Below are 54,502 nucleotides of genomic sequence, written 5' to 3'. Positions count from 1 at the left end.
CGAGCTCAACCGGGCCAGACGCCGCGGTCTGCTGCATGATCCTGCTGCGCCGTTCTGATCCAAGGGTCTCGCGCATGAGCATCTGGACCGGACTGCGGTAGTGAACGGAGGCCGCAGTCAGCTTCCCGGCAAGCCCGGCCAACTCACGGGTGTGAGCGATCCGCTGGTCAGCGCTCTCACGGACGAGCTCGCCGCGGAAGCCGCTGATCGACTTCGCGACCACGGAGGGGCGATCCTTCGCGTCAAGCGTACGAAGAGAGCTTGCGACCTGCTCGCCGTGGCGTTCGACGCGACCGGACAGGTTGCGGAGCAGATTGGAGTGCGCCGTGCGGCCCGCATGGATGCGGGTGATGGTGGATCTTATGTCGGTCGGGCTCAGCCATTGCGCGCCGAGCGTGGCCTTGGGTGCGGGCATGTTCTTCTCCTTGAAGGTCCTCGCGTCTCGCCAGGGGCTTCATGATCCGACCATGCCCGGGCTCAGCCCAAGTGATGCCCGCCATCGCGGGCATGGCCGAGACGCAGTTGCCTCGAGCGAAACACGATTATGGGATGCGCTTGCCAAGTCGCGATTGGGACCAACATTGAGCTCGAACGGCCTAGTTCGGTGTCCGCCGCGGTGCTCACAGAACACCGCGACGGACATGTCGATGGATTTGCGCGATTATTCAGCGTAAGCCTGCTGATCTACGGTCAGGCAGCCATAGGCAGCAGCCCATCGCCGCGGCGCCCCTGCGCGTTGACAAGCTGCACGATCTCCTCCGCCACCTTGAGCGCATCAAGATCGCTGTAGGACGCGTAAGAGAGCTTAGCTGTATCCGATGGCGAAGCCGTCATCGGGCTCCATTTGCGGCCAGGGCCGCGGTCGACGTTCGTCTCGACATACTCCATCCCGATGACGCGTTCGGCGTACTCCCGCACCGCCGAGCGGCCATCGAACATGCACGTCTCGGTCGTCCATCGGATCAGGTCGTAGGAGAAGATCGGCAAGGCGCCGGCAACCCGCAGGAACGCCGCTCCGAGGAGGTTCAGCTCAGTCTCGGTGTATTCGTCGCGCATCGGGTGATCCGAGAGGTATCGGTCCTTGAACTTGCGCCCCTCAACAAAGCACTCGTTGCTTACGGTGAGGACGATTTCGTGCTCATTTTTCGGGATAGAGCCGCGGATAAAGGGCGTATTGTCATCAGACTTGCTCATTTGGTCGTACCTTTTCTGTTAAACAGTCCAGAAGCGGACGACCAACTCCAATAAGGGCAAACATCCGGTGCGCTACAACTACTTGACGACTGGGCATCAGTCATGGTCAAAAGTGTCCAATGAGCGAGGAGAACGACCGCTACCCGGATTGGCTGAGAAAACAGCGGGGTTTTAGATACCGCGGCCATGACCAGATTCCATCAGGGTCGGGGCCGTGGATGAACCGCACCCGGATCACCCGAAGGTACGCCGATGCGCTCGTAGCTGCCGGTCAACCTGTTACAATCGACGTGGTCCGCGAGATGCTAAGATACCTTGATCGCGGCTACAGCCTAAAACCCGACCAAATCGGGTTCGCTCTGCGCAGCCGATACGCCGACGACACGATCACCAAATACACAAACGCGACGGCGGTGGTGATTGATGGCGAGAGACACCGCGGCATCCGCGCCGCCGCGGAGGCCCTGGGCGTCTCACCACAGACCATCATTAATCGGATCGAGTCCGCGGATTTGAAGTGGGAAAGGTGGCGGCGGGAAAACTGAACGACGTCGCTGTGCCTGCTTCGGTGCTAGGCTGCCCTGCATATTGCCAAGTCGCTGCTTTCAAATCCCTTCAGGACATCGTGCCCGCTGATGACCGATCAGACGGGCGGATCACTATCCAACATCGTTGCTGTTAGGCTAAGGGGGTGAGATGTTCCTAGAAGACATTCCCATCACCTTCCTCGACAAGGCTGCAGCGCTACTCGCGGACACGAACTCCGGACTCACCGGCCCCCAGATCGTGCGCGCAATCAACAGCTATGGCGACATGTGGCACGTGCGTGTGCCACACCCGACCTATCCTTTCGAGGCGCCGAATAAGAGAACAGCGCTAATCGAAAGCTTGCAAGCGTTTTCGCCACCGCAGCAGTTCCAGATCATAGAGGAACTCTGCGAGCACCACTCCTTCACGGTTGGATCCTCATCCGGCGGCGAGAGAAAGAAGTTACGGGCAGAGCTGTTCACCCGGTTCGGTAGTTTGCGCCTGAACAAGGAGGTAAAGGAACTCGACGTACCGCTGATTGAGGAGACCCGCCATTGGCTGCACGGCTACCCGAAGTCGCTGGAGAAGCTGGAGCAGGCGAAACTTAAATATGATGCGGGCATCTTCCAGCGCAACCTGCTCGACGACCTGCGGCTAGGTCTGGAACTGCTGCTTAAGTCAGTACTGGAGAATACAAAATCGCTTGAGAACCAAGTCCCGCTCATAGGGGCCAAGCTCAAGGAGCGCGGCGCCTCGGCTCAGTTCACGAACATGTTCCAGAAGCTTTTGGACCTCTACGGCAAATACCAGAATGAGTACGTGAAGCACGACGATAACCTGCCAGAGGAGGAGGTCGAGTTCATCTTTGAGCTCACCGCTTCGTTCATGAAACACATCGTGAGGGTGGCCGGGTAGCTGTCTCAAACCTGCACCCAAGGCTTGCGAGCGGCCGCGGCGGTCGCTATCTTGGGCGCGTCAACCAGCTTCGGGGGTTGGGGTGGGTTCGAATCCCACGGCTGCACTAGTTCTTAGCGTCCCTCTGACCGTGATCCGATACATCGGTGAGCAAATAAAGGAGATACCTATGAACAAAAAGCTGATGAAGTTGAAGTCCAAAGCCTGTGCAACTAAGCGTCGTAAGTCAAAACTAATGTCGATCACCGCCCTTTTCTTCGAAACTATCTGGGCGCTGGGAGTTAGTGTAGCCGCGGCGATGGCTATCTCCACCTCCACCCGACCTCGAGCAGCTTAGCCAGGCAGATCACCCGGCAGCGTCCTCTCGATAATTAGGCCATCCGCCGTGGTCGGGTGGGTCCTCATTTCGCGTTCGTCCAAGGGCGCGTCGGGGCGCTCGCGATACTTAGCCTGCTGGAGCGCAGCGGCAGCAGTCCACTGTTCCAACGGCATGGTGCCTGGCACGACGAGCACACCGCCCCCGCCGGTGTCCACGCTCAGCTTCGCATCATCGCGATCGCGCCAGCCATGCCGCGCCTTGGCCAGGAAGATCGCCGCGACGGTGTCGCCCTTGCGGGCAAGCTCCATCAGGATGTCCCGGAGCTCTGCCTCTTCAAAGGCCCGCTGCGCCTCGACCTGATCCAGAAGCTCATCGTCGTCGTAGATGAGCCGATCGAGAGTCTTCGCGCTGATTGACAGCGCGTTGGCGATCGCAGCCTTCGGATAACCATTAAGCAGCGCCGCCATGACGCGCTGGCGGTTGGCGTCCGACAGCCGAACCTTGTTGTGGGGTTCGAAACCTTCGAGCCTTGTACGCGCTGGCGCCACCGACGAGCCGGGCGCCGGCTCGTCGAGAGGGTCGATGCCCATGCGCCGTGCGCGCTTGCGGGGTGATCCAGCCATGCCCGACGAATGCCGTGGGAATTGATGCGGGCGATACCAACGCTCCGCCAACGAAAATCGTTGACACCCATTTTAGGATACTACATATCCCAATTTAGGATAAAAAGGAGTTTCCAATGCGCACATACGAACACATCGCTTACCTGCTAATGCTGATGCTGAAGGAGTCTGGCAAGGCTCGCTTTCGCCTTAGCCGAAAGTCGTTGCAGATCATCTCCGGTCGCGACGTCATCAAGACTGCTCTGATCCGCAACATCGCGGAATGGATGGAGGGAGTAGCGGTCATTCTTCCGCTCAACCGAGGCGGCTATGTCGTGATTTCGCAAGAGAGCCTAGAAGGCATTGCGCCCATGAAGATTGCCGAAGCTGTACCCAATTGGAGAGAAATCAGCATCGACGATCTACGGACCCAGATCGATTCCGCAGGCGAGGACGACGATGAAGATTGAAGCCGGAACGTTGTCTGGTCCGGTGCTTGGAACGACCCTCCGAAATCAAATCATTGATAGCACGTAATTTTACCCTTCCACGCCCGCTGATCGCTACTCAGTGGGCCAGCCGCTACGCGCGCGCGGGCGCGTTTTCGGATCGGACGGAATGCGAGGCAGCGCATCTCGCGGGCTTTCCGCCCGACAGTCCAGGCGCCTCCGTGATACCCCCTGTATTCGCCCTGTCTTTACCCCTGTCTTCTCCTAAAGGCTTATTTTTATTATTATTTTACGACACAAAAGACAGAAAGACATACAAGACAGCACTTTTGAGTTGTGTAGCGAATGCAAGGTCGGAGCATGGCGTCGGCAGACGGCGCGGTTGCTCGGCGTCACTGCCTCGCCGTTCTCTATGCGAACCGGGAGAGGTCAGTATTCGTTGTCTTTCTGTCTTGGCGCGGCTTTTTTCCTTACGGTTTAAGTCCTTAGGCCAAGACGGACGGAAGACAGGGGCCATCGCCCTGTCTTCATAGACCAAGATCGGTCCGACCTAATCCTGCCCACAGGCCGCGCCGTCAGCCCTCGGGGTGCTTCTGCTCCAGAAACGCGTCAGCCCGAGCCGCGGGAGACATCGCAGCGTACCGATCATGATCGGCGAGCGACCAGAGCTTCTCGGTCGGTCGCTTGTAGATGCCCAAGTACGGCTTCTTCTTCTGCGTGGTCGTTCGCTCGTGCGACGTAGCCCCGAGGTCATCTCGCAACCACCGCTCAATTTGGTCGGTCACTGGCGCCTTCCCGATCTGGTCGATCGACCGCCTAACGACGGGCAGGTCCAAGATGTCGTCGTACATGCCGATCAGTTCCCGGCCGGTGGTGAAAGGCAGCTGGCCGTTGGCATGGAGGTCTGCGAGTTCCTGGACGACGCGTGGTCTGGTGAACGCAATCTGACGATCGAGCTCCTCGGTCTTGGGCAGATACCGCCGTGGATGAAACTTAGAGATGTCCCGCGCCTGAAGGTCGTGCAGCATGGCTTCCAGCCCGCCCTCATCGTCCATCTGTCGGTATAGCTTGTCGAAGAAGGCCTTCTTGCCTTGGAACCGGTTGCTGACGCGGCTGATGACGAGACGGCGCTCATCCTCGGATGCCGGCCATACCCAAGGGCTGTTCGACGCCCCCATGACGTGCAGATAGTTCTTGGCGACCACGACGTCCTTACCCTTGCCTTCGACGGTGATCGTCGGCTCGGTGATCACCCGCTTGAGTGTGCCTTCGGTCTTCTTGTCGCCCGCCCAGATCGCCTCATCGACAAACAGGAACACGCAGTCCCGAAGGTGGGCATTGAAGTGTCCGCTGAGATGCTGAGCGTCGCTGACGTGCATGCCGTGGCGTCCGGCGAGAGTGGTCAGCGCGCGACAGTAGGACCCCTTGCCCGTGCCTTTGCCGCCGACGAAGAACACGGCGACCTCGGCTGGCTTGTCGGGGTTCTGGATCATGAAAGCCGACCAGTCGAGGACGTACTCGAACAATTCACGGTTACCGTCACAGAGCCCTTCGAGGAGCAGTTCCTGCATCAGGGACCAGTCTCCCTTGCGTGGCTGTACTGACCAGCCCGTCCATAGGTTAAGCGTCAGGGCGCTCGCAGGAATGCGTCGGGCGGGATCGAACACGACCTTGGTGGCTCGGTTCCGTCGAGGCCAACGGAGCCACGAGGAGCCGACCGGCACGGTAGTCTCCTTTCCCTGCGGGGTGAGGCCAGGGACGGAGTGGCCCGCAACGCTGTCGATGAAGTCCTGCTTCTTCTGGACCTGCCAGAAGTCCCGGTTGAGTTCGAAGTCCCAGATCCGCCGAAAGACACGAAAGCCGCCGTCAGCGTCGGTGGCAATATACCCCATCGCATTCAATTCCGCTTCCGTCTTCGGAAGCTTTGACTGGTGATGTAACTTCGCCTGAACCTTGGCATTCGCGGTAGTGATTGCACCCGGTAATACCGGCTCTTCAAGTGGATCAATGTCGTCGAAGTCTTCCAACGCCGCGGCTTGGTCCGGTGCCACAAGATGGGCGACATTGGCGTCCACCAAGAACTTGATTAGCGTGCGCTCTGTGATGCGACCCGATTTCGCGGTGTCTAGGCTGTCCCAACGACGACCGATAATCTGGCCATGCCCGGCATAAGCGGGATCGCCGATAGACCATTCAACGAACTCATCGCAGCCACCGCCCTCTGTCGCGTCGTGGCACGACATCATTAGTTCGAGCCAACGTGCGTGCTCGCGGAAGTCTTCGACGTCCAAGTGCGAAAGGACATAAGCCAGCCTCTCTGGCGACCAGCTACCCGCGGCTGCAATGTTCGGCACCCCAGCTGGCCTAGCTGCGAGATCGAGTAGCGACTGCGGGACGAGAGGCTGACTGTCCAGCGGATCAATATCGCACAGGACAGAATATGGCTTTCGCGTCTCTGGATGGATGGAACCCGGCGCGACCACTTGGCCGCCGACGAATTTTAGGTCGATGCCAGGGTATCCATCCCGCTCCAGATTGCCCTTCAGTCGACCAGCGCCATTAGGCAGGCGCATATAGATGTGCTGACCGCCAGAGCCGGTGCGCACCGTGGAGAAATCCGAGGCATTGATAGCGAAGTCACGCTGAAGACGCTCCCACGAGTCATCGCCGCCGTTTCGCGGATCCACATCCACGACGAGATCAAGGTCGCCGAGAACGACTCCCACATTGCGGTTCTCCGCCAAGCGCTGTGCCGCCTCGTCAGCATCGAAACGTACACTTCGGTCAGTGGTCCATTTGCGGTCGACTGGGCGCTTGCCGTTGAGTTCGATGAACTCAGCATTCTGGAGGAATGCTGGCTGTTTGGGGGGAGCCCCGGCGGTATCGATATTCTCGTCAGACATTCAATGTTCCTAATAGCTCATGGTGCTTTTGTCTGTCTCGCAGTTGGCCAATCCCATTCCGGCCACACTAGGGGCGCGTGTCGAGATTTTCGGCCGCGCCCCTCTCTTTTCCTATTGCGTACTCATCGACGTCATCGCGGCGATAGAGCACGAAACGCCCCTTTTTTAGGAAAGGCGGCCCCTTGCCCTTGCAGCGCATCCATCTCAACGTCCCTTCGGTAGTTGAAAGTCGGGCGGCTGTTTCGCCGGGCGTCATGAAATCTTCGAGCATTCGATTACATCCTGGTCGTTGCGCTATCGATAGATAGCCCGCATCAACGCGAGATTGAGACCAGCAAAATGTTGGCGGCGCGCCAGTCAGCCGCAGCGATCATGCGCGAACGAAAGCGTCCAGATCTTCACGGTGGTAACGGACGAGGCGGTCCTGAACGATATGATACTTCGGCCCCTTCCCCGTTGCTCGCCAGTTCTTGAGCGTACCGGCGGTGGCGCCAAGGTACGCTGCGGCCTGATCGCTGTCCATCCACGGGGTGCTCGGCTTGCCGAGTTCCGCACGGATGACCTCGCGGATTTCGTCGATGGTGATGGCGGTCAAAAGGGTGCTCCTGAAAGAAGGAAGGCCGAGCGATCCGCCCGGCCTCCAGTTTGGGACTTACCCAATTTTGATAGCGGCTCGACCACGGCGGCTATCCCATCATTCAGGGGCAGGCAGGGCCAATTGGGGGCTGCCCAAGTCAATCGACACGGCATCCTCTTCGCCGTCGCGGGTGAACTGCGCGGCGCCGAATACCATGTCCTCCAGGGCCTGCGCATGGACCCGCAGTTGCTCGACCAAGTGCTGGGCATGGACATATCCACCGCTCGCGCCTGGTAGCTTTTGGCCGAGCAGCAGCGCGCTTTCGGCGTAGGGCACGCCAGCGGCGATATAGAGCGTGCGGGCATGGTGGCGATATTCATGCGGGCTCGGAAGACCCTTCTCCTTCGGTTCCTCGATGTGGCCGCTGCGGCTGGTCACCGACGGCCAGAGCCAGTCGCTGGCCAACGGCTCGTCGGTTCGCATCCGGTGCGCGAGAATTGTCGCCAGCCGGGCGCCCATCGGAAGCTGAAGCGGTTCGTCGCTGGTTTTCATGTGGGTCAAAGTCAGAACGGCCTTCTTCGCGTCCACGTCGTCACGGCGCACCTGCAGTATGGACGAACGCCGAGCGCCGGTAAGCAGCATGGAAATGTGGAGATCACGGCGCACAGGACTGAGCTGCAGCACATCACTCCACCACGCGGTTAGGTCGAGCGGAGCAACCCTCCGACGCTTCGTCGAGGGGACATGCAGTGCCGCGACCGGATTGCCGGTGAGTGTTTCGTCGATTCGCATGGCCGTGTTCACCACTGCCCGCAGCGTCCGCATCACCGACGCACCCGTTGTCTCGCCGTGCTTCCGTTTCAGTTCGCCGAACAGGTCACGGACCATCTGCCGAGAAATGTCGGCCACGGCCTTCTTCCGCCACGCTTTCAAGTAGTGGTCGAGGTGATAGCGATAACCTTCCTCGGTCCGCGGCCTGTGCGGTTTCTCGGTCAGATGAGCTTCCAATGCCCGCTCCAATGTGATGCCGGTCTCATCGGGCCCGTCCGTCGGGTCGATCCCCGACTGTATCTGCGACATAAGAGCCTTCGCGCGGTTGCGGGCATCGCGCAGCCCGATCCTATCCACCCGGTCGATCTTCACGCGCACTGTGCGGACATGGCGGCCGTTCCGCCGCACGTCTCCTTGGCAGGCATATGACTTCGTGGTCTTGTGGCAAATCACCATCAGGCCACGGACCTGGGTATCCCGATGGATGCCCGATCCGAGGGGTAGCTCGCGGATGCGAGCCTCAGTGAGATTGATTACGGCCATGCGACATTCTCCTTGCAAGCACCGCGTCAGACACCGAAAGGCCGCTATCTCTAGCCGCCGCCGAATGACGCTGAGTGCTGTGAATGTCGCGGTTTTACGTGCTTGCGAGCCGCCTGATGACCATGATTAGCCTCAGATTACCGGGCTATGCGCAACTTTTAATCAGTAGGTCGCTGGTTCGAACCCAGCAGGGCTCACCACTACAAAATCAGCCATTTTTCGCGAGTTTCGGCCCTCCCCTAACGGAGCAAATTTGGCCGAAATAAGTATATGGTCAGGATCGTACGAGCTTCGATACACCGTCGCTCCCCGGCACCGCCCAAGGGTGCGGGCTATACCGCATCGGCGTCAAGTGCGTCGGCACGACGGCGAGATAAGGATTCTTCGCACCGCACCGCTGACATTTGAACCGCTCGCGCCACCAGGTGAAACTATCATTGCCCGCGCTCATTTCTAGCAGCTTGTCGAGGCCTATCGTGGTCACGCGCTCGCATCCGCGGCATGTCAGCTTCGCGGTAACGACGTTTTGCAGCCAGCCAGAGACGCGATCGAGTTCCATCGCCCGACGCTAGCGATGTTCTCATATTGTTCGCAATGATTCGGTGAGCGTCCCGATCTAGAGCGGCCCCGCCCGATGGTTTATTGACGAGCAACTCCAACGGCGTATCATCATCAACACTTCGACCCGCGATTCCCTGGAGGGCGGAGGGGCTTGCATTGAGATATGCCGGAAAGCCCGCGTTCCACTGGCGCGGGCTTTTTGGTGCATGGTGGCCCCGCCGCTTGGGTCGCTGAGCGGCGGGGTTGTGCGGCGAATAACGGCTGATCGTGAAAGATCGGTGAAACTATCCCTTCCGGGTGATCGCTTCGAGAATCGAACCGACGCCGAGACAAAAGACGCCGAGCCCGATCGCGAACAGGCTGCCGCCGATCGCCAGCCCCTTGTGGAATTGCAGGTCGAGGTTGACGACTTCCCCGCCGCCAAATGGCCCGCCGCTTTCGACGGTGGTCCCCATGAACAGGCTCAGCGTGAGGGCGATGAGGCCGACCAAGGCGAACGCCCATCCCGACATGCGCCAGCTATCGGCCGGCGAGCTGGTCGCGGCGCTCATTCCCGGCGTCCATTCGACAGGATCGCCGCCGCCGTTGGCCGACGCGAACATATAGCCACACTGGCATCGTTCGGTATCGAGCGGCGCGTCGGTGCCGCATAGCGGGCAGGATTTCGTTGCAGCGGCCATCTTGGCTCCCCTTTGTCGCATGGCTATCGCAGACGGCGGATGCGCTCAATCCCTCTCACCGTCCACGACGGCCAGTTTGACCGGCCCATCCTTCTCCCACCTCTCAACGGTATTCGTCACGCCGGTAGCCATGATCCCCATGAGATCCGCTACAACGCCGCCCGTTTCGACTGCGCCGATACGAATGCACCCGGCGATGGCTCGCCCGTCGATAATTCCTTTTGCGTGGAGCGCGCCGACCAAGATCGCGAACGCGCGCGATGTGGCGGCAAATTCGTCACTGGTGTGTGAAATTATCATATCCATTGTCCCTGTTTAGCGTCCTGCTCCCGGCATCCGCGGTCGATTGGCGCGCCGCATGGTCTCGTTCGCCGCCGCGTCGATAAGCGGGCGGGCCGCTTGGCTTACGACCTCGACTGCGACGGGGCCAGAGACATTGACGATACGCGCGTCGAGATCGCCGCTCAGTTCGACACGCACCGTTGCGATGCCGTTACCCTGCGCCCCGCCGCGCGCCGCCATTTTGTTCACCTGCCCAAGCGGGATGACCTCGCCATTCGTCCAAGGCCGGAAATATTCGGGATTGCCGGGGGTAGCAGTCTCATTGATGCGATAGAGGCTCCCGGCCGCGACAGGCCCACCGCCCGCGCGGAAGCCTCGCAGGTCCATCCCGCCTGCATTGCCCGGCGCGCCGTCGCCGGTGAAGCCGCCGCCGAAGATGCTTCCCGCGACATTCATAAGCGCATTTACGATGGTCTGTTGGATTGCGATGCGGATGAGGTCCGCGATGATCGATTGCGCGACATTCTTGAAAACGTCGCCCAGGTTTTTGCTGTTCGCGATGGCATCTGCGAGCCCGTCATTGAGTGAGCGCAGGCCGTTCGCGGCGATGCCCTCGAATTGATCGTCCAGGTTAAGGCCCTGCTTTCGCAGATCATCAATATACTGCCCGAGCGCCCCCGCCTGGCCGCGATCGAAGTCAATCCGCTCGGCGGTTTGCTTGCGGGCCAGCGCGCCGCGAGCCTGAGCCGCGTCTAGCACGTCGCCGCGGGCTATCGCTTCGTCGAGCAACGACCGTTCGATTTGCTGCTGAATTTCCAGCATTCGGCGTTCAATCGCGACGCGGTTTTTCCGGACGTCGGTGATACCAGCTTCGGCGCCGAGCGCATCCAGTTCGTCGCGCATGGCGTCGTTTTGCTGGCGGGCAAGCCGTTCCTGCTCCTCCCGCGAGATGGCAAGCTGATAGGCGGTCTCGCGGCCCTGCACCGTGATTTCGTCGGCGGCGCCATAGAGGTTGTCGATAATCTTGCGGCGAGCGTTCGCTTCGCCTTCGAGCAGTTGCCCCTTGCGCTGAGCCTCATCGATATCCTTGCGGCGCATGGTCGCTTCGAGGTCGAGGGCATCGCGGGCAAACGATGCCCTCTCCTTGGCAGACGTGGCGACCTGTTCCTTGGCGCGCAGTTCTTCGAGCTGAAGCTGGCGCAGTTCCTGTTCGTTGCGAAACTGCGCGTCGAGCGGATCTTCGGCGGCTCGGGTGCGGGAGGTGCGGGTGCCTTTCGGTTTGTCGCCGGTCGCGGTGGCGGTGCGCTTGCCCCCGCCGTCAAGGTCAACGCCCGCCTGAAATGCCGCCGCCTGAACGTCGACGCGGACCCGCAGTCCCGCCTCAAACTGGCGTTCGCCCGCCAGTTTCTGTTCGGCTTGGACGAGTTGCGGAGATTTTCGGCCCTCGCGGATCGCACCCGGGTTGGCGGCCCGCTGCGCACGAATATATTCGGTGAGAACGGCCTGACGATCCTGCGATGCCCTGATATCGTCATTGTATTGCTGGATCTTTCCGCCAGCGGTTTCCTTGTTGAATTTGCGGGCCTCGATCAGGGCGTTCCGATAGGAATCCGAAAGGTCATCAACCGAGCCCTTCGCCCGAGCCGCCGCGGCCGCAAGCTCGTCCGTCTGCACGCCCGCGGCCTTCAGCTTCGAGATCATGCCGTCGAGTTCGGCGGCGTTTTGCTCATTGGCCTCCCGCAGGTCATCGATCGACAAGCCGGTATTCTCGGATTGCGACGCGAGATAGATCAGGCCCGCGCCCACCGCCGTTATCGCCGCCGCGACGCCGACGGGGCCAGCCAGGGCAGCACCGAGCCCGCCGAAGGCAAAAGTCGCCGCTTCGGCCGCTGTAGCAGCACCGCCCATGGCCGCCGTGAGGGCAAAGAATGCCCGCGAGCCCGCGATGGCGTTCGCGACCATGGTTCCGCCCATGACGGCTGCGATCGTGGCGAGCGCCGGGATGATGATATCCAGATTCTCGGCGAGCAACTGCATTGCGCCAGCCAGCGCAGCCGTTGCGCCGTTCGCTTCCGCGCTCTGCCCGATATACACGGTGAAGCGGCTGCTGAGTGCCTCAAAGGCACCGGCGAGGGTGAGCGTGGCTTTCGCGGCTTTCGCGTCCAGTTCGGCGCTCCCGGCGATGATGCCCGCGAAGAATTCCTGCGAGGTAACTTTGCCGTCCAGCATCGCGGCCCGCAATTTGTTGATATCGCCACCGAACCGCTCGGCCCCGGCCGCCGCTTGGAGCAGCGGACGCAAGCCGCCTTCGTTGATTTGCGAATATTCTTCGGCGCGGACGGTGCCGGATGCGAGGGCTTGGGAGAGGCCCAGAATGGCGCCCTGCGCTTGCGCTGCGCTGGTTCCGGTGATCTTAAGCGCCTGGCTGGTCGCTTCGGTAAGCTGGAGAATTTCGCCTTCACTGGCTCCGAAACTGCGGCCCGCGTCGGCGGCCTTGCCATAGAGGTTCGCAAGGCCTTCGATGCCGACGCCATAACGCGACGACAAATCGAGCAGCTGGCTTTGCACGCGCTGCAATTTCTCACCCTCAAGCCCCGCGACCTTGAGGCTATTTTGCAACCGGGTGAAGCTGTCGATCGCCGCGACAAGTTCGCGTCCGGTGAACAGCGTTGCGAATGTAGCGGCAAGGCCTCGGAGGCTCGCCCCGATCGCGCCCGATGATCGCCTGATCTGGTTTTCGAGGCGCGTCACGTCACGGCCAACGCGGTCCAGCCCCTGACCGGATTCGCGCTGGAATCGGCGCATCTCTTCCCGCGCGGCTCGGGTGTCTGCTATCAAGCGCAGCACCAGGGGATCAACTTCGGGCATTAACCTGCGCCTCCTCTTACGATGTGATCAACGGCCTCCGCGAATTTCTTGCGGGCCTCTTTCTTCTTCGCGTCGCGCGCGGGCCGAAAATACGGGCGCGCCTCCATTTTGCTTGTGCCCCATTCGAGAGGGGCACTATGCGCCGCGTTGGCCTGGACGACGACTTCCTCGTCGGACGGCTGCAAAACCTCGATCCCCTCTGCCAAGTCACCGAATTCGTTATTGGGCGGGGTGTTCGGGGCGCTGACGACGTGCTGGTGCTTGCCGCCGGATTGCCCGCTGGATGAGCCGGACGTGATGAGATGTTGAGCGTGCACGGCGATCGTCTCGCCAGCCTCGCGCAGCGCAGCGCCCAAAAGCCTCTTCGCTCGCGGCGATGTGATCGCCTTCAACCGCTTTTCGAGCGATCCGCGGCCGGACCAGCCGCCCATCACGTCATCACCATGATCGGACGGCCGATCAGGTCGGCCCACCGGCTCAATTCGCGCGACGTGATGCCGTCGGCCGCCACGCGATAGAGGATCATCTGCCCACCGACCCGCGCGCGGCCATCACCGTGGTCGCAGCGGCGTTGATGTTCCGCGAGGGCCAGCGCGTCGGCTTCCGGGTCGAACGAATGGCCGGGCCAAAGGTCTGAGCCTTCCAGCGCGGGCATGAACAGGGTCCGGACGGGCCGCAGCGCGAAGGTCTCGGCACCGCCCGCCAAGTCGGGCGTCGACGCCATGATTCCGCAGCGCCCTTCCTGCGCGTCTGCATCCCACCATGCGAGGGTGAGGCGGATGCCGTCGGGCAGGTCGCCAGCCTCGCCGTCGTCCTCTTCTTCGGCCTCGTCGACGAGCTGGCATAGGAAGGCGGACAATCGCGCGAAGGCGGTAGTTTGGTCGGGCTGGTCGGCAAGCCATGCCTCTATGCGGTCCTCAACCTCGCGAGCGGCGCGCCCGCAAATGCCGATCATCATCGCGAGGCGGGCGTCGGTGACGACCTTTTCGGCAAAGCCCAGGACAGTGCCGTCGCTGTGATAACCGGCGGTATCGGCGATCAGATAGGCGCCGCCTTCGCGGGCAAAGGCATTCATGGCGGTCATCGGATCGAGGTCCGGCCCGCGGTGACGCCGAAAACGGCTTTGCGTGGCGTTCGGGGGTCTATCGAGACGTTCAGGCGTTCAACCGACCCAACCGGCATTTTCGGCGCCTTGGGACGTTTCGCCAGCAGGGTTGAGCCGATACCAGCGCCCACCGCGATTGCTGCGGCGGGAAGCTGCCAAGGGCCGGGGATCATCGCGACGACCGACGCAATTGCACCGACGATTTTGAGGACTTTGGAAATTACCCGTCTCCCAACTTGCGCGGCGCCTCGACTTGGCTCGAACGCGGATGGACCGAGAACAGGCCGGAATAGACTTCGGCGCCGTGGTGGCGAAGGCGATAGACGAGATGCTCGATTTCGGGCCGCGCCGGACCCTGAGCGGCGGCGATTTGCTCGGCGGTGAGCGCGAGGGTGATTTCGGCTCCATCGGCGATGCGCTCGATCGTCAGATGATCGAACACGGCCATTTCCGGCTCGTCGGGATGCTCGCCGCGCAGGATGGCGAGCGTGTAGGCGCCGGTGCGGTATTTCTTGCCCTTGGCGCGCCACTTGCCCGCGAGCGGCTTTTCCTCGCCGCGCGTGACCCAGATCAGGCCGTGAAAGCTCAGCATGGCAGTTTTCCAAGGTGCGTTTCGGCGATGGATGGCACCGGGCGGGCTTCGAGGATTTGAGGGGGGCCGGCCCGCCCGGTGACCGGCGCAGGGGTAGCACCGATAGGGTTGACGAGGGGACAGCCAAGGAGTCCTGCCCCCTCGCCTTGGTCGACCGACGACACGCCCCCATGAAAAGACGCATCGTCAGCCGTGCGTCCGCCCGCAAAAAGGGACGACTGCAATGTCATGCGACGATGACCCGATCCGACGGCAGGCCGACGACCTCATTGTCTTTGAGGGGCGTCACGGTGCAGCCGTTCGCCTGGGCATCCTTGACGCCCTCGACGGTCATCACGGCTTCCCGCACATCGCCTTTGCCCATGGGCGTATAGCCGCGCCGCGTCTCAATCATGGTCCGCGAGCCGTTCGTCGGTCCCACGACCATGTAGCGTTTCCATCGGCCATGCTCGGTGGCCTTGGATTCCTGATAGGCAGCCCATTGTCGGCGCGAGGCTTCCTCCATACGCACAAATCCCGCCGCGAGCTTGTTAGGGGGCCATGCAAGGCCGTGCCCGCCAAATTCCGGGATCTTCATATTGACCAGCCGCGTCACAGGCGAAGGGCCGATATAAAAGTTCGCGGGGACACCGCGGGCGATCGCCTCGGCGCTTTCCAATGTCGTCCCGCCCCGCGCGTCCATTTCCTCGATCTCGGCGAGCAGGCCGGTGAGTTCGTCGAAAATGGCGGGGATGCGTTCGGCGAGGCGGGCCGCGAGTTCGTCACGGCTGGCGATAAGCGCCGCCTTTGCTTCCTCTTGCGCCCTTCGATGCTCCGAATTGCGCTTGGCTTCGAGCTTCGCCTGCAATTCGTCGATCGCCGTCGTGTAGGCCTTGGCGGTGCGCCGACAATGTTGCGCCAGCCGGTCGGCTTCCTCGCGGTCATCGTCGCTCAGCGCCAGGTTGACCGCCTCGGCGGCGTGATGCTCGGCGGCGCCGGTCTGCCGGTCGCGCTCGGCGGTGGCCTCGGCAATCAGGGCTTCGAGGTCAGTGATGTTGACGCGATCCGTCGACCGCGCGCTGGTGAGGCGCTCGTTGAGAGTTTTAGCCATGTCGAATTCCTCAGCTGTAGGCGTTGGAGCGCGCGAGGTTGCGCATCGCGGCATTGGTGTCATTGCCGCGCTGCGCCGCGTCAGCGGTCAAACCGGTGGCAGGCATTGCAGCCACGCCGGTGAGGGCATATTCGCGGGCAGCATCGGCAACCTGCGCGTTGTAATTTTGCACCTTGCTGGCAGCAATCAGGCGCGCACTGTCCTCATTGAACGGCGGCGCGCGGTCGCCCATGAAAGCGAATTTTCGGGTGTGCGATGCGCGCATCTGCGCGACCTCAAGGTTGATTTGGTCGATGTCGTTCGTCATTGCGCTGTCTCCGATGCGGGCTTTTTCCCCTGCGCGGCCCTTGGGAACCTGGGCGATATGGTCGCCGCGAATCTTGCGCTGGGTTGCCTGAAACGGCGTTCCATCCGGCGCGATGCCGTCACCCCAAACGAGTTCGCAGGCATAGCCGCCGCTGAGTTCGCGGGCCTCGCCGCTGTCATAGGCACGGATCGCCGCAGCATCGGCGAGCATCAAAGGGATTTCGACATAATCGCCATCGCGGGCAACCTTGCCCTCGGTCCAGCCGACGCCGTGCTGTTTCCAGTTGTCGATCGTGACCCCACCGGCGGGATGGCCGAGCGTGATGGCCTTGTGCGCGAAACTCGCCATCGCGGCCTCGTCGAAAACTTCGCTTTCGGGCCGATAGACGTTGACGGTCGCGAGATCGGGGCGGCCCAATTCGGCGCCGGTATATTGCTGGACACCGCTTCGGGCGAATTTGGCGACGGCGGCGATGCGGCCATCTGCCAAGCGGCGCACCTTTTCGAGCGGTGCGCGATCGTGAAAGGTCATCTGCATGATGCCTGAGCTCCTTGGCCTCAGCTAGGCGGAGGCGGACGCGGCTGGCAGGCTTGCCAGTTGGTGAAACAATGCCACCGCGCCGGGGATGATTTACCGCCGTTAGAGTTGTGCTATGGCTTCGTCCGCGACTGAATTTCAGGGAGGGGAGCAAATGGGAATATTGATCCAGCGCAGGCCGTTTGAGAGCCCGGTTATAGCCCAAGCCACCGCCGACTGGTTCCACGAGCCCCAATTTGCAATTCCCGGCCTGACGGTCTCGACGAATGTCATCGAGCAGGATGGTCAAATCTGGCTGGTGCTCAAACAAGAGGGCGCGATGGTGACCAACGCTAACGCGGTCTTACCAGATTATCAGATGGTGTCTTTCACCCCATAGGCGCCGACATTTGGGGGCCGTTTCAGGGGCCACCGCGAGGCTTTGCTTTCCACAGCGCCATCGCTTGCGCCGATCTGACCGACTTTGCGGTTCCCTGCTCAGGAACGAGGCGGCTATTTCACCGGGTGCAACATGGTCAGGCCATGCTCGCGCACATAGGCCGCGCGGTCGGCCCTGAGCTGCGATCTGCCCGTCTCGTCGATCCACCGCGCCACCGTCGACCAATGGGCGTGATAGTGATCGCAGATATGTTCCCAGCCGATCAGGATATAGGTCTCGCGAAAGTCGGCGGGGCATAGCCGATAAGGGCGAAGGCGCCCGCGGCGGTCCTTTGTTCGCGATCGTTCCTCGGGTGGCAGGTTGGCCTCGATCTGGCGCCAGTGGTCAGCGTAAGCGAGTTTCGATGCGGAGGCCATGCGGCGAGGAATTGCGCAGCCGGTGGCGCATCCTTACCGCCGTCAAAGGCAATCACCCTCCCCAATGAGGGCTGCCAAATTATACGGCTGCTTCACGGCCATGGTCTCGGTCAACGCCCACACAAGCGCGTCGAGCCGATCCGGCGATCCTGAGCCCCGATAACCGGTCGTTGTCGTCATCGTCATCTGTTCTTCGAGTTCGGAGAACGTGCCGACGTGATGGACTTTGCCCTGCTCATACAGCGCCGCGATCGGCTCGGCGCGCAGCACCTTGCCTCGCGAGGCCGTGACCATGCGGACGGGCAGTTTACGGGCGGCGCTGCGCAGCACGGCCTCGACCATGGCCCCGCCATAGTTACGCTCGGCCACGACGCGATCGGCCCCGAATTCTTCGGCAGCGCGGGCCACCATGCGCGCCCAGCCATCGGGCGACAGGCGGCACGACCGATCGGCGAGCACGTAGCCGTGCCCGTCATTGCCCAGCCCGACGACGACAATGCCCTGACAGTCACCGCCGGTGCCATCGGAGCCCGACGGGTCCACGCCGATGACGACGCGTTTCAACGCAGGGGGCGCGCCACGACGCAGGCTATCGATACCGGGCATATTTTGCCCGTCGTCGGCAATTCGGTCGGACGATGACCATAGTGCGCCCGGCACTTCGCTGAGATATTTGCCGTCGCGGAATCGCTGGCGCTGCTTGTCGGGAAGGCCGTCGAGTTCGGCGAGATACTCGGCGGGCAGATAGGGGTTGTCGGTCGGGTTGAGCACGACGAACGCCCTGCTCCCCGCCTCGATCGGCATACCGTTCTCCGGCCGCACGCCCTCGACGAATTCCTTGTATGTCCAATGCCCGCGGCCGACCGGGTTGAGGTCGTAATAGGCCTTGAGGGCAAGCGGCCGACCGTCGGCCTTGAGGCAGGCTTGCGACAGGCGGGTGCGCAGCGTCGTGATGGTCTCATAAGCAACCTGCGAAGCCTCGTTGACATAGGCGGTGGCAAATTCCTTGCCGAGAATCTTGTCGACGCGCTCTTTGTCGTCGAGGCCGCCAAACCATATCTCGGCGCCATTGGGCATCACGATATACTGATCGGACTTGTTGACCTCATACGGCACGCCGGGGAACGCCATGCGCATCATCTTGGGCCAGGTGTCGAGCATGATCGACTGGCGCACGTCGATGTTGTGGTGACGGGCAATCAGGTGGCGACTGCCCGGCGCCATAAGCCCGCGGTTGGCAATGCAAAAGCAGAAGCCGAAGGTCTTGCCTGAACGCGAGCCGCCATAAGCGAGGATATGGCGGGCGCTGCTGGTCGCAGCCCCGACAAGCTCAGCCTGCTTTTCAGTCAGCTCAAAGGTCGGCTGCGGCGCCCTCGATTTTGATTGTGATTGCACCGGTCAGTTCGCCTTTGAATTTTTCGACGTAGCGTTCGGGGCGATGGCCCTTGAGAAGTATCTCCATAAGCCGATCGCTCTGGCCTTCGGTCGCGCGCTTCCACGCCACCTGCTCGAGGGCGTCGGCGGCCTCTTCCTCGGCGTCTTTCCACGCCAGTGCGAATTCCTCGTCTGCTGCGCGCCAGTCATAGGCGGTGCGGCGACCGATCTTCGCGGATCGACAGGCGCCCGCGACATTGCACGAAACGCGCAGGACATTGAGGAACCGCTGCTTGGCGCGCGCCTTGTCCTGCTCGCGCTTGGCTGCGGCTTTGGTGAGGGCGGGTTTCTTTGCCATGCGGCAACATCTGCCAACGGCTCCCGCACACCGTTACCGCCGTCGCCAAATCCGCCGCACAACTTACTTTCCCATGCCTCACCGACGATCGGGCATAGAGAATCCCGCGAAATGCACAGATTTCCGCCACTCTTGCCGTGCCGTGCCGCTGAATATAAATCAGCGGGTCGTGCCAGATCGCCGCGATCGCTCGCGCGCGCGAGGCGTGCGGGGCCGCTCAAGAGGTTTTTCGCTCCTTTTGGGGTTTGCGTCCGGTCAGGGTCGCAAGGGTCGCTTAGGGTCGTGAATTGGCCAAGACGGTCACAGACGCGCGCGCGTGGAGCGATAACAGGGAAAAAGCGCCCTATGTGCCCCTTGCGACCCTTAATCATGGTGCGGAGCCGATCTGGGTTTGAGCGCGAGCCCATGATATGCGCGGATGCCGTTGCTTTTCTTCCGGCGAAATCCAGCGCGATTCAGTTTGCTGCTCATGCCGCGCTGACTGCCGGGATCCTCGCCGGCTGATCGGGCGAACTCGGCCCAATCGTTGTAAAGCGGCGTTGGCATCTCCCATTTTGCGGAACCCCGATCGCACCTCTCTTCGATCCATTGGCCGAACATGTCCTGGTCGTCGAAATAGTCTTTCGTCGCGGCGGTCACGATATCCGGGCGAACCAAGCCGTTGGCTTGCCAATCTTTGCAGCCTTCGATCGCCCAGGTTAGGATGCGCCCTGCCTCGTCCTTCAGTTTTTCTTCAAGGTCCGGGTCTTTATGTTTCGGGACGTGCGTGAACGGTATGATGTTGAAGCGGCGACGGGCAGCCTCGTCGACATTGGCAAGAACCGGGGCGTGGTTGCCGACAATGACCAACTTGAACTGAGGGACGAATTCGAAAAAGTCGCGGCGCATGAACCGGGCGCTGATCCTGTCGCCACCGGTTATCTGCTTGATGCGGCTTTCGGCCCAAGCTCGGCCTTCCTCTGTTTCACTGGCCGAGACCAGCCGAGCGCCGGTGAGCATGGCAAGATCGGTCGGGTGACGATCGTTCTTGCTGGCCGTAAACGTCTCCATGGCCGCCGTCGTGGCGTAGTCCCCCAGGACGTGATTCAAGATGTTGAGAAAGACACTTTTGCCGTTGCCGCCCGGTCCATAGATGAAGAACAGCGCGTGTTCCTTCGTCACACCGGTCAGACAATATCCCGCTACCTGTTGGAGAAAGCGGACCAAAGTCTGATCGTGTCCGGTTGCCTGGTCGAGGAACGCCAGCCATTTAGCCGGCGCGCCAGCTTCCGGGACCACGCCGGTCTGCTTCGTAATCATGTCGGCAGGACGGGCTGGAAAGATTCTCCCGCTCTTTAGGTCAACGGTCCCGCCGGGCGTGCCAAGGTAATAGGGATCGTGGTCCCAAATATCGGCAGTCACAGCATGGGTAGGGTCGGCTCGAGCAAAGGCTTCGACACCGTTGGCTACGCTGCTCCGGCTAAAGCTCGGATCGCCGTCACTGATTTCAACGGCCATCTTGCGGGCATAGTGGAACGCCAGCCGCGTTTCGTTCCGGCTCCAATATGTCGTGGTCCATTCGAACCATTTCCCGACGCTGTGGTCATAACGGAGGTGATCGCCAAATTTCCTGGTGAACGCGGCTGCAATTCGATCTTCCGAAACCTCCGTGTTTTTCTCTTTGCGACCCCCGCCGCTAGTTTTCTTTTCCCGCGTGGCGTCAACCTTCTCGGCCGTCCGACGAAGCGGTGCAAATTTCGCGGCGATGGCCTCGGCGCCGCCGTCGGCTTCCATATTCTCGCTCATCGTCCGCACCTCATCCCGAGAACAGGATCGATCTGATCGACAAGCGGCAGACCAGCTTCGTGGGCACATTGGCGCGACGCGTCCCGCACGCTGAAATAATCTTTGCCGGAGCCGACGTATTCGCGCAGACCTCCACGATGGACGTAATCCAGCCGGCAGTTGTTGACCGCCTGATCCCACGCCAGCAGAAAATACGGCGCGCGCGGTTCGCGCGAAAACTGGACAACCTCACCCATCGGCTCGCTCCCGCTGCCCTCGGCCGTTTAGAGCTTCGGCGATATCGGAATTGACGACGGCCCAGCCGGTCGGCTTGGCATTGCCTTCGGCCTCGGACGTCGCCCGACATGCCGCTTCTGCCATGGCGATCAAGACACCGCTGAGCATTTCAGTGGAAATGGCGATTTTGCCCTTCGAGGTGTCGGCTTTCCCGGCCTTGGCGAAAACCTCAAGCATGATCGCGGGCGTGCCGGCTGCAATGCCCGAGCTAATGCGCAGCATACCGCCGCCGGCCTTGATGATGTCGACCGCGGGGGTGAAATGGGTCGCGCTCATGGGTGCCACCGTCGACCAGCCTCAGGGCGCATTGCGCAGGCTGCCTTCCTTGCGCCCTTGGGCAGATTGAGGTATTGGGGTTTCCGATCCTGAGCCGCCAAGCAAAGATCGACGCCCGCCTTGCGCGGGCGTTTTCGTTCGGGGAGCCGCATTACGCAGCCTCACTCGTCGACTGGCGCTGGTCGCTGCGAGCCCATGCTTCGAGCTGGGCGCGATCATACCGAACGTGTTTGCCGCCGAGTTTGAAATAGGGCGGGCCATTGCCGGAAATGCGATAGGCGTTGAGCGTGTGAACGCTCAGGCCGACATGCGCGGCCGCCTCTTTCACTGTCAGAAAATCTTGCATCGGGGGTGTCTCCGTTATTTCGACGGAGAACCAAATATTACGATTTATCGGGTGATGCGAACATATAGCACTCGGAAAAAAGCACTATTCTTTCGGAGTCGCCGGTCGGCAAAGCGGGCGTAGTTGCTCAAGGCGTTGCTCATGAGGGATGCGAGCACGCATGAATATCCGAAGCCGATCCTGCTCGCGTTCATAGGCTTCCTTCGGGGACTTGTGTTTGGCCTCGCGCGCAGCTTCGATGGCGTGTTCCCACCCGCCACCCGCCACGTTTTCGGCAAAAACCTTGCCAATTTCCTCTCGCTTCATCCCTTCTTGCTTGTTCCGCTTCGGCCCCTTTTTGCCTTTCAAGGCGAGGCGCCAACCATCGAGCGTTTCTCCTTCCAGTGCTCGGGCGATGGCATCCAGCAAGATCGCCTCGCGAACAGGAAGCGAGCCGGAATTTACGATTTTGTCCAAGGCCCTCGCGAGGTTTTCGGCTGCCGGAACGCCGTCAAAATCTTCGCGCAAAAGGTCATTTATTGCAGCGGTCAACGACGCCCGAGATTGAGGTTTGGTATCATTCATTGCTGAAACGCGCCTGGCACCGCCACGCCAACCTTATCCGATATCTGCAAAAAGTCAGCGCCGGCCGCTTCGAGCGCGCCCCGCATGGCCTTAATCGTCGATGGCGCGATCGTTGACCCGCTCTCGTACCGTGTGACTGTTTCGCGAGCTAATCCCGCCTTTGCCCCAAGGTCGGCGGCACTCCAACCGAGGCCCGCTCTTGCCATTTTGCATTGCGATGGTGTCATAATATGTGAGCATTAATGACGAAATATCATTGACGCAATCTATTATTGCTGTCACATATTGTGAGCCTTATGGAAACTAAGGCGGGCCGACGATCGGGCTGGCACCCGAGCATCGACCCTATCGCAAACCCTGCAAGAGAGGGAAACGACTATGAATGCACCTATCAGCACAATTGCGCCCGCGAAAGACGACGTGGCAATTCTCGCCGCCTGGGGCCGCCGCTCGGTTGCCTGCGCGATCTATGCGACGCTCCCGTTCTCCGATTGCCCGAAAGTCGAATATACGCCGGAAGAGCAGGCGCAGCTTGACGTCATGGATGCAGCCGAAATCCTGATCTGTGATGCGACGGCAACCAGCCCGCAGGGTGCCGCGATCCAGCTTTGGACCGCGCTCGCCCACATGGAGCAGGATCGCGACGCCGAGGCCGCAATCAACATCATGGATCTCGACTGGTTTCTGACGGACGAAACCCGGTTCGATTGGGATGTGCGGCTCATCCTTGCCGCGCTGCGCTCGCTTCGCGCGATGGGCGGTGCGGCATGACCGCCTCTCCCTTCGCAATGAAGCTCGCCGCGTTCCATGAAGCCAAAACCGCGTTCGCGCGCCACAAGGAAGCCTGCGAACCGGCGCAAGGTGCGTCGGACGATGACCAGCGCGCATATGAAGGCTCATACGCCCCGCTCGTCAGCGCAATGACGGACGCCGGGTTAGCGGTCGTGAAATGCCCCGCCGCCTCGTTTCACGACCTTGCCGAGAAAATCGAGATATTCCGCGGCGAGGACATGCACGAATATGAGGACGTGGCCGATCTGCTCGACTTCATTGTCGACGACGCGCGACTGTTGACGGGGGTCGAACCATGAGCCCCGTGAAAAGCCCGCTCGACCTGTTCAGCGATGCCCAGTGCGCCAACGAAAGGCTCGGGGCGCTGATGGAAACGATTGCCGAAAAACTGAACGAGGCGATTTATGAAATGGAACCCGGCGAGGCGCGCGAGCGCGAGTTCTATCATTGCTGGATGCTGCTCACGACGGCGCGCGAAAATCACGCGGCGGTCGACCGGCAGTTTCACGACGCTGAAAACGGCATCTTGGCCGCCGGGGTCAGCCAGTCTATTCGCGACCATGCTGCAAAGGCGGTGGCGTCATGAGGATGATCTGGACCCAGCTTCGCCGCATGGCGCCCGCACGGCGCGCAGCGATCGACGAGGGGCAGGTTCTGGCCTCGCGGTGGCTCAAGGGCGCTCAGCGCGTCCGCAGGGCCATGCGTCGGCGGGAGAATGGCAAGTGAGCGCCCGCCACGCCCTCGCACGGCCCGAGCAGGCCCCGCTCGACCTTGTGCTGTCTGCCATCCCGTCCCTGCCCCGCGCATTGCTGGCGCGGCTGGTCGAGCGCGCAATCGAGTGTCTTGACGATCTGGACGGCGACCCGGACGTCGAGCCGAACGGCGACGAAACCGACCACAGCGGCGGTGAGGACGATTGCGACCCGACGTGCGATCGGATTCGCGGCCTCGGCCCCGGCTGTCCGCTAAGCGAACCCGGCGAAATGGATCATCGCAACATGCGGCCGACTTACGACGGCGAGGATCAAAGCGTCATCGTTCTGCCCGCCCCAGCGGGGATCGAGCCCTATCGATACCGGGTGAGTTGAGCGGGAATAGCACCAAATGGGGGCGTCGGGTTTCGACTCGGCGCCCTCTTTGCTATGGGGGACTCGGCTGGTCGGTCGGACGAATTGAGACGCCACGACCATAGGGCGGGAGCTTGAGACTACCCGCCCGCCGGCCAATTCGAGCTAGTCGTGGGTCGGAAGCGAGATTGCTTCGGATCCTAGCAGCGCCGTATCATTGTGATCATGGATGAACATGAACGGATCCGACTTGTCGACTATGACATAGTCGCCAAGATGATAGTACACCTTGGTGTATTCATCCTCTTCGACGAGGATATAGCCTAAAAATTCAAGCTTCTCGTCCGGAACGTCGTCCAACCGGACGTAGCAGCTGCTCATCGATCAGGCAGCCATAAGTTCCTGGATCGACACCTTGCGCGGGGCGCGCAGCGTCGTCACGGACTGGGTTACCGCCTTGATGTTGATGCCGCCTTTTCCAAGGCCTTGGGTTTCGCCGAAGAACGCGAGGCCGCGTTTCACTTTGGCAAGAACCTCATCTTCACTGTCAGCGCGAAAGCAGAAATAGGGCGAGGCCGTCGCGGCCGCCACAAAGCGACCGTCCGGCAACTCACCGACATAAAAATGCCCTTTGTTGTTGTTGGTCATGGTCATTCCCTTCTCTGTGTCAGCAATAGCAGATGATCGCTAACGAATCGTATGTGATGCATGTTGCGTCGCAATGCAAGATTAGTGCGAAGCGACCATGCCCTCTTTGATACATTCGTTCGCGTGTCACGGCGATGAATGAGTTTATGTCGGCACGCGATGAGCCGTGTCGCCGACGTGTCGCCGACAGAAGTTACTTCCAAGTCATCTGCTCGGCTATTGCAATCAGGCAACGATGCGGTCAGCACCCCACTTTTAAGCCGTCTCCGCCACAACAGCCTTAGGCGCGATCAACCCGGCAACATGCGACGCCCACAGATCCAGCGCCGCTCGCTTTTCGTCGGCCCAATCATGCCGCTGGTAGATGCCGACGATCCCGGCCTTGCTGCCGCTGATATGGTTCAGGACCGCTTCCGTCACTTCGAGCCGAACGCCGAGCTTTTGCAACCCGGTCGCGACAGTGCGGCGCAGATCGTGCAGGCGCCAGCTTGCAACCTTCGCCCCGCCCTCACCCGCAATTTCATTCGCCGCCGCGTCGAGGCGCAGCTTGGCTTTCGATATCCCGCTTGCCGCGGTCGTGTTGTTCGTCGTGAAAACGAGCCCGCGCTTCGACCATTCGGTCGGCGCCTTTTCACCGGGCTTAGTCAGCATGGCGGTGAGTTCGGAGACGGCGATATCAGTGAGCGGCACGACATGGGCCTGATTGTTCTTCGCGCGGTCGGCCGGGATTGTCCACGTCGCGGCCTTCTTGTCGAGTTCCTCCCACTTCATCCCGAAAACTTCACTGCGGCGCTGCCCGGTGAGCAGCAAGAGCCGAAACGCCGGGCCGAACGGATATTCGATCTTGCGGCTGGCGCGCCAGACGATCGCCAGTGCGGCATCGGACAGGATGACGTCGCGGCTCGCGGGCTTCGCTGGCGCAGTCAGGGCCGCGAAGGGGATGACGTCGACCAGTTCGCGGGCAAATGCCCATTTCCATAGGATGCGCCCATAGGAAAAGACGCTTGAGCGCATGGCGACCTTTTCGGGGGCGATGGCGTCGATCGCCGCAATGATATCCGCGCGCCCGAGTTCGTCGATCCGGCGCGAGCCGAATTTGGCCTTGAGGTGCCGGACGACGGTCGTTGCGATGTTCACGCTCGACTGGCGCCGGGTCTTGCCATGGCGGTCGCTCTTGTATGATTTGAGCCATTGATCCGCGACGACATCGAATGCCCGCTCGAGGTTGGCAACCCGTTCGCGCTCCCTGCCCTTGTGCGCGGCCTCGTCGGCCTCGAACGGGTCGACGCCGGTATCGACAAGCCGCCGCAGCTCGGCCGCCCTCTCGCGGGCCTTGTCGGGCGTCCACGGCCCATGCCGCCCGATCGTGTACCGGCGATCAGCTTTCGCACCGGCCATGCGGTATTGCAGAATATATGCCTTCGCGCCGCCTGGACTGACGCGCAGGCCAAAACCGGCGATTGCCCCCTTCCCGTCGTCCCATAGGAACCATGCGGCTTGACGCGGCTCGGCGGCATCCACGGTGCGCTTGCTAATTCCCTTTGGTATTGGCGTTGCCATATCTCACCTGTGAGTAAGTGCGCTGGTAAGTAAGCTGAATACAAGTAAGTAGAACAGGATGCAACGAGATCTAACGGCCATCGACCGATAACGCCACTTTTCAGGGGATTTTTAGCGATCGGTGCGACAGGATGCGAAACGCTGCAACGGATCATCACTGACTTTTAATCAGTAGGTCGCTGGTTCGAACCCAGCAGGGCTCACCACCAAATCCTGCGCCAGACCTCCATGGCCATCGTGGCTCGGACGCAACTGCATGGCCGCCACGCTCCATGGCGCCGAATAGCGTTTGTCACGAACGAGCTGGAGGCAGGTTCCGCGGCAGCCGTGCAGTGCCCCGGAATGTCGGCGTCGTCCCGATTCCGCGCCGCATTTCGAAGTTCTACGGCATTGTTTTATTTCTCTTGCCGAGGCGTTTACCATTGCGAGGCTAAAGCGGAATCGACAGGCCGGTTTCGGCCGTGTTGCAGACAAGGTCGTACGGGGTACGACCACGGCGGCAGAATAATCGGAGACGAAGGTTGACGACGCTCATCACTGGTGCAGCTGGCTTTATCGGTATGCACGTCGCGGAGGCCTTGCTCAATCGCGGCGAACAGGTCGTTGGAATCGACAATTTCACGCCCTATTATTCGCTCGACCTCAAGCGCGCGCGCGTCGCGCGTCTCGAGGCAAAGCACGGAACAGCCTACAGCTTTCTGAACATCGACTTTGGCGACGCAAGCGCACTCACGGCCAGCCTGTTCGGCAAGGAGGTCGATCGGGTTGTTCACCTCGGCGCCCAACCCGGCGTACGCTATTCGCTCGAAAATCCTGCGGCCTATATCCACTCGAACATCTCGGGCCATCTCAACATTCTCGAACTGGCGCGCCACCGCGCCATTTCGCATCTAGTATATGCCTCGTCATCGTCGGTGTACGGGATGCGGTCCGATACGCCATTTCGTGTCGCCGACCGCGCCGATTCGCCTATCTCGCTTTATGCGGCCACGAAGCGCGCCGACGAGTTGATGAGCGAGACCTATGCGCATCTGTTCCGCATTCCCCAGACCGGCCTGCGCTTTTTCACCGTATATGGGCCGTGGGGACGGCCGGACATGGCGGTGTGGAAGTTCACCGAAGCGGTTCTGCAAGGAAAGGCGATCGACGTTTACAACCACGGCGACATGCTGCGGGATTTCACCTTCATCGACGATATCGTGAACGGCATCATCCTCGCGCTCGATCGTCCGCCCGCCGACGATGGCCAACAAAAACCGGGAGGCTTCGCAACCCCGCACCGAATTTACAACATTGGCAACAACCGCCCCGAGCAGCTCACAGACCTGATCCGCGCGATCGAGGGAGCGTGCGATCGCAAGGCTGAGCTCAACCTGATGCCTATGCAGGACGGCGATGTTTACCAGACTTTTGCCGACATCGACGACATCAACCGCGACCTCGGCTTCGCGCCAACGACGCCAATGTCAGTCGGCGTTCCGGCGTTCGTGAACTGGTATGTTGAGGAATGGTCGAAGCATCCCGGCTATCCGGTTGCTGAACGGAAATGAAGGCAGGTCGACGGATGAAGATTCTACTGACAGGTGGAGCAGGATATATTGGCAGCCATGTCGCGACCGCACTGATCTCCGAGAAACACGATGTGGTTTGTTTCGACAATCTGTCGAATAGCGATGCATCGGTCATGGACCGCCTCGAAGCGATCACCGGGACCGCGGTGCCGCTGGTGGAGGGCGATATCCGCGACGGCGACGCCTTGCGCCGGGCTATGCGCGAGCATGGGATCGAGGCCGTCATTCATTTCGCGGGGCTGAAGGCGGTCGGCGAATCGGTCGCCGAGCCGATCAAATATTATGACAATAACGTCCGCGGGACGCTGTCGCTGCTCGAAGCGTTGCGCGATTGCGGCACCAAGACGCTGGTCTTTTCGTCAAGCGCGACGGTCTATGGCCAGCCTCAATATCTGCCGCTCGATGAGAATCACCCGACCTCGGCGACCAACCCCTATGGCCGCACCAAGTTGATGATCGAGGAGATGCTGACCGACGTCGCCGCTGCCGATCCCGAATGGCGCATCGCGATCCTGCGCTATTTCAACCCGGTCGGCGCGCATGACAGCGGGCTGATCGGCGAGAATCCGAACGGCATCCCGAACAACCTGATGCCCTTCATCAGCCGCGTCGCAGCTGGGCGGCTCGCCGAATTGTCGGTGTTCGGCGATGATTACGACACCCCCGACGGCACCGGCGTGCGCGACTATATCCATGTCGTCGACCTCGCAGGCGGCCACGTCGCCGCGCTCGATGCGATCGCCAAGGCCGACCAGCCGCTGTCGACCTGGAACCTCGGCACGGGAACGGGCTATTCGGTGCTCGACATGGTCGAGGCGTTCGAACGCGTGAACGGCGTGCCCATCCCCTATCGCATCGCGCCGCGCCGCGACGGCGATGTCGCAAGCTGCTTTGCCAGCCCCGAACGCGCTGCGCGCGAACTGGGCTGGCAAGCGGAGCGCGACCTCGACGCCATGTGCGCGTCGAGCTGGAATTTCGAGCGCCTGCTCGCGACGCGCAACGCTGACTAGGCCAGCCAGCCCGCGGTCTGCGCCAGCACCCACAGGCCGATCACGAGGAACAGACCCGCAGCAACCATGCGGACCTTGGCAAGGTCGACGCGCTTCAGCAGCTGCTGGCCGAGGAAGATCGCGGGCACATTGGCGATCATCATGCCCAGCGTCGTGCCCGCGGTGACCGCGACGACATTCTGATATTGGGCGCCGAGCGCGATCGTCGCGACCTGCGTCTTGTCGCCCATCTCGACAAGGAAAAAGGCGACGAGCGTCGTCAGGAAGGCGCCGAAGCGTGGCTTGGGGGCTTCATCGTCGTCGAATTTGTCGGGAACCAGCGTCCACACCGCCATCGCGACGAAGGACAGGGCAATCGCGTAGCGAAAGGCAGGGCTGTCGAGGAACGCCGCCGCCGAGGCGCCAAGCAGCGCGGCGAGCGCATGATTGGCAAGCGTCGCGACCAATATGCCGAGGATGATCGGCACCGGCCGATTGAAACGCGTCGCGAGCAGGATCGCGAGCAGCTGCGTCTTGTCGCCGATTTCGGCGAGCGCGACGACGGCGGTCGAGGTGAACAGGGCTTCCATGACTTACTCCGGGGCCGAGCGACTTCGCGATTCCAAATGACATCAAACCCGCCGCCCGGCCCGGACGAAGGTCGATGCCATTGGTCTCGCCCAAGCGGTTCCCCGCTTCCACCGCACCACGACCTCTCGGCCGAGTATGTTGACACGGTGGCCCGTCCCGAAGGACGGCTGGCTACTCCCCAGATGACCCCGGCGCATTAGACGGCCCGGCAGGGTCTGACAAGCCCGACGCGGCGGCGGCTTTTTCGGATTCGGCGATGTCGGCATCCATCGCTTTCGCCCGCGCCTCAATCTCCTCAGCCGCCTTGTCATAGCGTTCCTCGAAGCGCGGTTCTTCTTTGCACGCAGCGAGCAGCAGCAGCGGGAGGAGAAAAGCGCCAGCGCGCATCAATAATCCTTGCGATAGCGGATGCTGAGGTTCGATTGTCCCGAACCGCCCGCCTGGCTGAGCAGCGACAGCGCCGGTGTCAGGCTGATCTCAAGCTGCGTTGCGGTATAGCCGCGCGCGTCGGTGATCACCTCGATATAGATATCCTTGGTGATATATTGTCCGGCGGCAAGCGCCGCGCCGCGACCTACCGTATCGTCGGGGCCAAGGACGCGCAGCCGGTCGATGCCGGTCGCCGACTGGAGCGCGCCGAGCGGGCTCAGCCCCCCGCCGCTGCCGCTGAGCGTGTTGAGCGACGATGCGAGCTGGACCGCTTGCAGCGGCGACAGCGTCGTGATCGAATCGCCGAACAGGATGCGCGAGACGATCTCGTCCTGCGGCAGGCCGGGAACACTGGAGAAGGCAACCTGTGGGTTGCTCGCGCGGCCGGTTACGCTGACGCTGACCGTCACCGTTTCGATCGTATCGCTTGCGAGCAGGCGGATCGCCGGATCGAACGCATCGCCCGTCGGGAAAGTTACCCTGCCCTCCTGAAGCTCGAACGAGCGGCCCGCGAAGCCGAGCGTGCCGCGCACCAGCTCGATCTCGCCCGTCACGCGCGGCGCTTCGGTGGTGCCGCGCAGGACGATATCGGCCTTCCATTCGGATTCGAGCCCCATGCCGCTGACATAGATTTCGTCGGGTGCCTTAAGCGCGATGTCGAGGCGGATGAGGTCGAACAGGCTGCCGCCGACCGCGGCAAGGCCGTCGCCGCTGACGCGGGGACGACCCGCCGGAGCCTTGCGCCGCACACCCGTGAGCACCGGGACTTGTGCAGCACCCTCGCGCACGATCTTGTAGCGTGTTTCGGGCAGGCGCAGGCTGCCCGACAGCAAGGCGGTCTGGCCCGCGACCTTTTCCAGCGTCAGGTTGCCGGTTGCCCGCGCTGCGATATTTTCGCTCCGGGCGAGCCGCGCATTGTCGAGCGTCGCGGCGATGTTCATCGGATAGCCGTCGGCGGCGGCAAGGCTGATATAGCCCTTTGCCTGAACGGTGCCATCGCCGGCCTTCGCGCTCAGCTGGTCAACCTCCAACCGATTGCCGGTGAAGCGCCCTGCCACCGCCATGTTGGTGAGCCGCGTGCCATAGGTCTGATTTTCATAGACCATGTCCTTGCCGCGCACGACGCCCTGCAAACAGGGGTCGGCGACGCTGCAACTGAAATCGGCCGCGACCGCAATCGGTCCCGACACATGCTGGTCGGCGGGGCCGAAGAAGGAATAAAGCGTATCGGCGGGCCCATTGTAGCGAATGCCGCCGCCCAGCGGCGCCGCCATGAGCCGTTCGGTCCAACCGCCCGCAACGGGCCCCAGCGGTCGCAGCGACGCCTGCATCCGCCCGATCACGCTGCCGCGCCGACGCATTACCGCGCGCGCTTCGCCCCCGTCGGCGAGCAGCTTGCCGGCGAAATTGACATCGACCGGCTGGCTGACCGACGCAGCCGTCGTGCGCGTGAAGCCGGTGATGGTCAACCGGGCATCGGCGCGGGGGAAACTGTCGGCATTGGCTTGTTCAAAATCGAGGCTTCCCGATGCACGGCCGCCCAGCCCCATGTCGGGATAGACGGCGTTGAGGATCGCCATGTTCACGCGATCGAGCCGGCTCTGCACCATGATGCCGTCGCCGAAGCGCCCGGCAATGCGCGCGCTGCTGCCGCGGCCGAGGCTGACGTTGGTCGGCAGCAGTTCATAGCCGTCGGCGCCGGGGACGATGCGCGCCGGCGAGGTCGTGCGGAAATTGATGCCCGTCGCGCGGCCCCGCACCGTGGCGCGCCAGAGGTCGGGTTTCAGGTCGGCATTGGCCGCGATGCGGAAAGGCACGCCGCTGGTCCCTTCGACGAGGGCCTGCGCCTTGCCCGTGCCGCCGCGATAATCGATCTTCACGCGCGCGACCGCGATGTCATATTCGCGGATCCGCGTTTCGGCGATCTGGATATCGGCGATGACGTGCGGCGTGTCGTAAAGAATGACGTCGGCGTCGACGATTGCCGATCCCACCGCGAGTTGCGCGGGTCCGGGCAACACGACGTCATTGGCGCGGACGTTGATCGCGGCGGCCTGATGTTGTCCCGCAGCGGTCAGCCGGACAAGGCCGCCAAGCCCCTGCCCCGACGCGTTGAGCTGTCCCTCGAACGGCCCGGCCTTGCTCTGCACCAACCGGCCATTGAAACCGATGCCAGACAGGTCCCCGCGCTCGACGTCGATCGTGAGCGGGCCCGCCGCAGTCAGCAGCACGACATCGGCGGACAATGGGCCATAATCGGTATCGCCGGTCGCGGCGAGGCGATAGCCGTTCGGCGCGCCGTTGATCCGCGCGACGAGGTTGGCGAGCCCGATGCCGAGCCCCGGCCGCGAAGCCGTCACCACCGCGCGCGGATCGCTGATCGTCCCGGCAAGCTGGACCCCGACGGGACCATAGTCGGTCGAGTTCGCGCGCGCGGTCAGCCGGATCTGCCCGTTCGGCGCATAGCTGCCCTGCCCGCCCGTGACGCGCAGACGCGGCGCCGACAGCCGCAGCCCGGAAAAGCGCACGATGCCGTCGGTGCCATAGCGCACGTCGCTCGACGCGGTCGCATTGCCGCCGAGGAAATCGCGCACGCCCGAATTGAACAGTCTTGTCGAACGCGCCCGGACGCGGCCGACGATTTCAAATCCCCCCCGCGGTGCGGTTTTCAGGTCGGCATCGGTGTCGATATCGAAGATGCCGACGCTTTCGATGCGGTAATCGTTGATGCGTCCGTCGATCGCGCCCGTGTAAAGCCCCTTGTTCAGGTCGGCGATCAGGATGGCCTTGGCGTCAATGCGCGGCGAGCGCAGGCGCAGATTGTCACTGAGGACGCGGCCGTTGCTGTAAGCCAGGTCGCCATCGAGCCGCACCTGCACCAGCGTCCCGCCCGCCACCGTGTCGAGCCCGCGAATGCGCGCTGCGCGGCCCGCGACCGGAATGACGATCTGGTCGGCATCGACGCGGGCCTTACCCGCAAGGCTCAGCCCCTCGACGACGATGTCGTTGACCGCGAGGCTGTTGGCATTCGCCCGATATTCGACCGTCGGCAAATCGAACGCACCGTCGAGCGTCGCGGACGCACGCAGGCCATTGGCGCGCAAAGCGGGGGCGATGGCGCCGGGGCGCAATATGTTGGCCGCAAGCTGCAACCCGTCGTAGCGACTGGCACCGAGATCGACCCCGCCGCTGATCCCAAGCTGTGCCGCATCGGACGACAGCCGCCCGTCGATCGCCGCCTTGCGCTCGTCCAGTCGGGCGGTGAGATCGATGGCGGTCTCGGTGCCCAACATTTCGGCCATCGGCCCGGTCAGAAGCCGTGAAGCCTGGGCGCTTCCCTTGGCCGTGAAGGTGCCGTCGCGGCCGGTCAGCGCGACGCGCGCCAGCGGCGCAGCGCCGAGGTTGGCGGTGAGATTGCCATTCCAGGCTTTCCAGTCGCCGCGCCCTTCGAGCCTTGCGGTCAGCGGCTCCTGGAATCCGCCCATGGCGGCGAGCACGCCGCCCTGCGGTGCATTCACGTCGAGCGTGACCGCCAGCCGGTTCGCTTCCGGCACCGCGTCCAGCAGCAGCTTGAGCGTGTCGCCCTTTGCGTTGGCGCCGACGGTTTCGGCGTTGGCGGTGACCTGCGCACGGCGGTCGGCAATCGCGATCGTGCCCGCGATCCGTGCCTCCTGCCGTTCGCCCGCGACGGGCGCCTCGAAGATAAAGCGATCGATGCGCAAGGCGCCGACGTCGATATCGAGGTCGGGCAGCAACGGCTCGCCGGTATCGGGGACAACCTTGAATTCGGGCAGTTTCCGCATCGTCATCGTCGCGGCAGTGGCCGAACGGACGTCGACATGATTGGCAAGGTAGCGGATCGGCCGCCAGTCGATCTGGACTTCGGGCGAGGCGAGGAACACCCCCTTGGGGTCCGACAACGTGAAATCGCGGATGATCATCCGGCCATAGAGCGACCCGTCGAGCCGACCGATGCCGACCTTCATCCCATTTTCAAATTCATATTTCTCGATCTGGGTAACGACGAAGCGGCGCCCGGCGTCGCTGTTGAGCCCGACGAGGAACAGCGCGGCGAGCAGAACCAAGCCGAGCAAGGCCATCCCAACGCCGCGCAGGATGGCGAGCGGCCAGGACCGCGTCCGGACCGGCGCGGTCGCTTCGGTAGCCGGGGTGTCGTCCGCAACCATCAGAAGGCCTGCCCGATCGAAACATAGACGCTGACCCGCGCTTCGCCCGGCTTGCGGCCGATCGGGGTCGCGACATCGAACCGCATCGGTCCGAAATTCGTGTAATAGCGCGCGCCGATCCCCGCGCCGAAACGCAGGTTCTGGAATGTCGGTGCCGACGAACGATAGACCTGTCCCGCATCGACAAAGCCGACGACGCCGAAATTGCCGAACCGATAGCGCGCCTCGACTGCCATCTCGTTGACGCTGCGACCGCCGATCGGATCGTCATTGGGGTCTTTCGGCCCAAGTTCCTGATAACCGAAACCGCGCACCGAACCGCCGCCGCCGGCGTAGAAACGCCGCGATGGCGCCAATCGTTCGCGCGCCGCCCCCAGGATCGACCCGACCCGGACGCGCCCCGCCAGCACGATGCTGTCGGTCACCGGATAATAGCCGCTGATGTCGGTCCGCAGCCGCGCATAGGGGGAAAATCGTCCGGCAAGCGACCCTTCGGGCTGGATCAGCGACGTAATCCGAAACCCCTTCGTCGGATCGAGCAGGCTGTCGGTGCGGTCCATCCCGACCTGCCCCGTCAGCCCAAGGATCGTGTAGAAATCATATTTGCGCTCGCCGGCCGCGAAATCATAATCATCTTCGCGCGACGCGAGCAGTTCGACGCCATAGGCATAAGTGAATTTCTTCTGCCAGATCGGCGTCGAGTCATAGCTGACCCGCGCCGCGACGCGGCCAGTAATCGCCTCGAACGCATTATAGTCGTTGCGGGTGACTTCGGTGACGAGTTCCAGCGTGCGGTCGCGCTGCCCGGCGTTCGACCGGCGCAGCGTCGCGCCAATACCCTGTTCCCTGGTCCCGACCACGCCGCGGAACGTCAAAGCTCCCTCGGGCGGCAGGAAGTTGCGGTGCGTCCAGCTGCCTTCCAGCCTTATCCCTTCGCCGGTGCCATAACCCGCACTCGCGGCAATCGTCCGCGGCGGACCCGCCTGCTGGGTCACCAGCATCGTGACATATTCGGTGTCGTCGCCCGCGCTTTCGCCCGTCGGCTGCGGTTCCGCCGCCACGGTCGAGAACAGGCCCGTTGCAACCAGCGCCTGCCGCAGGTCGTCGACCTGGCGGCTGTCGTACAGGTCGCCGCGCTTGAATCGCGCCAGAACCCCGACATGCTCGGCATCGAACGCCAGATCGCCGGTCGTCTCGATGCCGCCGAAACGCGACCTTTTGCCGATATCGACAGGCAGCGTATAGACGCCATCGCCGGTGGCACTATCGAGCAGAATGTCACGCTGTCCGACCTTGGCGAAAGGATAGCCTTCCTGCGGCAGCTTGAGCGCGATCGCGGCTTCGGCACCCTGAATACGCTGCGCGACGATCGGTTCGCCCACGCTGAGCGGAAAATTGTCGGCAATCAGCGTTGGCGGGATAGTCGGCGCCGCATCGACGATGATGTCGGAGAGCGTGTAGCGCTTGCCGGGCGTCACATCGATGATCGCGGTGACGGGCGCTCCGCGCTGGCGCGGCTGTCCTTCCTCGCGCGGGCCAAGGTCGATCCGCGTATCGACCACGGCATCATAATAGCCTTCCGATGAGAGGATGCGCTGCATCAACTCGCCATCGGCCGAGAGGCGCGCGCGGACCATCGCCGCATTGTCCGCCTTGCCGTCACCATCATAAAGGGCCGACAGATCACCGAAGAGGTCTGCGAGATCAACGTCAGTGCTGTCATCGGCGGAATCAAGCCCGTTGACCTTCACCAGATAGGCGACGCTGACATTATCCCTATCATCCTCGGCCTCGGCAAACTGGACCAGCTCCACATCGAAATTTTCGAGCGGCGGCAGCGGTGCCGCGAGTTCGGTGTCGCTGATCGGCGCGTCGCCGATCACCTCGACGGCATCGCCGTCCGCCAAGGCGGGCACCCGCACGTCATCGACCTCCGGCAGCGGTGTTTCCGCGGTTGCGCCGGCCGCCTGCGCACGCGTCGCCGCTTCGGCTGCCTCGCGCTTCTCAAAGTCAGCGATCGATTCCAGCGGCCGATCAAGTTCCGGGTCGTCCTCGACCCCGATCGAGGGGATCGCCTTCTCGAACTCTTCATCGCTGATGATAGGCTCGACCTCGGGCAGGGTCACATCTGGCGGTGGCGGCGACGGTATCGCGATTTCGCCGTTCGCAGGCTTCTCTAAAGTCGGAACAACCTGCGGCGGCTTGGCTTGCTGCGCCGCCGCGGCGCCCGCCCACGCCAGGCAAAGCAAAGACGCCGCACCAATCAGCAGCGGTCGCATCCGCGGCGACCGACACGATGAAGAAATACAGGAAATTTCAGAATTTTGCATCTGCTCGCCACCGATTCACGCTTGTGGCTTGCGCGATATGGCTGTGCAACCCGTTTCTCCCCATCTGACAGCCTAACTCTTCGACAATGGGACAGTTCCCGGCGATACGGCGAACTGCGTCGGGGGAGATGATCAGGAATCGGCGCCGAACAGGTCGCGGCTGTAAACCTTGTCGGCCACGTCGGCGAGATCGTCGGTCACGCGGTTCGCGATGATGACATCGGATTCGGCCTTGAACGCGTCGAGGTCACGAATGACGCGCGAATTGAACAGGCGTTCTTCCTCGACCAGCGGTTCATAGACGATCACCTCGATCCCTTTCGCCTTCACGCGCTTCATCACGCCCAGGATGCTGCTGGCGCGAAAATTGTCCGAACCCGCCTTCATCGCAAGGCGGTGGATGCCGACGACGCGTGGATTGCGCCGGATGACTTCCGACGCGATGAAATCCTTGCGCGTCGTGTTGGACGACACGATCGCCTGAATCAGATTCTGCGGCACTTCCTTGTAGTTCGCCAGCATCTGCTTGGTGTCCTTGGGCAGGCAGTAACCGCCATAACCGAAGGATGGATTGTTGTAGAACTGCCCGATCCGGGGATCGAGGCACACACCCTCGATCACCTGGCGAGAATCAACACCGTGCATCGCGGCATAGGTGTCGAGTTCGTTGAAGAAAGCGACGCGCATCGCAAGATAGGTGTTGGCGAAAAGCTTGATGGCCTCGGCCTCAGTATTGCCCGTCTGCAAAATCTCCGCATCGGGCTTCAGCGATCCATCGAGCAGCAGGCGCGCGAATTCTGCGGCGCGGGGGTGCGTGTCACCAACGATGATCCGCGAGGGATAAAGATTGTCGTAAAGCGCGCGCCCTTCGCGCAGAAACTCGGGCGAGAACACGATGGCGTCGGTGCCGTGCTGAGCGCGCATCCGTTCGGTGAAGCCGACCGGGACGGTCGATTTGACGATGACGAGAGCCCCCGGCGCCAGCTTCAGCGCGTCGGCGATCACCGATTCCACCGACCCGGTGTTGAAATAATTGGTCTCGGGATCATAGTCGGTCGGCGTCGCCACGACGACGAAATCAGCGCCGTCATAGGCGGCGTCGCGATCAGTCGTCGCGACGAGGTCGAGTTCGCGCTCCCCCAGATACGCCTCGATCTCGGGATCGGCGATCGGCGAAATACCGGCGTTGATCTGATCGACCTTGCGGCTGTCGATATCGAGCGCAACGACGCGGTTATGCTGTGCGAGCAGCACGGCGTTCGAAATCCCGACATAGCCGGTACCGACAATTGTAATCTTCACTGGGGCGTGCGGCACGATATCTGTTCCTCAGTCAGGCAAGCGCCGCTCCTAACAGGCGCGTCCCGATCGCTCAACTCCATCCGCGCCGCATCGCAACGGACGGGCATCGAGGAGCTCAGGTTCCGCAGAAGGTTGTATAGGGAGCGGAATCCGCCGGTGCCGGCAGCGCATATTCGGACCATTCGGGGCGCTCGCCGAATGGATTCCTGACGACCTCGAGAAGCCGGAGCCACGCCACTAGATCGCCCTCCTCGGCGGCCGCGAGCGCGGCTTCGACCTGGTGATTGCGCGGGATGTAGAGTGGGTTGACGCCGTCCATCGCCGCGGCAAGCTCGATCGGCCCCGCCCCATCCTGCGCGATCCGCCCCCACCATTCGGCGATCCAAGGCGCCATCGCGTCGGGGGCCGGCAACAGGACTTCGAGCATCGTTCCGTCGCCGCGCAGCAGCATCGCGAGCGCGCGGAAGAAGGTGGTATAGTCGACGTCATGCTTTTCGAGCTCGTCGAAGAGCGTGTCGATTAATTCGCTATCGTCGCCCGCGCCGTTCACGAGGCCCAATTTTATGCGCACCCTCGCATGCCAGATCGCCCGGAATCGGGCGGGAATCGCGTCGACGACCGCCTTCGCGGCCTCGACATCGTCGGGCGAAACGCGGTGGATCGCCGGCAGCAGCGCTTCGGCGAAGCGCGCCATGTTCCAGTGCATGATCTGCGGCTGCCGGCCAAAAGCGTAGCGCCCATTCGCGTCGATCGAACTGAACACCGCATTGGCCGAAAAGCGGTCCATGAAAGCGCACGGCCCATAGTCGATCGTTTCGCCGCTGATCGCGACATTGTCGGTGTTCATCACACCATGAACGAACCCGACGCCAAGCCAATGGGCGATCAGTTCGCATTGCAGGGCGATGACCCTGTCGAGCAACGCCAGCGGCGGGTTTTCGGCATCGACCAGATCGGGAAAATGGCGACGAATGCTATAGGTCGCGAGCTGTGCCACATGGTCCGCGCCATAATGAGCGGCAAAGAACTGAAAGCTGCCGACACGGATATGACTGCTTGCGACGCGCGTCAGCACCGCACCGGGATGCGCCCGCTCGCGCTGCACGCGGTCACCCGTCGCGACGGCCGCGAGCGCGCGCGTCGTCGGCACGCCCATAGCCGCCATCGCTTCGGAAACAAGGAATTCGCGCAGTACGGGGCCGATTGCGGCGCGTCCGTCCCCGTTGCGCGCAAAGGCGGTGGGTCCCGACCCTTTGAGCTGAATATCGAAGCGCGCGCCATCGGGCGCGACGATTTCACCCAGCAACAGCGCACGGCCATCGCCGAGCTGCGGCGAAAAATGACCGAACTGGTGACCGGCGTAAGCGAGCGCGAGCGGGTCGGCGCCCTCGGGAAGCACCTGTCCCGACAGGAGCTTCGCTACCGCATCCTCATCGAAGTCGCCCGAATTGAGCCCGAGGTGCTCCGCTAAAGCGTGATTGAAAGCCAGCAGCTTGGGCGCCGAAGCCTTTGCCGCTTCGGCGGGGGCATAAAAGCCCTCCATGTCGTCATGGAAACTATTGTCGAAAGCAAAGTCCATGCGGCATTATGTTACCCTCGACGTCATGAATGCAAGTCCTGCGAATCCGCCACGATCACCATCCTGCCTATTGGGGGACGCTGATCGCGATGCAACGCCGACCGGATCAGCCGTCGATATCGCGTCCTGACACAAGGCGTCCGCCGAGCTCCCTTTGCGCAGGATGCCGCAGCGGGCGGGAGCGTGTATCCTGCATGTCCCGTAACGCGCGTTCAATCACCGATCCCTTATATAAGACTGCCGTCCGCGACTTCGAGGGCCAGCTGGACACCCGCAATAACCCCTCGCTTTGACGAGCGGATTGTGATTTTTGGGCTGCATTGGAAGGAGGGTTTCGATGCAGCCACGCAGCCTGTTTTCGCTGGCGGAGCACCTGGATCGGTTGAGCGAGGACGGCGATCCGCTCGAGGTTTGGGCTGACACGGTGGATTTCGAGCATTTCCGACCGTTACTGACCCGCGGTCTGGGCTACAGCGACGGCGCAAAGGGCGGTCGGCCGCCGTTTGATCCGGTCGCGATGTTCAAGGTGCTGGTCGTCCAGGCGCAGCATAATCTGTCGGATGCGCGCATGGAGTTCATGTTCCGCGACCGCTTGAGCTGGATGCGCTTTTTCGGTTTCGATCTCGGTGGCTCGATGCCGGATGAGAACATCATCCGTCACTATCGCAACCGGCTCACCGAGAGCGGCACACTCGAGGCGCTGATGCAGGCCCTCGAGGAGCAACTGCGCGAGGCCGGGTACCTCGCAATGGGCGGCCAGATCGTCGATGTGACATTGGTGCCCGCGCCCAAACAACGCAATACCGAGGGAGAAGAGGCCGCTATCAAGGCGGGCAAGTCGGCAAAGCAGATCTGGCGTGGCAAGCCCGACAAGGCGCGCCAGAAGGATGTTGATGCGCGCTGGACGATCAAGATCGGCGGCAAGATCCGCTACCGTCCCGACGGGACACCGCTGCCGCAGATCGCCACGCCGGTGTTCGGTTACAAGTCGCACATCAGCATCGACCGGCACTTCGGCTTTATCCGTAAAGCCAGCGTCACCTCGGCTGCAGACAGCGACGGGCGTCAGCTGCGCCGGGTAATCGACACCAGCAACACCGCCGGTGATGTCTGGGCCGACAGCGCCTATCGCAGCCAGAAGAACGAGGCCTGGCTTGCGCGCCATATGCTCACAAGCCGCATCCATCGCAGGAAGCCGAAGGGCAAACCGATGCCCGAGCGCACGGCGCGCGCCAATGCTGCAAAGCCAGCCGTGCGGGCCAGGGTTGAGCACGTCTTTGCGCACCAGAAAAACCGCTACGGGTTATTCATCCGCACCATCGGCCTTGCCAGGGCGCAAGCCAAACTGAAGATGGCCAACCTGGTCTACAATTTCGACCGCCTGATCTTCCACGAGCAGCGCGCAGCCACGGGATAGGTGCGCCCGAAATCCGGCCAATCAGGCCCACAAAATCACCGTTCTTGCGGGTGTCCAGATGACAGTTCGGGCCGGCCTCCACGCAAACGGACTCCGCCACCAAGGGATAGACCGCACCTTATTTGGTTCGAAATCGCAAAAGCCAACTGGCCGCGCCCGGCCTCGGTGCTATGAAGAGACTTCATCGAAGTTTGGCTGGCATCGGGAATCCAAGCGTATCATGATCGACCGTCGCGAATCTTTTGCCCTGATAATTGGCGCCGCTACGGCGCCCTTGGTCGATCACGACGCCAAGGCTCACACCGGCGCGCAGCCAGCAAGATCAAATGCAACGCCGATAGTCGAAGCATCGCAAATCCCCTTTGCGAAGCCGGACAACGCCAACTCCATCCGCTTCACGCAAGCCGGCGCCGACGTCGCGGTTCGCACCCTTCAGGACAAGGCGCGCGAAACAGTGAGCGTGCAAGATTTCGGCGCGGTCGGCGACGGTGTCGCCGACGATACTCTCGCTATCCGCAAGGCGCTGGCCAGCGGCGCCGACGCGATTTTTCTTCCGCGCGGAGTCTATATCGTCAGCAGCGCGAACGGCCGGAACATCCATCTTTATGGCCTCGGCACCCTCAAGAAAAAGGCCGGCACCAAGGGTGTGCTGCTGAATCTGACCGGGGACAACCGCATCGAAGGCATCACCCTGGACTATGACTGGAAAAATGCGGCGCAAACGCTCCCTTACTCCGACAACATCTCGCTGCAACAGGTCGGCGGAACGCTGACGCTCAATGGCGTGATCTTCCGGCGTTCGTTCACCTCCGCGCTCTTTGTTTCAGGCGCCTCGCTTTCGACCGATATGAGTTGTTCCTTTACCGAAGGCGCTCCGCACAACGGCCTGTCGAGCGGGAAAGAACGCGTGACCTACTACATCACCTGCATCGCCGCCAATGACACCCGGGATCAAACCATCTGCATCAACGGCGGCTATTTCCGGGGAGCCAGTCTCGACCCCGAAAGGCTGCATCTCAATCCCACCGGGATATTCATCACGGCTTCGGCAGTGGATGGGGTTCGGTTCAAGACGATCAACATCAGCAATCCGGTTCTGATCGGGTGCTCGACCAATGTCGGCGCCGGGAATGTGACCGGCGCCATCGATATTTATAACGGCGCCGAAAACATCATCATAACGGGCGCGACGATACGCTATTTCACCTACGCGGGCATCAAGGTCCAGAACAGCAGCCGCTTTTCCATATCGGGGAACATGATCACCGACGGGAAGGTTCCCTCCCGTGCCTTCAACGCACATGCGGTCGGCATCGCAACGACCGAGAAGAACCGGTCATCGACGGTCGAACAGCGCTTCGGCCAAATCTCGGGCAACATAGTAGAAGAATGCCACTACGCCGGTATCCTCAACAATTGCGACTGGGTCACCATCTCGTCCAACATACTCAATCGGGTTGTAAGAGCGGAAACCGGCGCGGGTATGATGAACGACGGCAACAACGTCACGATCATCGGCAACGCCGGAACGAACATAGGCGGCACCTTCATTTCGAGCACGGGCGACCATATCAAGATCGTGGCGAACAATTTTGACAGCGGGTCGGACGGTCGAGCCGACGGCATCCTTTTTCAGGGTCACGATGTCGCGATCAGCGACAACAGCCTCGTGTCCGGCAAGGCATCGGGAGGATCGGGAATCCGGACCAATGGCCCCGCATCAAATGTTCGGATCGGGGGGAACTACGCCGAAAACTTCCCTTATGGTGTCGATCTTCGAACCACCGGTGGCGCCGTGAAGGAAGTCGTCATTTCCCCCAGTCAGTTCGCTGGCATCCAGAACGCGAATTACAATATTTCCAAAGACGCCGAGCATGTCGCGCGCGTCGTCACCGAGGCATGGTAGCCGACCCGCCCATCCGGAAAACTGCCGCGATCAATGACCGGCGATCTGCCGCCGGGCCGCACGCGCCACGATGCGGCGGCGCGCTAGCGGGGCTTCGAATTACGTCACAATCGTAAGACCGTATGTCCGCTGAGCGACTGAGGGCGACCCTACGCTCTGATGTCCGCTGTCAACGTTTCGGGCGTGCGCCGGCGACCGGTCCGGCCGGAGCCATTTGGATAATCGCACGCAGGTGGAGGCAGGACCTGAAGGACGTCGGTGATCAAGCTCTGATGCGCGGGTTGGATACCGCATTACCGATTGTGCGTCTGGGGCTGCCCCTGTCTTACTACAGGCGTCGGCTAATAGCCGGCCACAAAGCGTCTGTCGGGCATTCTCCTGCCGTGATCCTGCCCCCGCCTGTGCGCGAGTGGGATGGGTCGATCAGACTGGCTGCACGACGCGTCCGACCGACCACATGAAGCCGGCAAGCTCGCGTGCGATCGCGGTGCAAACGACCGTCGTTCGCTTGCCGGTTGCCGCCAGCCGCCGATATCGGGCTGTAAGGCGAGATTGTGCTTTCCAGGCGATCTCGCGCACTACAGGCGAGACCCGCTCATGGATGTAGAGCTTCTTCACGCCAATGCGCGGTGGATGGCGGTAGGTCCATGCGCTTTCGACTAGCATGTGCCGAACACGACTGTTGCCGGCCTCGCGCCGCACGGATGCGGCCGTTGATCGTTCGCTTGGCACAAGGCCCAGATAGCTCATGAGCTGCCTCGGATTCTCGAAGCGCGTCACGTCGCCGACCTCCGCGGCGAAGGTGACGGCGACGATCAGATCGACAGCACGCAGGGCCTGCAGACTGCGCACGAGGGGCTCGAGGGACCAGCCTGGCAGGAATTCCTCGATCGCCGCTTCGATGCGTTTGATTCGCTCGCTGGCCAGCCGCAGTGCATCGACCATCTCCTGTAGGGCGATCTGGTGCGCCGGATGGTCGAACCTCTGCTCCTGCAGCCATCGCAGATATCGCATCGACCAAGCCTTCTTCCGCGGAAAAACCCTGCCATGCTTAAGCATGAACGACGTGATGTGCTGGCGATGGACGCGCTGCGTCTCGACATCTGCCGAGCGGCCGCGAACCAGATCGCGCATAGCTTCATGGCTTTCGTCCGGCACCCATACCGCAGTAAGCTCGCCCGCGCGCAACAGCCGAGCCAGTCCGATCTCATCCCGGGTTGGTCTTCACCTGACCGCCTGGGCGCCGTGGAATGAGCGAGGGTGCAACGACCGTGCATTCCAGACCCATCGACTTGATCAGACGATGGAAGTCCGTATCCCGTCGGCCCTGCCTCATAGCAAAAGGTGATACTTTCGTGCTTCGCGGCAAGCCGTTTCACCAAGCGACGCATGCTCGCCTCGTCGGCATCGAACTCGCCCAGATACCTCACTTCGCCCATGCGTCCGCCGTCGGCGACGGCTACAGCGTTGCGCAGCTTTGCAACGTCAATGCCTACAAATGCCTCTCTCTGCTCGACCATGACACCTTCTCCGCGATAGCGAAGGCTCGGCACCTGCGCCGCCCTCGCCACCACAGTGTAAGCGTAGGGTCGCCCTCAGTCGCTCAGCGGACATACGGTCTTACTCACAACCCCATTTTCCAGATGTCATTCAGCACGCTGCCCGGCGCTGCGGCATTTGCATTGCCCGAGGTGAGAAACAGTTCAGCGTTAACGACATAAGCTATGGGAGCGTGGCGCTGGAGATAGTCGCGCGTTGCATAAAGACGCGACCAGCTTGCACCATCCTCGCTGCCCCATGTGTCCGCATAGTTGCGATTTGCCGGACCGATATTGTCATATCCGCCCATCAGATAGAGCCTGCCGGCATAGGCGATGAACGCCGGCCACATGCGGGGCGCCAACGGCAGTTCGGCCACAGTCTGAATCCATGTTTCCCCGCCATCCGTCGATTTCCAAATATCATTGAGCGTAGTCTTGTTGGGATAGGTAACCTCGGCCGGGATGTTGGCGACATTGCGTTGTCCGCCACAGAGATAAAGGTCTCCGTTAAACTGCGCTATCACCGCGACGCTGCGCGCTCCCCAGGGGGCGGGGCAAATCAGCGTCCATTCGACCGCGACCGGATCGAACTGCCACACGCCCTCGGTTCCCTCGACGGGATCGTTGCCCGTGCCGTGAAAGAACAACAGCTTGCCCTCGTGGACCAGAGCGGGATTGTCGAAGGCAGAAACACCCCACGGCAATGTCGCCATGATCTGGGTGAACGATGCGCCGCCGTCGACGCTCTTGAACATTTTGGCGCGCCAAGCATAGATCACGCCGTCGAGCGCGACGACCTTGCTAAACTTGTCATATTCGGGCGCATCATTGACCAGCTCTAAATCGACGCCGTTTACCGATCGCCACAGATCATGCCTTGCCTGTTCCTCCTCCACACCGACGGGCTGAAATCCATTGGCGATGAATTGATATCCGCCAAGTTTGAACGTCTCGGCGCTGTCGCGCGGCGAAAACGCTGCAGCCTTGGTGGCGCGCAGCCATGTCACGTCTCCCGCGGGATAAGCGTCACCGCCGGTCAGGACGAGCATTTCGCTGTCAGTCAGTGCAAAGGGGACAATGGTGATCTTGTGGATCACGCCGCCGAGCCGGGCGAGCGTGCTGAGAAGCGAACCGCCGACATGCAGCCTGGTCATCGAGGCTGGGATCGGACCATCGAACAACCAGTTCCCCAAAACACCGTTGCGTATCATCTGGGTATCGTCGGCCGCGATCCGGAGCGCGATCGATTGCAGATCTCCCGTTGCGGCAACTGCGGTCGTCGTCGACCCGCCGCTCAACGCGTCGGCGGCGGTCACGACGGACCCGAGTCCTCCGGCATCGTTGTTGACGATCGTGACATTGTCGTTGACGCCCGATCCGGAATACAGAGCCGCGAAGGCGCGCCGCCCCTTTTCGCTGTCTGCCGCGCCCGTCATAAGCGTCGCGTCGATCAGAACCGTACAGGTTCCAAATGCCAGGCCGTCAAGAATCGCGCTGTCCGTGTCGCGGGTGGCCGAAAATTCGCCGGTCGGGACATAGCTGGTGATATCGTCGCCGGCCTCGATCTGGCCGCCCCAGGCGTGAAAGGTCACCGTGTCCGACGTGCCGAATCCGCCGCGCAGGCCGAACTCGAAGAATCGGGCAGTGCCCGTCGCCGTCTCCACAACTTCGATCCGTTGCCATGTGCCGTCGAACGTGTGGAGCAGATAGCCGGCGCCCGCGACATGGCGGAAAGCAATCTTCTCGCCATCGACGCCTTTGACGAACAGCGATCCAGAACCGGAGCCAGATCCTGCTGCAGGTGACACCTATCGCCCGCGCCCGTGCCGCCATCGAGGCTCAGCGATATCCTGTCGGCCGTCATCGTGCCATCGGGCGCGGTCGCATCGTCGGCAACGACGACCGGCGCGAGGCCGGAGCCGACGTTGATCTTGTCCCATTTCACATGATCGAACTGTTGCGAACGCAGGAGCAGATTCTGGGCCGCCGGCTCGATCGCCAGCCCAAGATTCGCGACGATACGCGGAACGTCCTGCGGAAAACTCTGAACCACGCCTTCGACATCAATCATTGCCACGCTGCCGCGGCTGAACGACCAGCCGTCGATATCAGCCGGCGTGGCTTTGATCTGGTATCCATTACGGTAGAAGCCGCCCGCGAAATCCAGTTCGATGCCATAGGCGCCGAACGCCTGGATTTTCTGGTCGTCGGTGATTCCATAAAGGGCAGCGCGCGCCTCGGCGTCAGTGATATCGGACATTCTGTGGATCAACTCATGCGCTTTTTATTCAACATTTATAGTCTGATATTGCCAATCAAACCATGAGCATCAAGCCCTTCCTTGAGCAAGCTCGACAGCATTCGCTGCGCCTCCGGCGTATACCGGTCGTAAAATTCCTGATTGCTCGGCCCGACGCCATGCTCGGCGCTGAAGGTGCCGCCGAAATCGCGGACGACAAGATCGTATAGCTGCCGCCGGACGGCATCGATCACCGGTCGCCGTTCAGCCTCCGGCGTTCGTTCGGGGTCGGACCAGACCAGATTGAAATGGTCGCCGCCGTCGCCGCAATGTCCGAAGTCATATACATCAAGCATAGGGAAATCGCGAGCAATCATCCGCGTTGCCGCGGCGCGGAAAGCCGGCAGCTCCGGTCGCTTCACGCTGATGTCGAATGCGATCACCAATCCCGATCGCGCGACACCGTCGCTGATCGAATGACGGATCGCCCAGAAATCTTCTGACCGCCCCACGAGCACATCTTTGATGAGCGGCGCGGTGTCCGAAAAGGCTGGCGCCAGCACATCCGCGAGCGCCGCATCGAGGTCAGCGACAATGCCCTCGGGAAGGCTGGTGCCGACTTCCACGAGCAATGCATAAGGCGGGATATCGTCGGCGAAAGGACTGCGCAGCGAGGAATTATGCCGGAACGCGGCGCGCATCGCATTTCTCGACATGCCCTCGCACGCATGCAGCAGATCGCCGAGTCCGGCCTCAAGTAGGAAGACGATCTGGGGAATATCCTCCTGCGTTTGCGGAACGATCAGCGCTGAGGTCGTCCGGGTGGGCAGCGTATGGAGCTTGACTCTGGCACGGGTCACGACGCCGAAGGTGCCACCCGTGCCGACGAACAGATGCTTCCAGTCGAGCCCGCTATTATCTTTGCGAAGGCCGGAAAGATTGGAGATCGCCGACGCACCTGTATCGGCCAGCACCACTTCGAGGCCCAGAAGATTATCCCGCACATCGCCAAAACGAAGCATCCGCGACCCACCGGTGTTGGTCGCTATCATGCCGCCGATTGTAGGATCCGCGCCAAGATCGATCGGGAAGCAGAGCCCGTGCACACGCGCCGCCTCGTTGACCTTGCTCAACCTCGTTCCAGCGAGGACCACGGCGCTGCGGTCGAGCGGGTCGATATCTTCTACACCGGCAAGCCGGTCGAGGTTGACGAGCAGTTGGTCGCCGCGATCATCGGGATTGCTTGCGCCGACCAACCCCGTGTTCGCACCTTGAACGACGAACCGCACGTCATTGCGAACGCAATAATCGACAACCGCGCGAAGCTCATCGATCGCCCCCGGACGCACGACGCACGCAGCGCGACCGGCGCCATAGCGATACCCCCGTTCGTAAGGTGCCGCGTCTTCGGCCGGAACGATCGACCGTGGATCGAGAAACGCCGCAAGATCAGCGCGGACCGAACGCCTCTGCGCAATCGTCATGCCCGGTCGCCGGCGGCAACCCGTGACTGTTCGGGATCGGCCTGCGGCTTGGGTCGTCGGGGCGCACTCAATCGCCCCAGCGGGCGCTCGATGGCAAGATAGGTAATCGCACCTGCCGCAGCCGTCAGGGCCAGTGCGATCAACGCGAGAAGGTCGCCGTTGATACCGGGAACAAAGCGGGCGGCAATCTTGTAAATCACCGGTATCGTGAAGACCTGGACCAGATAGATACTGTAGGACGCTTCGCCGAGGAACACCGTCAAGCCCCGCCGGATCTGCGGGGCGCTCGCCGCGCCAAATACGATCAAAGACGACGGCAGCCCCCAAAGCAGGAAACGATCGAGGGGCGGTCGCCACAGGATCGATATCGCAAGCGCCGCCGCACCGGCAGCGAGGATTACCCACGCAAGCCGGCTGTCGGTCCGGAACGAGTGGCAGATCATTGCGCAAATCATCCCGAGCGCAAATTCCAGAACGATCAGCCCCACGAAGGGAGCGAGTATTGCCAGGCCGAGGAATACCACCGCATTCCAACGGTTTCCCGCCGCGATACCGAGCGCGAAGAGAAGGTAGAATGCAAACTCATATTCGAGTGTCCAACCCACATAGACGAGCGGTTCGCGGGACATCACTGGCCCCGAAACGAAGAGGAACGATGTCGCAGCCCTCAAAAATGAAAGCCCCTGCTCGCGCGCTTGGGCCGGCATTGCCAGCAAAAGCAGCACCATCAGCGCCGTCGCCACCCAATAGATGGGAACGATCCGCGCAATCCGGCCGCGCAAGAAGGTACGGGGCGACTTGGGATTTTGCTGCTGGGCGACCATCATGACGAAACCCGAGATGACGAAAAACACATCGACACCATTGCCCCCCCACCCCTCGAGCGGTGCGAGAACCAGCGGCCTCATTTCATAGGCCATGCCGGCGCCGATGGCGTGATACAGAACGACATTCAGAGCCGCAAAGGCGCGAAGAGCCTGGATATTGGTGAACATCGGGACGCGGTACGTTAGGACGGGAACGGACGCAATCGGGACTTTACCCGCATTGCCACGACTTACATCCGGCGCGGGTTGAATAGATAACTCGCTGTTTTCAAGCACCGTGCTATGGGTCGTTCGCGCCGCAGCAATGCAGGCTGGAAGCGACAGGCATGAAGGTTTTTGTAACCGACGGGGCGGGATATATCGGCAGCCATACGCTGGTCGCGTTGCGGGCGGCGGGGCGTGAGATATGCGTGTTCGACAATTTTTCGAACAGCTCGCCCTTGGCGCTCGCGCGTGTGCGCCAACTAACCAACCGGGACTTTTCGCTCGTCGAAGCCGACGACCGCGACGCACTCACGCGGGCGGCTGCCGCGTTCGCCCGCGACGCTGTGATCCATTTTGGCGGCCTGAAAGCGGTCGGAGAATCGAATGAGCAGCCGCTCCGCTACGATGAGAACAATGTCGCTGGTTCGATGAACCTGCTTGCCGCGATGGACGCATGCGCCTGCCGCCGCATCGTCTTTTCTTCGTCGGCGACGGTTTATGGCGAAGCCCGCCACCTGCCCTTCGACGAGGTGCACCCTGTCGCTCCGACCAACCCCTATGGCCGGACCAAGGCGATGGTCGAAGATGTGATACGCGACTGGTCCTTGGCGACCGAAGGCGCCTCGGCGGTGCTGCTGCGCTATTTCAACCCCGTGGGCGCGCATGACTCGGGGCGGATCGGCGAGGATCCGCACGACATCCCGAACAACCTCATGCCCTTTGTCGCACAAGTCGCGGTCGGGCGGCGTGCCAGGCTGTCGATCTTCGGCGACGATTATGACACGCGACGGTACCGGCGAGCGCGATTACATTCACGCCGTTGATCTTGCCGCCGCGCATGTAGCGGCGATCAAATATTCGGCGCGCACGACAGGTTGTGAAGCGATCAACGTCGGCACCGGGCACGGCATAACGGTCAGAGAGCTTGTCGCCGCCTATGAACGCGCCTGTGGTCACCCGATCGCCCATGAGATTGCATCCCGACGCCCCGGCGACGTCGCAAGCAGCTATGCGGCCACCGACAAGGGAGCAATTATTGAACTGGCGCGCCGCGCTCGATGTCGACGCTATGTGCGCCTCGTCGTAGCGCTGGCAGTCGGAGAATCCTCTGGGATATGAGAATGATTGAGGACGCCGTCTTTCATCCGAACAGCGCCTGCAGCCGCGCCAGATAGACATTCGCGGCGTCGCTGCCTTCCTCGGCCGCCCAGAGCGCAGGCTCCTTGGCGGCCGACGGGTCAAACGGCCCGGCCTTCACCTCAAGCAGCGCGGCCGCCTCGGTCAGCGCCACGACCGTATGCCATTCGCCGGGTTCGACGATGATCGCGGCACAATCGCTTCCCGCCCCGAAGCGCACGACGCTCACGACATTGCCATTACCGTCGAAATCGATGCACCCCATTTGCCCCTGAAGCGCGATCAGCGTTTCGGGCTTCGGATCGGCCGAATGACGATGCGGGCGGATATAGCTGTCGTGCCAGAGATAGTTGACGAGACGCTGGCACGGATCGGCATAGCTGGTGTGCAGGTTGAAGTGCTGTCGCCGCCGCGGCGAGGCGGCCGCCTGTCGGCCGAGCGTCTCCAGAAAAGTCCGGTCGATCGCTTCCATCAGCCGCCAAGCGCCCGCACGATCTGCTCCACCGCCGCCCGCGCCGAGAAAAGATCGTCGGAAAGACCGGTGCAACGCTGTCGCATCCCGCCGTCACGAACCTCCTGTTCGACCATCGCTACGGCAAGTTCAGGCAGATCCCGGCCATCGGGTTCGACCGACACCCGGCCCACGCCCTTCTCCTCGACCAGCGCCTTGAGATCGTTCCCGTCGTTGATGCTCGCCAGTACCGGCAAGCCAGCCTGCATATATGTCAGGAATTTCCCGGGAATATTGTGGGTCTTGTGACGGCTGTCCAGGCTGATCATCCCGACATGGCATTGACGATAAAGCGCCGGAATTTCGTCGGGGGCGATCTCATCATGGAACAGCGTGTTCGCAAGCTCCTGCGCTGAGGCCGCGCCGCGCAGGCGCTGCGCCTCACTGCCGCGTCCGACGAACAGGAAACCCACATCGTTGCGGTTCCGCATGGATATCGCCAGATCGAGCAATTTATCCATCTGCTGCGCAACGCCCATATTGCCGGCATAAACGAAGACGCGCCGCCCGGCGAGGCTGGTCCGGCCGATGTCAATCGAGCATCCGAGATCTGATGCCTCCCCGAGCCAGTTTTGCAGAACTTCGAAACGCCGTTCAGGATGACGGGCGCGGAATGCTTCGAAAAATCCGAGATTGCCCGGCGTCTGCACACCGACAACGTCCGCCGACCGATATTGATAATGTGCGACTGCATCGAGCAGGTGGAAAGCCGGCCCGCGCGAGATCAACCCCATGTCGGCCGCCCATTGCGGAAAGATATCGCGGATAATCAGATAGGAAGGACAGCCGTTGCGGCGTTTCAGCCAGCGGACGATCGGCCCCAGAAAAATCGTCGGGGAGTACCAGATGATCGCGTCATAGCCGCGCTCCGCGAGCGGCGACTTCTTGAGGTTGCGCATCATCGCGAACGGCATCCGGAACTCGTTCGCCATGCGGCGGACATATCCGGTATCTTTCGTCGGCGGCGCGCGAAGGCGCGCGACGGTCACGCCGTCGATTTCGTCGATCAGGTATGGCGTATCGAGGTCGGGGCTCGCGACGAGTACGGTCGTTTCGTGTCCTTGCCACGCAAACTCGCGCGACAAGTCACGAAGCTGGACTGCTCCTGACGAACGGAGCGGCGGATAGGCATCGGCAACGATCGCAACGCGCATGGCCGGCAATCAATATTTCTTCCACACGACGCGGTTCACATAATCGACGTAGCTGTGGATGATGCGGACGACCTTCTCGGAGACATTCGGCGCATCATAGTCAGCGGGCAGCCGCAGCGTGCGCTCGTCGCCCCGCGCCTGCGTTTCCAGCACACCCAACGCCTGGCGGACCCGGTCGACGTTCAAGCCGGCCATCATCACCGACGCTTCTTCCATCCCTTCGTGCCGTTCATGCGTCTCGCGAAGGTTCACAGCGGGAAAGTTCAGGATGGCCGACTCTTCGGTGATCGTTCCGCTGTCCGACAGAACTGCCAAGGCCGACTGCTGAAGCGCAATATAGTCGCTGAAGCCGAAGGGCTTGGCGAGTTGCACCGCCGGGTGGAAGCTGACGCCCCATTCGTCGATCCGTTTCTTCGTGCGCGGATGCATCGACATGATCACCGGAAAGCCATACCGCTCGGCAAGGTCGCTCATGATCGCGGCAAGGGCAAGAAGACCCTCCTTGCGATCGACATTCTCCTCGCGATGCGAGCTGACGAGGAAATATTCGCGCGGTGCGAGGCCGAACTGCGAGAGCGCATCGCTGCTCTCGATCCGGCTCTTGTAATGCTCCAGCACCTCCATCATCGGGCTGCCCGTCCGGATCACCATATCCGCCGGCAGCCCCTCGCGCAGCAGGTTCTCGCGGGCGATGGCGCTGTAGGTCAGGTTGATGTCAGAGGTGTGATCGACGATCTTGCGGTTGATCTCTTCGGGCACGCGCTGGTCGAAACAGCGGTTTCCCGCCTCCATGTGAAAGATCGGGATGCGGAGCCGCTTGGCCGCGATCGCGGCCAGCGCGCTGTTCGTATCGCCCAGGATCAGGACCGCCTCGGGCCGCACCTCGCGTAGCAGGTGATCCGCTTTCGCGATGACGTTGCCGATCGTCTCGGCGCTCGACGCGCCGGCCGCATCCAGAAAATGGTCCGGCTTGCGGATCGACAGGTCGGTGAAGAATATCTCGTTGAGCTCATAATCATAATTCTGGCCCGTGTGGACCAGCACATGATCGCACCGCGCGTCGAGCAGCGGGATCACTCGCGACAGCCGGATGATCTCGGGACGCGTCCCGACGAAGGTCACGACCTTCAAAAGCCCTTCGCGGCTCATGCGTCGAGCACCGCTTGTTCGCCAGCGATTATCGATCGGATGAAGGGCAGCTTCAGAAGCAACTGCTTCATCTCGTCGACATCGAGACGGTGCGTATTGTGCGAGTTATATTCGGTCGCCTCGGTGATGTGCACGTCGCCTCGCTCGAAATAGGCGTCGTAATTGAGGTCGCGCATGTCGGGGGGCACGCGGTAATAATTGCCGAGGTCGAGCGACGCGGCGCGCTCCTCGCGGCTGAGAAGGGCTTCGTACAGCTTCTCGCCATGCCGCGTACCGATGATCTGTACCGCTGCATCGGGCGTGTTCAACAACTGCTTCAATGCCTCGATCAGCGTCGCGATCGTCGCCGCCGGTGCCTTCTGGACAAAAATGTCGCCGGGGCTGCCATTCGAGAAAGCGTAGAGCACCAGGTCCACCGCATCGTCGAGCGTCATCATGAACCGCGTCATCTCGGGATCGGTAACGGTCAATGAACGGCCGCCGCGCAGTTGGTCGACGAACAACGGAATCACCGATCCGCGCGAGGCCATGACATTGCCGTAACGCGTCGTGCAGATGATCGTCCGCTGCGTCTTGCGCGCCTTTGCGGTCGCAACCTTTTCCATCAGCGCTTTCGAAATGCCCATCGCGTTGATCGGATAGACCGCCTTGTCAGTGCTGAGACAGATGACCCGCTCGACCCCGGCCGCGATAGCCGATTCAAGCACGTTCTCGGTGCCGAAAACGTTGGTCTTGGTCGCTTCCATCGGGTGAAACTCGCACGACGGAACCTGTTTCAGCGCTGCCGCGTGAAAGACATAGTTCACATGGTGCATCGCGTCGGTAACCGATTGGCGGTCGCGAACGTCACCGAGATAGAATTTCAGCTTCTCGTGCGCATAGGCCTTGCGCATATCGTCCTGCTTCTTCTCGTCGCGGCTGAAGACGCGGATTTCTCTGATATCGGAATCGAGAAAGCGCCGCAGCACGGCGTTGCCGAACGACCCCGTTCCGCCGGTAATCAACAGGGTTTTATCCTTGAACATCTTTCATCCTTTGCGCCTTAGCCGAATGCATTCATGCGCCGGACCAGTTCGGGCCAGGCCTCGGGCAGAAAACCCGTCGCCGCGCGGAAGCGGCCGGAATCGAGCGACCGGTCGATCATCAGGGCGGAATCCTCGTCGATCCGGATCGTCTTGCCATAGGCTTCGGCGACGAGTTGCAGCAGCCGGTATTTGTCGATCGGGTCGGCGGACAGGTGATACAATCCCGACAGCTCTGGCCGCGGCAGAACATATTCGTCGATGATCCG

Annotated in this window: 59 protein-coding genes, 1 tRNA gene, 1 pseudogene and 1 riboswitch (1 of these 62 cut by a window edge); of the genes and pseudogenes, 17 read left to right on the top strand and 44 right to left on the bottom strand. The window is 61.9% G+C overall.

The window, feature by feature from the left end; genetic code table 11:
* On the bottom strand, positions 1-415 hold the 5' portion of the coding sequence (locus A3E77_RS09820) for a hypothetical protein (protein ID WP_293645418.1). 335 nt of this gene lie to the left of the window's left edge; 415 of the gene's 750 nt are visible here — the first part of the coding sequence; it begins with the start codon at positions 413-415; the stop codon falls past the left edge of the window.
* 275 nt (positions 416-690) lie between these two features.
* On the bottom strand, positions 691-1,194 hold the full coding sequence (locus tag A3E77_RS09815) for a hypothetical protein (RefSeq protein ID WP_293645416.1): 504 nt from the start codon (positions 1,192-1,194) through the stop codon (positions 691-693).
* Between the two features lie 119 nt (positions 1,195-1,313).
* Between A3E77_RS09815 and A3E77_RS09810 the strand changes: the two genes are divergently transcribed.
* From A3E77_RS09810 to A3E77_RS09800, 3 genes are all read left to right on the top strand, one after another.
* Positions 1,314-1,739 (top strand): hypothetical protein, encoded by a 426-nt coding sequence (locus tag A3E77_RS09810; RefSeq protein ID WP_293645414.1) that lies wholly within the window; start codon positions 1,314-1,316, stop codon positions 1,737-1,739.
* A gap of 151 nt (positions 1,740-1,890) precedes the next feature.
* On the top strand, positions 1,891-2,637 hold the full coding sequence (locus tag A3E77_RS09805) for a hypothetical protein (RefSeq protein WP_293645412.1): 747 nt from the start codon (positions 1,891-1,893) through the stop codon (positions 2,635-2,637).
* 169 nt (positions 2,638-2,806) lie between these two features.
* Positions 2,807-2,974, top strand: a complete 168-nt coding sequence (locus A3E77_RS09800; protein ID WP_293645410.1) for a hypothetical protein — start codon at positions 2,807-2,809, stop codon at positions 2,972-2,974.
* Here A3E77_RS09800 and A3E77_RS09795 read toward each other — a convergent pair.
* Positions 2,971-3,546, bottom strand: coding sequence for a hypothetical protein (locus tag A3E77_RS09795; RefSeq protein ID WP_293645408.1), 576 nt, complete (start codon positions 3,544-3,546; stop codon positions 2,971-2,973). The genes A3E77_RS09800 and A3E77_RS09795 overlap by 4 nt on opposite strands.
* A gap of 149 nt (positions 3,547-3,695) precedes the next feature.
* On the opposite strand from A3E77_RS09795, the gene A3E77_RS09790 reads away from it, so the two are divergent.
* Complete coding sequence (locus A3E77_RS09790) at positions 3,696-4,028, top strand: hypothetical protein (RefSeq protein WP_293645406.1); 333 nt, start codon at positions 3,696-3,698, stop codon at positions 4,026-4,028.
* A 554-nt stretch (positions 4,029-4,582) separates the two neighbouring features.
* Here A3E77_RS09790 and A3E77_RS09785 read toward each other — a convergent pair.
* From A3E77_RS09785 to A3E77_RS09725, 13 genes are all read right to left on the bottom strand, one after another.
* The gene (locus tag A3E77_RS09785) at positions 4,583-6,910 is read right to left on the bottom strand and encodes a bifunctional DNA primase/polymerase (RefSeq protein ID WP_293645404.1); all 2,328 of its coding nucleotides are present in this window, start codon (positions 6,908-6,910) and stop codon (positions 4,583-4,585) included.
* A 67-nt stretch (positions 6,911-6,977) separates the two neighbouring features.
* Positions 6,978-7,181, bottom strand: coding sequence for a helix-turn-helix domain-containing protein (locus tag A3E77_RS09780; RefSeq protein WP_293645402.1), 204 nt, complete (start codon positions 7,179-7,181; stop codon positions 6,978-6,980).
* A gap of 99 nt (positions 7,182-7,280) precedes the next feature.
* Positions 7,281-7,505: a helix-turn-helix domain-containing protein gene (locus tag A3E77_RS09775; RefSeq protein ID WP_293645400.1), complete on the bottom strand. Its 225-nt coding sequence runs from the start codon at positions 7,503-7,505 to the stop codon at positions 7,281-7,283.
* Between the two features lie 99 nt (positions 7,506-7,604).
* Positions 7,605-8,801, bottom strand: coding sequence for a hypothetical protein (locus A3E77_RS09770; RefSeq protein ID WP_293645398.1), 1,197 nt, complete (start codon positions 8,799-8,801; stop codon positions 7,605-7,607).
* A gap of 274 nt (positions 8,802-9,075) precedes the next feature.
* On the bottom strand, positions 9,076-9,360 hold the full coding sequence (locus A3E77_RS09765) for a hypothetical protein (protein WP_293645396.1): 285 nt from the start codon (positions 9,358-9,360) through the stop codon (positions 9,076-9,078).
* A 286-nt stretch (positions 9,361-9,646) separates the two neighbouring features.
* Complete coding sequence (locus A3E77_RS09760) at positions 9,647-10,042, bottom strand: hypothetical protein (protein WP_293645394.1); 396 nt, start codon at positions 10,040-10,042, stop codon at positions 9,647-9,649.
* A 45-nt stretch (positions 10,043-10,087) separates the two neighbouring features.
* Positions 10,088-10,342, bottom strand: a complete 255-nt coding sequence (locus A3E77_RS09755) for a hypothetical protein (protein ID WP_293645392.1) — start codon at positions 10,340-10,342, stop codon at positions 10,088-10,090.
* 15 nt (positions 10,343-10,357) lie between these two features.
* The gene (locus tag A3E77_RS09750; protein WP_293645390.1) at positions 10,358-13,129 is read right to left on the bottom strand and encodes a tape measure protein; all 2,772 of its coding nucleotides are present in this window, start codon (positions 13,127-13,129) and stop codon (positions 10,358-10,360) included.
* A gap of 62 nt (positions 13,130-13,191) precedes the next feature.
* Positions 13,192-13,623 (bottom strand): HK97-gp10 family putative phage morphogenesis protein, encoded by a 432-nt coding sequence (locus A3E77_RS09745; RefSeq protein WP_293645388.1) that lies wholly within the window; start codon positions 13,621-13,623, stop codon positions 13,192-13,194.
* On the bottom strand, positions 13,623-14,276 hold the full coding sequence (locus A3E77_RS09740) for a hypothetical protein (protein WP_293645386.1): 654 nt from the start codon (positions 14,274-14,276) through the stop codon (positions 13,623-13,625). The genes A3E77_RS09745 and A3E77_RS09740 overlap by 1 nt, the downstream gene beginning before the upstream one ends.
* 241 nt (positions 14,277-14,517) lie before the next feature.
* Complete coding sequence (locus A3E77_RS09735; protein WP_293645384.1) at positions 14,518-14,889, bottom strand: hypothetical protein; 372 nt, start codon at positions 14,887-14,889, stop codon at positions 14,518-14,520.
* 226 nt (positions 14,890-15,115) lie between these two features.
* Positions 15,116-15,979, bottom strand: coding sequence for a hypothetical protein (locus A3E77_RS09730; RefSeq protein ID WP_293645382.1), 864 nt, complete (start codon positions 15,977-15,979; stop codon positions 15,116-15,118).
* A 10-nt stretch (positions 15,980-15,989) separates the two neighbouring features.
* Positions 15,990-16,823, bottom strand: coding sequence for a DUF2213 domain-containing protein (locus tag A3E77_RS09725; RefSeq protein WP_293645380.1), 834 nt, complete (start codon positions 16,821-16,823; stop codon positions 15,990-15,992).
* 154 nt (positions 16,824-16,977) lie between these two features.
* On the opposite strand from A3E77_RS09725, the gene A3E77_RS09720 reads away from it, so the two are divergent.
* Complete coding sequence (locus A3E77_RS09720) at positions 16,978-17,202, top strand: hypothetical protein (protein ID WP_293645378.1); 225 nt, start codon at positions 16,978-16,980, stop codon at positions 17,200-17,202.
* Positions 17,203-17,315: 113 nt separating this feature from the next.
* On the opposite strand, the gene A3E77_RS09715 is transcribed toward A3E77_RS09720, so the two are convergent.
* The 9 genes from A3E77_RS09715 to A3E77_RS19435 all read right to left on the bottom strand — a co-directional run bounded on the left by A3E77_RS09715 (position 17,316) and on the right by A3E77_RS19435 (position 22,803).
* Entirely contained in the window at positions 17,316-17,618 is a 303-nt protein-coding gene (locus tag A3E77_RS09715; RefSeq protein WP_293645376.1) for a hypothetical protein, read from the bottom strand.
* Between the two features lie 42 nt (positions 17,619-17,660).
* Positions 17,661-19,013 carry a phage terminase large subunit gene (locus A3E77_RS09710; RefSeq protein WP_458574434.1) on the bottom strand — a complete coding sequence of 451 codons (1,353 nt, stop codon included), beginning with the start codon at positions 19,011-19,013 and terminating at the stop codon, positions 17,661-17,663.
* Positions 18,970-19,350: a hypothetical protein gene (locus A3E77_RS09705; RefSeq protein ID WP_293645374.1), complete on the bottom strand. Its 381-nt coding sequence runs from the start codon at positions 19,348-19,350 to the stop codon at positions 18,970-18,972. Before A3E77_RS09705 ends, A3E77_RS09710 begins: the two co-directional genes overlap by 44 nt.
* A 363-nt stretch (positions 19,351-19,713) precedes the next feature.
* Positions 19,714-21,135, bottom strand: coding sequence for a phage/plasmid primase, P4 family (locus tag A3E77_RS09700; protein WP_293645372.1), 1,422 nt, complete (start codon positions 21,133-21,135; stop codon positions 19,714-19,716).
* Entirely contained in the window at positions 21,132-21,371 is a 240-nt protein-coding gene (locus tag A3E77_RS09695; protein WP_293645370.1) for a hypothetical protein, read from the bottom strand. Before A3E77_RS09695 ends, A3E77_RS09700 begins: the two co-directional genes overlap by 4 nt.
* Complete coding sequence (locus tag A3E77_RS09690) at positions 21,364-21,687, bottom strand: hypothetical protein (RefSeq protein ID WP_293645368.1); 324 nt, start codon at positions 21,685-21,687, stop codon at positions 21,364-21,366. Before A3E77_RS09690 ends, A3E77_RS09695 begins: the two co-directional genes overlap by 8 nt.
* Before the next feature lie 151 nt (positions 21,688-21,838).
* Positions 21,839-22,033, bottom strand: coding sequence for a helix-turn-helix transcriptional regulator (locus A3E77_RS09685; RefSeq protein ID WP_293645366.1), 195 nt, complete (start codon positions 22,031-22,033; stop codon positions 21,839-21,841).
* A gap of 84 nt (positions 22,034-22,117) precedes the next feature.
* The gene (locus A3E77_RS09680) at positions 22,118-22,597 is read right to left on the bottom strand and encodes a hypothetical protein (RefSeq protein WP_293645364.1); all 480 of its coding nucleotides are present in this window, start codon (positions 22,595-22,597) and stop codon (positions 22,118-22,120) included.
* A complete protein-coding gene (locus A3E77_RS19435) occupies positions 22,594-22,803 on the bottom strand; it encodes a helix-turn-helix transcriptional regulator (RefSeq protein WP_366652631.1) in 210 nt (69 codons plus the stop codon). The genes A3E77_RS09680 and A3E77_RS19435 overlap by 4 nt, the downstream gene beginning before the upstream one ends.
* 172 nt (positions 22,804-22,975) lie before the next feature.
* Here A3E77_RS19435 and A3E77_RS09675 point away from each other — a divergent pair, with 172 nt between their 5' ends.
* The 5 genes from A3E77_RS09675 to A3E77_RS09655 are packed head-to-tail and all read left to right on the top strand — an operon-like array spanning position 22,976 to position 24,477.
* Positions 22,976-23,368, top strand: a complete 393-nt coding sequence (locus A3E77_RS09675) for a hypothetical protein (protein ID WP_293645362.1) — start codon at positions 22,976-22,978, stop codon at positions 23,366-23,368.
* Complete coding sequence (locus A3E77_RS09670) at positions 23,365-23,688, top strand: hypothetical protein (RefSeq protein ID WP_293645360.1); 324 nt, start codon at positions 23,365-23,367, stop codon at positions 23,686-23,688. The genes A3E77_RS09675 and A3E77_RS09670 overlap by 4 nt, the downstream gene beginning before the upstream one ends.
* On the top strand, positions 23,685-23,975 hold the full coding sequence (locus A3E77_RS09665; protein WP_293645358.1) for a hypothetical protein: 291 nt from the start codon (positions 23,685-23,687) through the stop codon (positions 23,973-23,975). The genes A3E77_RS09670 and A3E77_RS09665 overlap by 4 nt, the downstream gene beginning before the upstream one ends.
* Complete coding sequence (locus tag A3E77_RS09660) at positions 23,972-24,115, top strand: hypothetical protein (RefSeq protein WP_293645356.1); 144 nt, start codon at positions 23,972-23,974, stop codon at positions 24,113-24,115. The genes A3E77_RS09665 and A3E77_RS09660 overlap by 4 nt, the downstream gene beginning before the upstream one ends.
* The gene (locus tag A3E77_RS09655) at positions 24,112-24,477 is read left to right on the top strand and encodes a hypothetical protein (protein WP_293645354.1); all 366 of its coding nucleotides are present in this window, start codon (positions 24,112-24,114) and stop codon (positions 24,475-24,477) included. Before A3E77_RS09660 ends, A3E77_RS09655 begins: the two co-directional genes overlap by 4 nt.
* A 144-nt stretch (positions 24,478-24,621) precedes the next feature.
* Here A3E77_RS09655 and A3E77_RS09650 read toward each other — a convergent pair whose 3' ends face one another.
* The 3 genes from A3E77_RS09650 to A3E77_RS09640 form a co-directional block, all read right to left on the bottom strand.
* Positions 24,622-24,837, bottom strand: coding sequence for a hypothetical protein (locus tag A3E77_RS09650; RefSeq protein WP_293645352.1), 216 nt, complete (start codon positions 24,835-24,837; stop codon positions 24,622-24,624).
* A gap of 3 nt (positions 24,838-24,840) precedes the next feature.
* Positions 24,841-25,104 (bottom strand): hypothetical protein, encoded by a 264-nt coding sequence (locus A3E77_RS09645; RefSeq protein ID WP_293645350.1) that lies wholly within the window; start codon positions 25,102-25,104, stop codon positions 24,841-24,843.
* Between the two features lie 255 nt (positions 25,105-25,359).
* Entirely contained in the window at positions 25,360-26,664 is a 1,305-nt protein-coding gene (locus tag A3E77_RS09640) for a tyrosine-type recombinase/integrase (protein WP_293645348.1), read from the bottom strand.
* Positions 26,665-26,768: 104 nt separating this feature from the next.
* Here A3E77_RS09640 and A3E77_RS09635 point away from each other — a divergent pair.
* The 3 genes from A3E77_RS09635 (at position 26,769) to galE (ending at position 29,245) form a co-directional block, all read left to right on the top strand.
* Positions 26,769-26,870, top strand: a tRNA-Ser gene (locus A3E77_RS09635).
* Between the two features lie 315 nt (positions 26,871-27,185).
* On the top strand, positions 27,186-28,214 hold the full coding sequence (locus tag A3E77_RS09630) for an NAD-dependent epimerase/dehydratase family protein (protein ID WP_293645346.1): 1,029 nt from the start codon (positions 27,186-27,188) through the stop codon (positions 28,212-28,214).
* Positions 28,211-29,245: a UDP-glucose 4-epimerase GalE gene (galE, locus tag A3E77_RS09625; protein ID WP_458574433.1), complete on the top strand. Its 1,035-nt coding sequence runs from the start codon at positions 28,211-28,213 to the stop codon at positions 29,243-29,245. Before A3E77_RS09630 ends, galE begins: the two co-directional genes overlap by 4 nt.
* On the opposite strand, the gene A3E77_RS09620 is transcribed toward galE, so the two are convergent.
* The 6 genes from A3E77_RS09620 to A3E77_RS09595 form a co-directional block, all read right to left on the bottom strand.
* Positions 29,242-29,814, bottom strand: coding sequence for a TMEM165/GDT1 family protein (locus A3E77_RS09620; RefSeq protein ID WP_293645342.1), 573 nt, complete (start codon positions 29,812-29,814; stop codon positions 29,242-29,244). The genes galE and A3E77_RS09620 overlap by 4 nt on opposite strands.
* Positions 29,815-29,834: 20 nt before the next feature.
* Positions 29,835-30,008: riboswitch (yybP-ykoY riboswitch) on the bottom strand.
* Entirely contained in the window at positions 29,987-30,202 is a 216-nt protein-coding gene (locus tag A3E77_RS09615; RefSeq protein WP_293645340.1) for a hypothetical protein, read from the bottom strand. Its footprint overlaps the riboswitch before it by 22 nt.
* Positions 30,202-34,431: a translocation/assembly module TamB domain-containing protein gene (locus tag A3E77_RS09610; RefSeq protein ID WP_293645338.1), complete on the bottom strand. Its 4,230-nt coding sequence runs from the start codon at positions 34,429-34,431 to the stop codon at positions 30,202-30,204. Before A3E77_RS09610 ends, A3E77_RS09615 begins: the two co-directional genes overlap by 1 nt.
* The gene (locus A3E77_RS09605) at positions 34,431-36,710 is read right to left on the bottom strand and encodes an autotransporter assembly complex protein TamA (protein WP_293645336.1); all 2,280 of its coding nucleotides are present in this window, start codon (positions 36,708-36,710) and stop codon (positions 34,431-34,433) included. The genes A3E77_RS09610 and A3E77_RS09605 overlap by 1 nt, the downstream gene beginning before the upstream one ends.
* A 183-nt stretch (positions 36,711-36,893) precedes the next feature.
* Positions 36,894-38,063 carry a nucleotide sugar dehydrogenase gene (locus A3E77_RS09600; protein ID WP_293645561.1) on the bottom strand — a complete coding sequence of 390 codons (1,170 nt, stop codon included), beginning with the start codon at positions 38,061-38,063 and terminating at the stop codon, positions 36,894-36,896.
* 115 nt (positions 38,064-38,178) lie between these two features.
* A complete protein-coding gene (locus A3E77_RS09595) occupies positions 38,179-39,642 on the bottom strand; it encodes a protein adenylyltransferase SelO (RefSeq protein ID WP_293645334.1) in 1,464 nt (487 codons plus the stop codon).
* Between the two features lie 337 nt (positions 39,643-39,979).
* On the opposite strand from A3E77_RS09595, the gene A3E77_RS09590 reads away from it, so the two are divergent.
* Both A3E77_RS09590 and A3E77_RS09585 read left to right on the top strand, forming a co-directional pair.
* Positions 39,980-41,059: an IS5 family transposase gene (locus tag A3E77_RS09590; protein WP_293645332.1), complete on the top strand. Its 1,080-nt coding sequence runs from the start codon at positions 39,980-39,982 to the stop codon at positions 41,057-41,059.
* A 220-nt stretch (positions 41,060-41,279) separates the two neighbouring features.
* Complete coding sequence (locus tag A3E77_RS09585; protein ID WP_293645330.1) at positions 41,280-42,965, top strand: right-handed parallel beta-helix repeat-containing protein; 1,686 nt, start codon at positions 41,280-41,282, stop codon at positions 42,963-42,965.
* 423 nt (positions 42,966-43,388) lie between these two features.
* Here A3E77_RS09585 and A3E77_RS09580 read toward each other — a convergent pair.
* From A3E77_RS09580 to A3E77_RS09560, 5 genes and pseudogenes are all read right to left on the bottom strand, one after another.
* Positions 43,389-44,485, bottom strand: a pseudogene (locus A3E77_RS09580) (IS110 family RNA-guided transposase).
* A 104-nt stretch (positions 44,486-44,589) separates the two neighbouring features.
* Positions 44,590-46,170 (bottom strand): Kelch repeat-containing protein, encoded by a 1,581-nt coding sequence (locus A3E77_RS09575; protein ID WP_293645328.1) that lies wholly within the window; start codon positions 46,168-46,170, stop codon positions 44,590-44,592.
* On the bottom strand, positions 46,095-46,766 hold the full coding sequence (locus A3E77_RS09570; RefSeq protein WP_293645326.1) for a hypothetical protein: 672 nt from the start codon (positions 46,764-46,766) through the stop codon (positions 46,095-46,097). The genes A3E77_RS09575 and A3E77_RS09570 overlap by 76 nt, the downstream gene beginning before the upstream one ends.
* 35 nt (positions 46,767-46,801) lie before the next feature.
* Positions 46,802-48,229, bottom strand: coding sequence for an FAD-binding oxidoreductase (locus A3E77_RS09565; RefSeq protein WP_293645324.1), 1,428 nt, complete (start codon positions 48,227-48,229; stop codon positions 46,802-46,804).
* Entirely contained in the window at positions 48,226-49,224 is a 999-nt protein-coding gene (locus A3E77_RS09560) for an acyltransferase family protein (protein WP_293645322.1), read from the bottom strand. The genes A3E77_RS09565 and A3E77_RS09560 overlap by 4 nt, the downstream gene beginning before the upstream one ends.
* 158 nt (positions 49,225-49,382) lie before the next feature.
* Between A3E77_RS09560 and A3E77_RS09555 the strand changes: the two genes are divergently transcribed.
* Positions 49,383-50,084 (top strand): NAD-dependent epimerase/dehydratase family protein, encoded by a 702-nt coding sequence (locus A3E77_RS09555; protein WP_293645320.1) that lies wholly within the window; start codon positions 49,383-49,385, stop codon positions 50,082-50,084.
* On the top strand, positions 50,038-50,379 hold the full coding sequence (locus A3E77_RS09550) for an NAD-dependent epimerase/dehydratase family protein (protein WP_293645318.1): 342 nt from the start codon (positions 50,038-50,040) through the stop codon (positions 50,377-50,379). The genes A3E77_RS09555 and A3E77_RS09550 overlap by 47 nt, the downstream gene beginning before the upstream one ends.
* 22 nt (positions 50,380-50,401) lie before the next feature.
* Here A3E77_RS09550 and A3E77_RS09545 read toward each other — a convergent pair whose 3' ends face one another.
* From A3E77_RS09545 to A3E77_RS09525, 5 genes are all read right to left on the bottom strand, one after another.
* Positions 50,402-50,869, bottom strand: a complete 468-nt coding sequence (locus A3E77_RS09545) for a WbuC family cupin fold metalloprotein (protein WP_293645316.1) — start codon at positions 50,867-50,869, stop codon at positions 50,402-50,404.
* Positions 50,869-52,062, bottom strand: a complete 1,194-nt coding sequence (locus A3E77_RS09540) for a glycosyltransferase family 4 protein (RefSeq protein WP_293645314.1) — start codon at positions 52,060-52,062, stop codon at positions 50,869-50,871. Before A3E77_RS09540 ends, A3E77_RS09545 begins: the two co-directional genes overlap by 1 nt.
* Before the next feature lie 9 nt (positions 52,063-52,071).
* The gene (wecB, locus tag A3E77_RS09535; protein WP_293645312.1) at positions 52,072-53,211 is read right to left on the bottom strand and encodes a non-hydrolyzing UDP-N-acetylglucosamine 2-epimerase; all 1,140 of its coding nucleotides are present in this window, start codon (positions 53,209-53,211) and stop codon (positions 52,072-52,074) included.
* Positions 53,208-54,236: a polysaccharide biosynthesis protein gene (locus A3E77_RS09530; protein WP_293645310.1), complete on the bottom strand. Its 1,029-nt coding sequence runs from the start codon at positions 54,234-54,236 to the stop codon at positions 53,208-53,210. Before A3E77_RS09530 ends, wecB begins: the two co-directional genes overlap by 4 nt.
* Before the next feature lie 17 nt (positions 54,237-54,253).
* Positions 54,254-54,502, bottom strand: a 249-nt coding sequence (locus tag A3E77_RS09525; protein WP_293645308.1) for a Rossmann-fold NAD(P)-binding domain-containing protein, incomplete at its 5' end; no start/stop codon positions are given.

The sequence above is a fragment of the Sphingopyxis sp. RIFCSPHIGHO2_12_FULL_65_19 genome (genome assembly GCF_001830555.1).
Classification (GTDB): Bacteria; Pseudomonadota; Alphaproteobacteria; order Sphingomonadales; family Sphingomonadaceae; genus Sphingopyxis.
This window is presented reverse-complemented; position numbering and strand designations above follow the sequence as displayed.

Bases quoted from the DNA above. Each gene is read 5' to 3' on its own strand.
- A3E77_RS09815 (WP_293645416.1), bottom strand. From the start codon at position 1,194: ATGAGCAAGTCTGATGACAATACGCCCTTTATCCGCGGCTCTATCCCG.
- A3E77_RS09810 (WP_293645414.1), top strand. From the start codon at position 1,314: ATGAGCGAGGAGAACGACCGCTACCCGGATTGGCTGAGAAAACAGCGG.
- A3E77_RS09805 (WP_293645412.1), top strand. From the start codon at position 1,891: ATGTTCCTAGAAGACATTCCCATCACCTTCCTCGACAAGGCTGCAGCG.
- A3E77_RS09800 (WP_293645410.1), top strand. From the start codon at position 2,807: ATGAACAAAAAGCTGATGAAGTTGAAGTCCAAAGCCTGTGCAACTAAG.
- A3E77_RS09795 (WP_293645408.1), bottom strand. From the start codon at position 3,546: ATGGGCATCGACCCTCTCGACGAGCCGGCGCCCGGCTCGTCGGTGGCG.
- A3E77_RS09790 (WP_293645406.1), top strand. From the start codon at position 3,696: ATGCGCACATACGAACACATCGCTTACCTGCTAATGCTGATGCTGAAG.
- A3E77_RS09785 (WP_293645404.1), bottom strand. From the start codon at position 6,910: ATGTCTGACGAGAATATCGATACCGCCGGGGCTCCCCCCAAACAGCCA.
- A3E77_RS09780 (WP_293645402.1), bottom strand. From the start codon at position 7,181: ATGCTCGAAGATTTCATGACGCCCGGCGAAACAGCCGCCCGACTTTCA.
- A3E77_RS09770 (WP_293645398.1), bottom strand. From the start codon at position 8,801: ATGGCCGTAATCAATCTCACTGAGGCTCGCATCCGCGAGCTACCCCTC.
- A3E77_RS09765 (WP_293645396.1), bottom strand. From the start codon at position 9,360: ATGGAACTCGATCGCGTCTCTGGCTGGCTGCAAAACGTCGTTACCGCG.
- A3E77_RS09760 (WP_293645394.1), bottom strand. From the start codon at position 10,042: ATGGCCGCTGCAACGAAATCCTGCCCGCTATGCGGCACCGACGCGCCG.
- A3E77_RS09755 (WP_293645392.1), bottom strand. From the start codon at position 10,342: ATGATAATTTCACACACCAGTGACGAATTTGCCGCCACATCGCGCGCG.
- A3E77_RS09750 (WP_293645390.1), bottom strand. From the start codon at position 13,129: ATGCGCCGATTCCAGCGCGAATCCGGTCAGGGGCTGGACCGCGTTGGC.
- A3E77_RS09745 (WP_293645388.1), bottom strand. From the start codon at position 13,623: ATGGGCGGCTGGTCCGGCCGCGGATCGCTCGAAAAGCGGTTGAAGGCG.
- A3E77_RS09740 (WP_293645386.1), bottom strand. From the start codon at position 14,276: ATGACCGCCATGAATGCCTTTGCCCGCGAAGGCGGCGCCTATCTGATC.
- A3E77_RS09735 (WP_293645384.1), bottom strand. From the start codon at position 14,889: ATGCTGAGCTTTCACGGCCTGATCTGGGTCACGCGCGGCGAGGAAAAG.
- A3E77_RS09730 (WP_293645382.1), bottom strand. From the start codon at position 15,979: ATGGCTAAAACTCTCAACGAGCGCCTCACCAGCGCGCGGTCGACGGAT.
- A3E77_RS09725 (WP_293645380.1), bottom strand. From the start codon at position 16,823: ATGCAGATGACCTTTCACGATCGCGCACCGCTCGAAAAGGTGCGCCGC.
- A3E77_RS09720 (WP_293645378.1), top strand. From the start codon at position 16,978: ATGGGAATATTGATCCAGCGCAGGCCGTTTGAGAGCCCGGTTATAGCC.
- A3E77_RS09715 (WP_293645376.1), bottom strand. From the start codon at position 17,618: ATGGCCTCCGCATCGAAACTCGCTTACGCTGACCACTGGCGCCAGATC.
- A3E77_RS09705 (WP_293645374.1), bottom strand. From the start codon at position 19,350: ATGGCAAAGAAACCCGCCCTCACCAAAGCCGCAGCCAAGCGCGAGCAG.
- A3E77_RS09700 (WP_293645372.1), bottom strand. From the start codon at position 21,135: ATGAGCGAGAATATGGAAGCCGACGGCGGCGCCGAGGCCATCGCCGCG.
- A3E77_RS09695 (WP_293645370.1), bottom strand. From the start codon at position 21,371: ATGGGTGAGGTTGTCCAGTTTTCGCGCGAACCGCGCGCGCCGTATTTT.
- A3E77_RS09690 (WP_293645368.1), bottom strand. From the start codon at position 21,687: ATGAGCGCGACCCATTTCACCCCCGCGGTCGACATCATCAAGGCCGGC.
- A3E77_RS09685 (WP_293645366.1), bottom strand. From the start codon at position 22,033: ATGCAAGATTTTCTGACAGTGAAAGAGGCGGCCGCGCATGTCGGCCTG.
- A3E77_RS09680 (WP_293645364.1), bottom strand. From the start codon at position 22,597: ATGAATGATACCAAACCTCAATCTCGGGCGTCGTTGACCGCTGCAATA.
- A3E77_RS19435 (WP_366652631.1), bottom strand. From the start codon at position 22,803: ATGGCAAGAGCGGGCCTCGGTTGGAGTGCCGCCGACCTTGGGGCAAAG.
- A3E77_RS09675 (WP_293645362.1), top strand. From the start codon at position 22,976: ATGAATGCACCTATCAGCACAATTGCGCCCGCGAAAGACGACGTGGCA.
- A3E77_RS09670 (WP_293645360.1), top strand. From the start codon at position 23,365: ATGACCGCCTCTCCCTTCGCAATGAAGCTCGCCGCGTTCCATGAAGCC.
- A3E77_RS09665 (WP_293645358.1), top strand. From the start codon at position 23,685: ATGAGCCCCGTGAAAAGCCCGCTCGACCTGTTCAGCGATGCCCAGTGC.
- A3E77_RS09660 (WP_293645356.1), top strand. From the start codon at position 23,972: ATGAGGATGATCTGGACCCAGCTTCGCCGCATGGCGCCCGCACGGCGC.
- A3E77_RS09650 (WP_293645352.1), bottom strand. From the start codon at position 24,837: ATGAGCAGCTGCTACGTCCGGTTGGACGACGTTCCGGACGAGAAGCTT.
- A3E77_RS09645 (WP_293645350.1), bottom strand. From the start codon at position 25,104: ATGACCAACAACAACAAAGGGCATTTTTATGTCGGTGAGTTGCCGGAC.
- A3E77_RS09640 (WP_293645348.1), bottom strand. From the start codon at position 26,664: ATGGCAACGCCAATACCAAAGGGAATTAGCAAGCGCACCGTGGATGCC.
- galE (WP_458574433.1), top strand. From the start codon at position 28,211: ATGAAGGCAGGTCGACGGATGAAGATTCTACTGACAGGTGGAGCAGGA.
- A3E77_RS09620 (WP_293645342.1), bottom strand. From the start codon at position 29,814: ATGGAAGCCCTGTTCACCTCGACCGCCGTCGTCGCGCTCGCCGAAATC.
- A3E77_RS09615 (WP_293645340.1), bottom strand. From the start codon at position 30,202: ATGCGCGCTGGCGCTTTTCTCCTCCCGCTGCTGCTGCTCGCTGCGTGC.
- A3E77_RS09610 (WP_293645338.1), bottom strand. From the start codon at position 34,431: ATGGTTGCGGACGACACCCCGGCTACCGAAGCGACCGCGCCGGTCCGG.
- A3E77_RS09605 (WP_293645336.1), bottom strand. From the start codon at position 36,710: ATGCGACCGCTGCTGATTGGTGCGGCGTCTTTGCTTTGCCTGGCGTGG.
- A3E77_RS09595 (WP_293645334.1), bottom strand. From the start codon at position 39,642: ATGGACTTTGCTTTCGACAATAGTTTCCATGACGACATGGAGGGCTTT.
- A3E77_RS09590 (WP_293645332.1), top strand. From the start codon at position 39,980: ATGCAGCCACGCAGCCTGTTTTCGCTGGCGGAGCACCTGGATCGGTTG.
- A3E77_RS09585 (WP_293645330.1), top strand. From the start codon at position 41,280: ATGATCGACCGTCGCGAATCTTTTGCCCTGATAATTGGCGCCGCTACG.
- A3E77_RS09570 (WP_293645326.1), bottom strand. From the start codon at position 46,766: ATGTCCGATATCACTGACGCCGAGGCGCGCGCTGCCCTTTATGGAATC.
- A3E77_RS09565 (WP_293645324.1), bottom strand. From the start codon at position 48,229: ATGACGATTGCGCAGAGGCGTTCGGTCCGCGCTGATCTTGCGGCGTTT.
- A3E77_RS09560 (WP_293645322.1), bottom strand. From the start codon at position 49,224: ATGTTCACCAATATCCAGGCTCTTCGCGCCTTTGCGGCTCTGAATGTC.
- A3E77_RS09555 (WP_293645320.1), top strand. From the start codon at position 49,383: ATGAAGGTTTTTGTAACCGACGGGGCGGGATATATCGGCAGCCATACG.
- A3E77_RS09550 (WP_293645318.1), top strand. From the start codon at position 50,038: ATGACACGCGACGGTACCGGCGAGCGCGATTACATTCACGCCGTTGAT.
- A3E77_RS09545 (WP_293645316.1), bottom strand. From the start codon at position 50,869: ATGGAAGCGATCGACCGGACTTTTCTGGAGACGCTCGGCCGACAGGCG.
- A3E77_RS09540 (WP_293645314.1), bottom strand. From the start codon at position 52,062: ATGCGCGTTGCGATCGTTGCCGATGCCTATCCGCCGCTCCGTTCGTCA.
- wecB (WP_293645312.1), bottom strand. From the start codon at position 53,211: ATGAGCCGCGAAGGGCTTTTGAAGGTCGTGACCTTCGTCGGGACGCGT.
- A3E77_RS09530 (WP_293645310.1), bottom strand. From the start codon at position 54,236: ATGTTCAAGGATAAAACCCTGTTGATTACCGGCGGAACGGGGTCGTTC.